A 53,876-nucleotide genomic window follows, 5' to 3' on the forward strand; every position below is an offset into this window, starting at 1 on the left:
CCGCTATTACTGCATAAAATCGCCTTGATATTGAACAAAATATCATCATTGGATTGTACGCAAGTTTGTTTACAAAATATTTTCTATTCCAAAACCCTTATCCAAACCTGAGGTTAAATAAGATTTACAGCGTTTACTATTGATTATTGGTTGAAGTTCATTACTGTATCGATTCATCCGCAGTAAAAGTAGATTGTTTTGAAACGACAGTATAAAACACAGGGCTTTACCATTGATGAGAAAGCATTAAGTGTGATATCAGAAGATGGTACTACGCGTGCGCTCCGCCCTAAAACATGCCAATTACTCATTATTTTACTTAAAAATTCAGGTCAAGTTGTCACTAAGCAGCAGCTTCTTGATGCCGTCTGGGCGAGTAGCGTCGTGGATGAACAGGTTATCTTTCAGTCGATTAAAGAAATTCGTCAATTGTTTCAAGACCATGACGTGATTAAAACATTGCCTAAGCAAGGGTATATTTGGTTACCGAATGTAAAAACCAGTCATGTAATAAGCTCCGTTATCGGCCCTTCCTACATGAAATTTGTGGTGATACTGCTTATCGCCACGGCATTTAGCTTGAGTTACTTTTGGCTCTCGTCAGCACCTAATACGTCACTTTATTCGGATATTGCAGGCTCTGTGGTGATATTACCGACCGTGAACAATATTGAAGGTAATGATCACAGTTGGGTGCGATTAGGTATGATGGACCAAGTGATCCAAAGGTTGCCTAACCATGATAAATTTGGGATCTTGCAGACAGATTATGTCTTGGAAGTATTAGCGCGAGCAAACGTGCCGTTACAAAATATAGAGCCTCATCACGTCGGCGATATATTTCAGGTCTCAGGGGCTGAGTTGTTAGTGAGTACTAAATTATCGGGCACACCTCACGATTATCAATTGAGTTATACTTTTTACTATCGAAAAGCGCAAACTCAAGGCGTGCTTTTTTCGACTGACCCGCAATTGTTAATTGACAAATTAGTGAAAGAATTAAATGTGGCGCTGGGGGTCAGTGATGATAGTAATCACGGATATTATCATAGTGACTTTAGTGATGAGATGCTGGGTGTGGCAATTGATTTACGGTTGGAAAATAATCACCTTGCGGCAAAAGAGTTGTTAGAAGTCATCGTCCTAAAAGATCCCAATAATTTGACTGCGCAGCGTCTATTCATTGAAACGCTTTTAAATTTACAGCAATTAGCTGAGGCAACTCAGCAACTGGCTATAGCACTGCCATTGGCACAACAACAGCAAGATCATTCAGAACTGACTCGATTATTATATTTTCAAGCGATAAACTTAATTCAAAGCAATAGTCCCACTGAAGCATATGGAGTCATCGCACGCGCGTTCAAACTAGCTGAAAGTTATCACGACTGGCTATTTATGGCTTACTTAACTGATTTAAAAGCTTATTTAGCTACACAAGCACAACAGTTTTCAAAAGCAGAGGCATATTACCACCGGGTAATGCACTATCATCGCGTATTAAAATGCCCTGTAGGAGAGTCTTCAACATGGGTTCGTTTAGGTTTACTTGCAAAGCAGCAAAATAACGTAAAGAAGCAGACGTTTGCATTTGAGCAAGCAAAATCCATTGCAACGCAACGAGAATTACATCAGCAGGTCGAATTAATAGAGCAAATTGGATTTAAATAAAAGTTTAAATATCATATGTTTCAGTAAATTTTAGAAAGCTTTATTAGAGAAAGACATAACTTGATGAGATAACAGAGCCCTTATTTAACAGGAGCTAGTTATGTCGTTTTTACATTCTCGAGTGCTGATTGGGGCACTCTTATTTTTTGCTTTTTTGGTGATGCTTGTCACATCTATTTTGTTATTCACTCAGCGCCATGATGCAGCAATTTCGGTTATGCACACAATGATAGGTGTGGTGATGAGCGGTACTATTGTTTGGCACACAATTAAGAATCGACGGATACTTCTTAGTTATTTAAACCCTCTCAAAAAGCATAATGGCGTTTACTCATTGTCATTTTTCTTAGCGATAAGCTTAGTGACATATTTAAGTATGGCACCTTATTTTAGTTTGAGTCCTGCAGCGATGGTGTATCGATTTGGACAATCATTAAAAGCGGCAGACAAAGCTGAGCATGGCAAAGAGGTTATATTTGAAGAGTACAACGCTGCCATCCCAAAAGCACAGGGGCAAACAGTCACTGTTGAATTCAAAAAAGGTCCGTATTTTATGTGGCCACAATACGCGCTTTGGATTGAAACATTGGAGGGTGAATTTGTTCAACCTTTATATGTCACGCGTTCAATTGCAACCAATAATTTTACAAACAAAGTAACGAAAGTGGATGCTGAGCAGGTATTTGATAGCCATTTAATGATTGGCGAAAATCCACTCGCATTAACGGCTTTAGAGGGAGGGGAAGATCCACAAACAAAGAACACACGTATGAGGCCCGAGTCTTTACCTGTTTTTTTGCATAAGTTAGGCAAACAGACAAGTAATGGTTATTTTTTACCAACAGCTAATGCATTACAAGTGGATGGATATAGTGGCGCTACGATGATGAATAACTTCATTTACCATACTCAAATGAGGGATAGATTAGCTGGCCAATATCGGGTTAGGCTAGAAATAAATCACTCCTTTGATTACAACAGTTACTATCGTAGTGATAGATTTCCAGATGACAAAGTCTACTCGGGAGACGGTTATTCTGCGCAACCGTCAGTGGTGTATGAAACGGTGATTGATTTTTCACAACCACAGCAGCTACAAAAAATGATCATTGTTGGACGAGGTCATCACTCAGGAAAAGATGGTATTTTATATCGAGACTTAGAGAACTTGACCACGGCACTGGAGCTGGTTGACCGAGTGCTTGTTAGCCATTCCTTGTAAACGTATATTAACATGTTTACTCATTGAAATTGTGTAAGGTACTGATTAGTAGAGATTGTAAGCACGTAAGTTAATGACACGGGGGAGTTGCAAAAAGCTATTTTGCGTCATCCCCATAACTTCTGATGATTTGTTTTTCAGCTTTGAGAATGAGTGCATCTAACTTCCCTGATTGCTTCATTTCTATGATCTTTTGGTCTACTGCAGGTACTAGGTGTGCAAGAGATTGATGCACATAGTGATATAGACTCTGTCGGTCAAGGCTTTGCGGTGATGGTATGACATTGGTAATATTCAGTTGTTCTAACATCACTAGGCCGTCGAGTGTATTGGTTAGTGCAACGTCCGCAAGGCCCGCTGACACCAGTCTCATAAGCTGTTTTGTAGAATCCATGTCTGTGACGTGAGGCATTCCTTTCGTGATATTTTGGGTATGTTTTACGCCTCTGACTTTAACAATACGGTATTGGTTTAGATCTTTAGGTGTTTTTATGTCTATATTGCTATCGATGCGCACAAATGCCATTGTTTCTAAATAATAATAAGGCGTAGGAACCCGGATAGTGGAAGGTGTTTCTTTACCATAGCTATAAATACGCATTATTTCCCCGTCCTTCAAACCGGTTCGTGCTTCATGTTGAGCGCGTTTCCCTGGTAAGGGGGAAATGGTAATTTTTATGCCTAACTCGTTATAAACTTCAGACAAAATAACTCTGCCAATTTCTTGCTCAATGAGATAGTTAATCGAGGCAAAATGGTACTCTTGTGCATGGGGTTTAGACATGATGAGTAATAATACAAATAAATACTTCATGTAGTTTGAGGTGCTGCCGATCGTGTTATTTTACTTTATCTGTCTAGTTTAGCAGTGTTCAAGCATTGCGTCATTGTCTTAGGGGCTGTTGATCTTTGCTGTTTTACTTTTTACATCAAAAAATATTGCTTTGTTTATAAAGGTTTTCTGATTGGTTTAATTTATGTTTCATTTGGTTTTTTTGGCACTTCTTTTGCTGCTTTTTTATTACTTCTCGTGAAGTAGTTGTTAATTCAGTTGTTGACACAATATCCGGCAAGTTATTGCCATATCGATTCATACTTGTAAGGAATAACAGACATGAAATTTTTAGTTGTTACAGCAATGGTTATTAGTAGTGTGTTTATATCGACTAATATCAGCGCATCAGATCAACCAAAACCGCAGAATTTACCGCAATTACTCGAATACACTAACGGTGCGAAGCTATTAATAGAACAAGGAGCCTTTGATGATGCTTTAGCTCGACTTCAATGGCTAGATGAAAACGCGACGCGCATCAGTTATGACTTTTATGATTTAAAGCGACCGCTGGTTTACAGTTTGTGGTGGGATTTAGTCGCATTGTCAGCTTCGGCAGATATTGCTTATACTCGAAAGAGTGGAAATATGGCGAAGCAATTTATGTTATCTCCTCAACAGTGCGAAACCTTTGATACGGTGTTGTGGCTCAATCAATCTCAAGAGCATGAACATCGTACGCTCGGCAATTTGACGACTGTCCATAACAATTATAATGGGAGTTTAGAGCGATGTTGGAATAGCGATGCAGAATACCTTGCTGTGAAATACATAAATCACGCATTATTGGAGCGATATTCTCCTGATATCTTATCGGGTTTTATCCAAAATATTATTGTTCGAGTAACCAACGCTTATGAAGCATGTAACATGGCAGACGAGCAGCAAGTATGTGAAGAACAAGTTCGAGATCATCTAGTAGAGACTTCAATTTTATATCAAGCGGTTGCAATGGATAGAGATGACCTACCACTGGCTGGACGTATTGCTGGAGAAACGCTCAAACTGTTATTGCAATGGCAAAATAGCCCACTTTAATTGAGATAGCCTCGAAGTATTATTATTGTAAGTCTTATTATGAGTGATACCACGATGTTTTATCACTCATATTAGAGATTTTTGGAGGACAGTGATTATGCTGATGTGTAAGGTTATGGATAACATCAGTAGTACCTGAAGATTTTTACATTACACTTAACATTCTTGTTTTAGGTGAGTGACATAATGTCTGACAGAATACATCAAACACTTGTTGAGCAGTATCAAATTTCGGAGTTGGAAATTCAAAACCGTAAGAATCTATTTGAATTAAGTGATGATGAACTTGAGTTTTTAAACAAGTATCGTTTGGTCATCGATGGGCATTTAGATGAAGTTGTTGCTCATTTTTATACCTTACTTTCAAAAGATGAATATGTTGGTTTGTTAATAGGAGATTGTGAAACGTTTGAGCGGCTCAAGCGTGGGCTGCATAAATACGTGTTGGATTTGTTTTCTGGATTTTACGATGCTGAATATGTTAATAATCGACTGAGAATTGGGCTTGTTCACAAACGCATAGGCTTAGAGCCAAAATACTTTTTGTCGGCAGAGCGTTATTTGCGTCAGAGTATAGATGTAACGCTGCAAACGCTTGTGGATGATCCTGTTATTACGGGAAAAATTTCATCGATTTTAGAGAAATTGATAGCGTTTGACATGTCATGGATATTTGACACTTATATTAGCTCTATGCTCAATGAAATGAACTCGTTAAAATTAAAAACTGACTTATATGTTAAATCGTTAGAAGAGCGTATCAGGGGGCTATCTCGACTCGCCAGTAAAGATCCTCTGACTGATTTATACAATGTTCGTAGCTTTCGCGACTTTTTACGTCGAGAATTGTTGTTGGCTAAACGCAGTCATGCCTCAATTTCAATTGTGTATTTCGATATTGATGATTTTAAAGAAATTAATGATAAGTGCGGACATAAAGAAGGAGATAACGTTCTGAAGAGCATTGGTAAAATATTGATGTCTATCGCAAGAGAAACTGACATCGCAAGTCGTCAAGGCGGAGATGAGTTTTGCCTTGCTTTAATAGGCTGTGAACTGTCAGAGGCACAAACCATTAGTAAGCGGCTCGTTGAAAAGTTTTCGGCTGAATTTCCTCACTACGCCTTAAGTATTGGCATTGCTGAACTGCAAGACCAAACCGATTTAGATGTAGATGGCGTTATTCATCGAGCAGACCAAAAAATGTATCAAGCTAAAAAAGTAAAGGATGTAAAATTTGTAGCTAACCTGAACGCTCAGTAATGAACATGAAACAATATATAAGCTCAGAAGGCTATTTGAATTAGCCTAATAGCCTAGTTAACTGTATGCTGGAGGAAAGTACGTAGCAAAAACGTTCGATTACTCATGATGTAAGCCCGTTAGGATTAACAAAAGTATTAAATGACATTGTGCAGGTACGCATTTAAAGGCATATCAATGTGATAGGCGATATAGGTGCGAGAAGTATATTATTTTCTTGCAATCAATAACATACCGATGATAACGAATACAGCACCGATAACTCTATTGGGTGTGATATCGATTTTAGGGTAACCTAGCCAACCATTTTGATCTAATGCCAAAGACGCGATAATTTGCCCACATACAATTGAAATTGCCAATATCATAGCGCCCAATTTGGGCGCTAAGAACACAGACATAGCAATGTTAAATGCGCCGAAAAACCCACCAAGCCATGCCCACCAAGGAATAGAAGAAAACGCATTGGGCTTAAACCATGCACCACCTTGAACAAAGGCAATGACGCCAAGCACTATTGTACCGATCAAAAAAGAAACAAAAGCAGCTTGTATTGGGCTGTGTAGGGCGATTCTTAATTGTGCATTTACGCCAGCTTGAGAGGCAAGTGAGAAGCCAATTAATATGCTGAAAGGCAAAAGTATGTATATTCCAAGGTTCGACACGGGGTTTCTCCAAAGTATTAAACATGAATGATATGGGTTGTTAGAAAAAAAGCCAGTATTTGTTTGAATATGCTACGTATTGTAGAAAAAAGTATGGCGTTATTTGGAATAAATTGAACGTATGCACACCACTTGGCAAATGATTGGTATACAGCCCGGTTAAATGAAGAGATTGAATCACCTTTAATATTTAGAGTCGTTGTGTCTTAATGGGCATATTCGCTTATCCAGAGCTGAGGTTAACTAATTGACGATTAATACAATGATCATCCTACGAAATATGTGTAATGACGATAAACAGTATCTTGTTGAGTATTTGAATGATCCGACTGTGACAAAATACTTATCGTCAAAGATCCCAAGCCCCTATACAGTTGCAGATGCAACTTGGTGGATTGATATTGGCTCAAAAGAGCACGCGATAGTTAGAGCCATTACATACAATGGGGTATTTTGCGGAGTGATTGGTGTTTATACCCAAGCATTTGAATACGCACACAGTGCAGAAGTGGGTTACTGGGTTGCTAAACCTTATTGGGGAAAGGGGCTTGCTACACAAGCACTGCGTTTATTTACTGATGAGGTGTTCAACAGCACCCAGATCACGCGAATCTTTAATCCGGTATCAGAGCCAAATACAGCGTCGATGCGAGTGCTTGAAAAAGTGGGTTATCAACACGAAGGTATATTGCGAAGGTCGGTATGTAAAGCGGGCCAATGTTATGATGAGTACGTATTTGCAAAGCTCAAAAATTAGGGTATTTGATAATAGATGGACACTAGGGAGAATATTGTGAAATGACAATGAGTGCGGCATTGTGCGCTCATTGTCATTATTTATAACGCTCAAATAGCGGGATAGACGGTTAGCGCCAAGGCATTGCATCTAGTTTAATTTCTTTGCCTACCACTTTTTCAATTAAAGGCACCAAGCGCTCCTGCTCAGGGCTGACAAATGAAAATACATGGCCATGGATGTGTTTACTCTTTAAGTCAGGCGCATCGACAATGCCAAACATTTCTGTTGATGCGACTTCGACAGAAAGCTTTTGTTTCGCAATTTTTTCTTCAATCGCTTCTTGCGTAGGATCTACAATCGGTGTGGTTCGTGCTGTGCGTCCGGCACGATGAATGTAATCATTGCTGTTGACTGGTAAGTCATAATTGATCACATAATAAAGCTGATCAATGTCTATACCACGAGAAGCAATATCGGTTGCCACAAGCAATTTACAATCGCCATTTTTAAATTCGGTGAGGCTTTGTTGGCGTTTTTTCTGAGGGATCTCATTATGAATACCATGGCAACTGAAGCCTTGCTCAGATAGCTGCGCGACTAAATTGTTTACATCGTGTTTTGTGCGGGTAAAAATCAGTGCTTTATCGCAATTGAGCATTTTCAGTAAAGTCATGAGGTTTTCTGATTTGTGATCACGTTGGCACTTATACATGGTGTGCAATATTTTGTTTACAGCTGGCTGAGTTTTGCTCGCGGTGATCTTTTTTGTATGTTGCTGATGTGTTTCGCTGTATTTAGCCAGTGCATTGGAGTCTGTTGCAGAAAAGATCACGAGTTGTCTTTTTGCTGGTAAAGCTTCCATGATGGTTCTGAGTTCTTTAACAATGCCCATGCTGACGAGGCGGTCAGCCTCGTCCATCACAAAGTGTTGTACTTCAGACAGTGAAAATACGCCTTCTTTTAACAAATCGACGAGGCGCTTTGGTGTTGCGACAAGAATGTCGGTACCACGTTTGAACCGTTTTGTTTGCGATGTGATGCGCACGCCACCAAATACACTGATGGTTCTTAATTTAAGGTCAGTATCGAATTCGGCAATAGATGCTTCTACCTGCAGTGCTAGTTCACGTGTTGGTACTAAAAATAGCGCGCGTAAAGGTCGAACTTGTTTATCGCTATTATCAACTTGACTCAGCTCTTGTAAAGTTGGCAACAAATAAGCTGCAGTTTTACCAGTACCAGTTGGTGCAATCGCATAAGTATCAGCCCCTGATAGCACGGCGCCAATAGACTTTTCTTGAATTTCAGTCGGTGTAGTGTAACCAAGGCGTTTTATATTTGCTTGAAGGGTCGGGTTAAGCCCGAGCTTTGCGAAAGTTGTCATGTTGACCTGTCTATAGGATAGTAAAGGCGTATTATAGCGAGTTTTTGCATGAGTGCACAGTTCAGAATGAGCGGTAAGATCAGGTATTGTTTGTAAAGTATGTTCAAATAGGTCTAATTCGTTTGATACAGTGCCCTATCGGGGCACTAAAATTTAGGTACGCCCATTATATTTGTTTCTGAAAAGCGATATTTAAACTTTTACATCAATAATTGACTGCCCAGCTTCAAGACCTAACTCATCAACGAGTTGGGCATAAATAGCATCCTTATTGTCTTGGCTTAGAGTCGCATATTGCTGTCCAGAGTTGCTAGCTTCAGACACTAACTCAGCAAATTGCTCAGTGACTGTACTCAAGTCAATTGATGCGTGTGTATTTTGGTTTGGTAGAGGCGGTGGTCGCTGTCCTTTATCTACATCGGCAAGTTCCGCTACCGTTTTTGCATCAAAGCCAGCATCGGCCATTAATTGCCCGAGTTGTTTATTGGCTTTAATACCCGCTTCAGAAAACGTACTCACAATGGCTTGTGCATCTTCTTTGGACAAGCTTTGTGGGTCAAATTCAGCAAGCGTGTCAGTGATAGTGGTTTTTTGGTTTTGGCTTAGTTGATCATTTTTAAAAAAAGTATCATGTGAATGCAAAGATGACATGCCATTAATCATAGTATTGCCCTGCGGGTAAATGCACGATAGGGCTTAACCATAAATGTGAATTGTGCAAAAAGTGTGTAAATTGATAATGAGCAAGGTTGATGAACGATCACTATAACACCCAGACCAGCACTCATTGGCGCGTATTGGGATGTAATAACTTAACTTACTTGCAAAACGTGATTGCATCCCTTAGCCTTACACTGTTGAAACTTTTTGGTTTGTGATGTTAATGGCACGATATTTACACAGTTTGGTTATGGTTGCGTTGCTTTTTGCCGTTATGGGCCAAAGTTTTGCGGCTGCTGATCTGCCATGTAAAATGATGATGCAACACATGACAAACGGTGCTCATCAACATGACTCTCATAAAACCAGCGTGTATCAAAGTAGCGCTCATCACAATCATGTCGAAGATATGCGCTCAGATAATATGGCGCATAACGACATGTCGCACATGATGGATATGGCGGATGAATCAGACTGTTGTAAAACACAGTGCAGTTGTCCACCCAGTGGCTGTGTGCCTTTTGCTTTAGCGCTTTTTAATAGCAAGCTTTTATTTCATGTTGCAACATATATTCAACCACGTTTTGCCTTAATGGCGTTTATTGATTCCCCAATACAGAGTTTATTTAAGCCCCCCATAGTTGCTTAACCTAGGACAAGTCCGTCCAAAATCTCTTTAATTAAATGATTTTTAAGTCGTTTACGTTACTCGTATATACACCTTAATGTATTGCGATAGTTGATTTTATATACCTTGCCATGGCTTTGCGCAGACTTGAAGTCAGCGATATTCAATGATGAGTCAAGGTACTAGTAGGCAAATTATGACCCCTGTTTTAAACGTATTAATGGACGATTTTTATGTGTTATCACCATTTATGGGAGTTAGCGCATGAAAATGTTTAAGTTATTTTATGTATTATTGATGTTCAGCTCATCATCTCAATTGTTAGCAGGCTCTACGCCTGAATTAACGCTTTCTATGGCAATTACACAAGCACAAAATAATGATTTGTGGCGAGTGCAAAATAAACATACGCAAGCAGCAATAAGCGCCCAGCAAATTGCTGCAGGTACGTGGCAAGATCCCAAGGTTGCTATGTCAATCAATAATTTGCCAAGCAATGACTTAGCATTTAACCAAGACAATATGAGTCAGTTGAAAGTCTCAATGTCACAAGCAATCCCCCGAGGCGACTCATTGCAGATTAAGCAGCATATTTTGACGCTTGAAGCGCAGCAGCAACCTATTTTACGTGCAGAACGCGAAGCAAAAGTCGCAATGGCAGTGAGCGAATTATGGCTAGATGCCTATGCCGCGAAGATGACCATTGAGTTAATTTCTAAAGACGCACACTTATTTGAGCAACTTGTTGAAATTAGTGAAGCAAATTATGCCTCAGCACTGGGTAAAACACGTCAACATGATGTGATCCGCGCGCAACTAGAATTGGCTCAATTACAAGATCGTTTGGCCGTTGAACAGCAACGTTTAGTAACTCAAAAAGCCAAGTTATTAAATTGGTTACCCGAGTTTGATGCCTCATTAAATACGTGGCAATTGCACACCCGTAGTGACGCATTTGAAATTTCTAAAGCGTTACCAACAGATGCTTTATTTTTATCAGCAATGGCATCTATTAAGACGCTTACTCGATTTAGTGACAATACAATTACACGTTTAATGCATCATCCGACTTATTTGGCGCAAAGTAAACAGATTGAATCAGCTAAGCAAACCGTATCCCTATTTCAGCAAAAATACCAACCGCAATGGGGTGTAAATGCCAGCTACGGTTACCGTGGCGATCACCCTTCAGGGTTGAAACGACATGATTTACTGTCGGTTGGGGTCAGTTTTGATTTACCGTTATTTACTGAAAATAAACAAGATAAAGAGGTGCTGAGTGCGCAATACCGTACCGAAGCATTGAAAACTGCACAACTTTTAACACTAAAAGAGTTAGGCGCTGGGCTTGCAACCGAGCAGCAAGCGTTTAGGCAGCTACAAAAACGGCTGAAATTATACAAAACCACCATACTTGAGCAAAGTCACCAACAGTCTGAGGCCGCTTTGAGTGCTTACAATAATGATGACGGTGATTTTAATACCGCTGTACAAGCAAAAATTACAGAGCTGAATGCACGCATAGCGATCCTTAATATTCACGTTGAAAAACTAAAAACCCTAACACGAATTAATTATTATTTGGCAGGAAATTCTGCCTCAACGGATGATGCGACAGGAGTATCGAATGAACAGTAAAGTAACCTTCATCGTTGGGATTTTTTTAGGTGCTGGATTCACTTATTCGATTGTGAACTGGATTGCGTCAAGCACGTATTTAGATGCGAGCGTAAACAATTCTGAACCACAACCTTTATATTGGGTGGCGCCAATGGATGATAATTATCGCCGTGATAAACCGGGGCTTTCTCCGATGGGGATGGACTTAGTACCTGTGTATGCAAATGTGGGAAATCAAGCAAGTGTAAGCCCTGGCACTGTGATGATTGATCCCTCAGTTATTAATAATTTAGGGGTGCGCACGGCACCAGTACAACGAAAAGCATGGCAGCAACAAATTGAAACGGTTGGGTACGTACAATATGACGAAGACAGCATGGTTCATATACATCCACGAGTTGAGGGCTGGATTGAAACGCTTTATGTTAAATCGGCTGGCGATAAGGTGTCTCAAGGGCAGCCGCTTTATACGCTTTATTCTCCTCAGTTAGTGAACGCGCAAGAAGAGTATCTTATTGCATTAAAACGCAATAACCAGATCTTGATGAGTGCCGCAGCCGATAGGTTAAGGGCATTACAATTATCAGATGAGTTTATAGAGAGACTTAAAAAACGTCAGAAAATACGTCAGTCAATCACTTTTTACGCATCACAATCGGGCGTTGTTGATGTATTGAAAATCCGTGAAGGGTTTTATGTACAGCCAGGTACGACGTTAATGAGTGTGGCAACGCTAGATCAAGTTTGGGTTGAAGCAGAAGTCTTTGAACGTGACACTGCGTTTATTGAACTAGGGTTACCAGTCACCATGACATTGGACTATTTGCCCAATAAGCAATGGGGAGGAAAGGTTGATTACATTTACCCAAGCCTAAATGCCACGACACGTACTTTGAGAGTGCGTTTGAGGTTTGATAATCCGCAACAACAGCTAAAGCCAAATATGTTTGCACAAGTGAGTATTGCAACCAAGCCTCAGCAAGCCCAGTTACAAGTGCCCAAAGAAGCTGTGATACGCACGGGGAAACAAGATAGGGTGGTTTTAGCCTTAGGTGACGGTAAGTTTAAATCGGTAGTGGTTACAGTAGGCAGTGTCAAACATGATTTTATTCAAATTATAGATGGATTAGTTGAGGGGGATGAAGTGGTTACCTCGGCACATTTCTTAATTGATTCTGAGTCGAGTAAAAATTCCGACTTTATGCGTATGCATCATGATGATGTTAATAACACCGTATCGGTACAGGCTAAAGTGCTATCAATAGATACCGAAAAGCAACAACTGACACTGGATCATGGTGCAATTGAAGTATGGCGCTGGCCACCAATGGTGATGGATTTCACCGTGAGTACAGCGGTAGATATAGTACAGCTTGATGAAGGTAAGCAGTATGTATTCGAAATTGAGAAAAATCATAACAGTGAATATAAAATCACGCACTTTTCACCAGTAACGGATAACGCACAAGTACAAAGTGCGACGGTTACAGGGCGAGTGAATACTATTGATGCCGTAACACGCGTGATCAACATTAGTCGTGGGCCTATCGCAAAGTGGCAACGCGATGCAGCGACAATGGATTTTGTATTAGCGGATGATGTAGACATTACCTCACTTGAACCTGAACAAAATATCACTTTTACCTTTGAAGTGCGAGATGACTTAATTGTGGTTGCGTTTACTCATTTAGATGCCACAGAGCGTGGCGATGAAAAAAATGGTATGAATACCATGGAAGGGATGCAGCATGATTGAGTCAGTGATTTATTGGTCGGTAAAAAACCGACTGTTTGTCCTAATGTTATGTATCATTATGGCCGTGGCTGGGGTGTTTGCGATTAAAAATACGCCAGTTGATGCACTCCCTGATTTATCGGATGTACAAGTTATTGTTAAAACCAGTTATCCGGGTCAATCACCTCAAGTGGTGCAAGATCAAGTTACTTTTCCACTCACCACCGCGATGTTATCTGTGCCTGGCGCTAAAACGGTGCGCGGTTTTTCTTTTTTTGGAGACTCCTATGTATACATCATCTTCGATGATGATACAGACTTATATTGGGCTAGAAGTCGCGTGTTGGAGTATTTAAGTCAAGTAGCGCCCACGCTACCTGCGAATGCTCAGTCACAGTTGGGGCCTGATGCAACAGGGGTTGGTTGGGTGTATATGTATTCACTGGTTGATAAAACTGGGCAGCACGATATTAGCCAATTGCGCAGTCTACAAGATTGGTTTTTAAAATATGAATTACAAGCGGTCTCTGGCGTATCTGAAGTGGCAGCGATTGGTGGCATGGTCAAGCAATATCAGGTGCAGGTTGACCCTGATAAGTTACGTGCATATGGTGTATCACTGGCACAAGTGCAACTGGCGATTTCACGTGGCAACCAAGAAACAGGCGCATCAGTGGTTGAAATGGCGGAAGCCGAATATATGGTAACTGCAACGGGATATATTAAGAGTGTCGCTGATATTGCGGCTATTCCACTGGGTTTAAATAGCCAAGGCACGGCTCTGCGCATTGGGGATGTTGCACATATTAACTTAGGGCCGCAAACTCGCCGCGGTATTGCAGAGCTTAACGGAGAAGGTGAAGTTGTAGGCGGAGTCGTGGTAATGCGTTTTGGTGAAAATGCCCAGCAGACCATTACGGGTGTAAAAGCGAAATTAGCGCAACTGGCTCAGGGCTTACCTGAAGGGGTCGAAATTGTGACCGTTTATGACCGTTCTATATTAATTGAGCAGGCTGTAGAAAACCTCTGGTCTAAGTTACTCGAAGAATTGGCCGTGGTGGCATTAGTATGTGTGGTTTTTTTGTTTCATATACGCTCGTCAATTGTGGCGGTGATCAGTTTACCTATGGGTATTCTTATCTCATTTATGGTGATGTATAGCCAAGGGATAAACGCTAATATTATGTCGTTAGGGGGTATTGCTATCGCCATAGGCGCGATGACCGACGGCGCGATAGTGATGATTGAAAATATGCACAAGCATATGGAAAAAACACCATTAATAGATGAAAACCGCTGGCAAGTTGTGAGCAAAGCAGCCTCAGAAGTCGGTCCGGCATTATTTTTTAGTTTATTGATCATCACAGTAAGCTTCTTACCAGTGTTTATTTTAGAGGCGCAAGAAGGGAGAATGTTTGCGCCACTGGCATTTACCAAAACCTACGCGATGGCTGCGTCTGCTGGCTTAGCGGTTACTTTGATCCCCGTGCTCATGGGGTACTTTATTCGTGGAAAAGTGATATCAGAGCGGAAAAACCCCGTAAATAGGGTATTAATTGCGGCGTATATGCCGATTTTGAAAAAAGTATTAACGTGGCCAAAAGTAACGCTCGCTGTTGCAACGGCTATCACTGTTATAGGTTTTTACCCGATAAATAAAATTGGCAGTGAATTTATACCCCCACTGGATGAGGGCGACTTGATGTATATGCCTACCACGTATCCAGGTATTTCAATTGGTAAAGCTCGGGAGTTACTCCAGCAAACGGATAAGTTGATCCGCACAGTACCAGAGGTAGAGCTGGTGTTTGGCAAGGTGGGCAGAGCAGAAACTGCCACTGATCCTGCGCCACTCACGATGATCGAGACCTTTATAAAACTTAAACCTCGCAGTGAATGGCGTGATGGCGTGAGCACAGAGTCACTTAAGCGAGAACTTGACACATTGGTTAAGTTTCCGGGTGTGACGAATGCTTGGGTAATGCCAATAAAAACCCGTATCGACATGTTGGCTACTGGCATAAAAACACCGGTTGGTCTTAAAGTTGCGGGGCCAAGTTTAGATGTGATCCAAGATATCGGACAAGACATAGAACGTATTCTTTCAACTGTGGCCGGTACTGCATCGGTATATTCAGAACGCGTGGCAGGCGGTCGTTATATTAAAGTCGATATAAATCGTCATAAAGCAGCACGATATGGTCTGAACATTGCGGATATTCAACAGGTTGTCACAACCGCGATTGGCGGGATGAACGTGGCACAAACCATCGAAGGGCAAGAGCGTTACCCGATCAATGTGCGTTACCCGCAAGATTACCGCGACTCGCCAGAACAATTGGCACGATTACCTTTGGTGACCGCAGCTGGGCAGCGAATTGCATTAGGAGATGTTGCAAACGTTTATATCGAAAGTGGGCCACCTGGAATAAAAAGTGAAAATGCGCGCATCAATGGTTGGACTTTTATTGATATTGAACACAGTGATATCGGCAGCTATGTTAAGCATGCGCAACAAGTATTAGATCAGCAATTGGCATTGCCTGTTGGGTACTCTGTGACTTGGGCTGGGCAATATGAATACATGGCACGTGCAAAAGCGAAGCTTGCCTATGTTCTGCCTCTGACTTTGGCAATTATTGTGGTGCTGCTGTATTTGAATTTTCGTCGCTTTCGAGAGGTGATCATTATTATGGGCACATTACCATTGGCTATGATTGGTGGACTGTGGTTGTTATATCTCGAAGGATTTAATTTTTCTGTCGCGGTGGGGGTTGGGTTCATTGCCTTGGCTGGGGTCGCTGTAGAAATTGGCGTGATCATGCTGGTTTATCTTAATCAAGCACGCACGGCGGCGTTGGCTACTCATGAAAAATTGACCTCGGTGTTATTAATCGAGGCGATTTTACAAGGGGCCGGCATGCGAGTTAGGCCAGTAATGATGACCGTAGCAACCATTATTATAGGTTTATTACCAATTTTATATGGCAGTGGCACGGGCTCTGAAGTGATGAGTCGCATTGCTGCGCCTATGGTCGGTGGCATGCTCAGTGCTGTGGTGCTTGCATTATTAGTGCTTCCCGCTGTGTACTTTTTACTACACAAACCGAAGACTAATTGATTCTTTTAGGGATTTTGTGGTCAGCTGTTGGGCGATTTTATCGCGCTAAAGTGAGTGTAGTGTGGTTTACGTTAATCTACGTACATGTGCGACAACGCAGTAATAATGCCAAACAGCTGCAGCTCACAGTGCAAGTCCTAACTGCAGTGCTAAATAAAGTGCGCACTTTGTTGTTACTTTTTGATTAGATTGACTGGGTAGTAAAGCAGCGCAGTGCCGCGCTTTAAAGCACGCGAGGTGAATTCAGCCTATACAGCAAAGATCACATTCCTTAGAGAAAATTGAAAATATTTTGCGCATCGAATGAACCTTTAGTGCTTATTAAACGCCTTGTAGAAAAAGGCGATAGAGGAGGTGAAATCAACAGGATGAATTCAACAGAAATAGCACTACAGGTACTTGATGCACAATCAGGTGACAAACAGGCATTCTCGAAGTTGTGTGATGCCTTATATCAACCGAGCTTTCGTTTTGCGCTGAAGCTTGCAAAGCAGCAGGACTTCGCAAAAGATGTGACGCAAGAGGCATGGGTCACTGTGGCAAAAGACATTAAAAGTTTACGAGAGCCCAGTGCCTTTAAAGCCTGGTTATTTAAAGTGGTATACCGACGTTTTATTGATGCGGTGCGTAAAAAAACCGACTTTGAACCATTAACAGATGAACTGTTGGCAAATACGGCACCAGAGCAAGAATACGATTTATTGAATTTAATCAACAAGCTGCCAGATATTGACCGCCATACGATGTATTTGTTTTATTTTGAACAAATGACCATGAGTGACATTGCAATTGTGTTAGGTGTCGCCAGTGGCACAGTAAAATCACGATTACACCGTGCACGTAGCATGTTGGCACAACTGGCGAGTGACGAAGATTAAGAGGGAGAATATTGATGAATATTGATGAAAAAATAAAAGCGAGTTTAGAGGCAGAGCAACAACAGCTTGATCAGGTTATTGATGATAAAGGCTTGTTCACCATGCTGTCAAATGTGTACCAAGGCAGTATGCGCCGATGGGTACTGGTTAGTTCACTCGTTGCATTATTGGTCTCAATTGGGTTTATATATGCGGCGTATAGGTTCACCGTAACTGATGTACTTAGTGAACAGGTGTTTTGGGGGGTCTGGTTTATAGCGGGCTTACTGGTGCAAATAGCCATAAAACTATGGATATTTATGGAAATGAATCGCATATCAACATTGAAAGAAATTAAACGCTCAGAGTTAAATATCATGCGATTAATAGAGCGAGAATAGCGTAATTCATTGGTTTAGCTTTTGGTTAAAAATCGGCTTTAAGGTGAGTAATAAAACTGCTCGTTCATTTAAAAAATGGGTGATCCCCTATATAGAATGGAAAGAAAAATCGATAGTCATTAGGCTATCGTTGTGTAGATAGAATGAGGTGCTTTATCAATATCTGATTTGATTTGATTTGATTTGATTTAAATTAAATTGGTTCGGTTTTAATCGGTTTAATTGGAGAGCGTATAATTATGTGCCTGTCCCATGTGCTCTGTTTCAAGCCTTACTGGATGAAGCGGCACTGGCGGCGTGTATGGCGTATGTTGATTTAAACCCAATCAGAGCGAAAATGGCTGACACACCAGAAACGTCAGACTACACCAGTGTTAAAACACGCTGTGAACATGCCAAAGAAGGCAAACAACCTAAGCAATTAGCACGTTTTGCAGGCAGCCCAAGAAAGCATATGCCCAAAGGTATACCGTTTGAACTAGAGTCGTACTTAGAACTTGTCGAGCTAACAGGCAGATGTATGCGAACAGACAAGCGAGGCGCTATCAACTCCATTAATTCCCCTATTTTAGACAGGCTCAACATAGCCCCTGAAAACTGGCAAAAACTCACCACCCAATTTACCAAAGTATTTCATGGCGCAGTAGGGCGACCAGAAAAGCTTGATAATTGTTGTGCGAGTCTAGAAATTAAACGGCGGGCTAACTACAAACAGTGTGAAAGGTTGCTGGCTTAACGTTTGCTCTATTAAGATAACCCCCCAACATATTCTAACCAAAGACTACATAGCATTAAGATGGTGGATTAGCCATGTGCTCTGAGTGTTGAGCAATATCATTTTTGTATGCTTTTTGAGTATGCAGCTTATATTTCAAATTTAAATTTATGAAATAGGCGATATGCTTGTGATATTCTTCGGGAACACGCGTGAATTTTGAATGGGTGTCATCCGTAGGTTTCATTTTGGTCAAAAAGTGACGACTGAAGTTTTAAGCACAAGCTACAATAAAGCTGTATACATTAGGCCTTTGAGTTTAAGAGGGGGGCTGCGTTTGCCTGACAATGCAAATATTGCGCATGCAAATTGTATATCAATGAAAATGGAAGGTTGTTAAATGAAGCTAGTAACCGGAATAATATGTGGGGTTTTTCTTGGCTATATGTTTTGGGAGGGGCGGATGGAAACAACGGTAAAAAATGAGAACGGCGTTGTTTATATACCAATTTTAGATAGTTGTTTAAATGAAGTTGAAACTATTGGAAACTGGAATATTTTATCTTATGAACTAATGAAATTTGGTATGAAAACTGGAACTGAAAATGTTAATACATTCCTTAAAATTGAGCGTAGTGGATCTGTTGCAGATTTATTGACTGTGATACATCAGAATCTAATAAAGTGTATCCCAAATATGCAAGTGAAATATAGTAATAGTAATATTTTTCAACAGGATATAAATGAGCTTTTTGAAGTTTCTAAAGAAAGCGAGGTGATGATCCGTATTCAAGGGGGAGAAGCTACTGCTTATTTTAACAACAAGAAATAATAACAATAATATGGGACAGGCACAAACTAACGGGGTTGATTTAACATGGCGCCCGTCTGAAATTGATTATTTTTCATTCATTGTCTACCTTTTAGATTCAGCTTAAAAGATAGGCGCTTTCCCTCATGGCGAAATTTAACATGAAAAAAATTTAACAAGACATATATGGACACTCCCCGTGTGTCAAACAAAATAACTCTGGCGGGGTAGAATAAACTACCTCGTTTTTTCATTTCGTCGCTGCCACTGCTTGACGTTTGACCCATTTGCAATAAAGCGTTGCTCTGACATATATCCAGGCTTAACTGTTATTTCAGTGCCCCTAATGAGCTTCGAGCCCATACACCCTAATTTGAATACACCCAAGCGGTTTATATACCGTGCCTTTGTCGGGTTTTGTATAGGCAGGCTAGGCCTTTTTTCATCTAATGCTGTATTTAAACATTACCTTGAATCTGGTTGAATGAACGTATGGGGCGGTAATATTCATTTTTAGGGGGGAGTTACAGACTTATCAACACTCAAAGAAATCATGCGTTCAGGCTTAAATAATATCATGCGATTGATAGAACTAAAGTCATTTAATGCCTTATTTGATTTTCCTTTTAACATGATAAAAAAGCACGACTCACTGGAAACATATGTGTCGTGCTCTTATTTACATCAAGTTAAAATGCCAACGCTTAGAATACAAAGTCTACACCGAGGCTGATAGCGCGTGCATCTCCATGATATGCCCAGCCTGTCGCTTTATCTCCTTGGTCAACAAATTTGTCATACTGTATTTTAAATGCGGCGTTCGGCAGGAAGTTATAGCGAACACCATAGCTAAGTACGTAGTGCTCTTCTAAGTCTTCCGTAGGCACCTTTGTTCGCTCTTGATCAGCTTTTGAGTAGGATATGTAAGGTTGGTAGTCATCCCAATTGTATACTAGTGACAGTAAGTAAGTTGGAAACTCAGTGCCGACCTCATCATCATATTCTACAAAGTTAACATCAAACAATAAGGTAAATTGATCTAACGAAACATTGCCGCCAACACCGATAAAGGTTTGTGAAAAAGGAGTGTATGGATCGATGCTGCCATCTTGCTGAATGGTTTCTCTATCACGATCGTTTTGAAAATAGACAAACCGTACATCAAAGTTGTCGCCTGAAATATTCCAATTCATGCCGGTAATGTCAGTCCAAAACTCATTGACAGTTCGAGCATTGCCCCCGTAAAGTTTGTTGTAATACAACATTTCTACATTATCGTCTGAATATTCATTACCGTAAAATACCGTTAATGTATTTGAATAGTCACCTATTTCAAAATCATACAGTGCACTAATACCATTAAACTGGGTAACTTGCCACCAATACAAATTTGACGGTGGGCGCATCCACGGATACGCATAACCCACTTCTGAAAACTCAGAAAAATAGTACATGGGTATATTACGCCGACCAGCCATCAATGTAAGGTCGTCTGTCGCTTGGTAGGTCACGTAGTACCAATCAAACTCGGGCTCAAAATCATCGATGCCTTTGGCAACGAGTTGTGCAGTGACAGAAAAATTGTCGGCTAAGTCCATGACACCTTGAACAGCAAAGATAGACTCAGGTTTAATACTAATATCGTTATCGTATTGACCAACATCGTAAAAATCGGCGGTGAGTATTTCATCTCGTGTTTGACCTGGGTTTAAAGGGTCATCAACGGTGCCGAGTGTTTTACCTGCGATAACGGATCCATAACCACTGATCCGCATTTCAGCAAAAGCACATGATGAAACGAGCATCGCGATACTAGAAGTAACAGTGAGTAATTTTTTCATAATCATACCTCTACTTAAAATGTGGCTACAACTTTAACGGTGTCTGAGATTGCGCTTGCGTCGACATAACCAATTGCATCGGGATTTGATGCAACGGCCGCAATTACATCGCTGGCTGAACCCATTTCTTGTGGGGGGGTACCTTTACCTGTAAATAAAATCTTAGACCAGTAGGCCTTCACTTGGCTGCTCGACTTACCAATCACTTTTTTATTAAATTCGTCGGTAACAGGGTCTTTAGAGCTGGTGCTGATTAAAATCGCAGATCGGCCATTGGAGAAAGACTTGGCTTTACCCAAAAAAATCTTTTTAATGTGCTTTTGATCAAATGAAGAGGCGTTGCTGGGGTGAACGACGATAGCGACTTCAGCGAAGGCACTAGAGGTATTAAATAAACTGAAAGTGGAGACAGCTAGAATAACTTTCCACGTTACTTTTTTTACAGGCCATAACATATGAAATTCCTTGTGTAATTGCAGGGAGTTATAAATTATTCTTACAAAAGTAAAAATAGCTGCAACTGTACGTTAAGCAAGTATTTATAGAGAAAATATTAGTGATTAGATAGAGAATAGCGTCTTCTAAGGCATTGAATTTCGGTTGTAAGAATTGTGCTGCTGATAGCTGAGCGGTTCAGAGGTAGGCGATACAAAAATAACATGTTTTTTAGGTGAGCAATTTGCTATTTTATTGCAAGGTTTGATATTTTCATCTTAATATCGCGTATTTGTACAACATAACAATATTGGCATAAATTCCATTCGTTACACTTTATGCTGCCAACACTTTTGACGTTGAGTTATGAGCATCTGAGTGTGTAACGAGTCGCTTAGTAGCGCAATAATGTATTTAACAAATGTGTATTAAAAGCAGTATTAAGCCACATGCATGTGGCTATTTTAATCGGTAATTACCATCAAGTAGTGGGTATAATTTCCCAGTCGGTACACTGTAGGTGGTCGCTAGTCGCGTTGCAAAGTGCAGACCAAATAGTCACAAAATGGGCTTTTTGAATATCACTACCACTGTGCATAATACTATTTGAAATAGCGGTTAACAGAGGGGGACCAGACAGGTAAGGGTGAGAATTCTTATATTTCTTATAGGTCCAGTTATCTTGACCGAATTTATCTTTAAGTTGTCGTTTGCGTGTAGAGTGTAGGTCGTTTTTTTCATCTATTTTTTGCTGCGCATACCTTGCTTCTGGCTTTTTAGCCGTGGTGGTGGTTGAGATTAAGTTTGGCAGTGGAATATTCGCTTGTGTAACCATTTCGGTGTAACCATTTCGGTGTAACCATCTTGCATTAAACGCAAACGGTCGGACCCAGTTGTTACGGAGGTGGATGCTAAAGTGACAGGCCAAACACGATCCAGTTGGATTTTCGATAGAGTAGAGTTACTGTGAATGCCAAGGTACTCATCGGGTAAGCCAAGCATATGTCCAAATTCGTGTGTCATAACTATGTATTTGTGAGGCACGGTTCGTTCGACATTGTTCGGCGTTCGAATAACAATGAGTGCCCCTCCATCTTGACCTGAAATGGTATGGTTGCGTGAGCGTGTTTTTAGAAATTTAACGGCGTCTTTTGCCCATTGTTCAGAAGTATCTGATGCAATGGCAAAGTTATCTCCTGTAATACGTGTGTTAATGTAGTTAGCAATCGCAGCGGCACGATTGGACTCTAAATTGTGCGTAAACATGCCGTCATTTTTACCTTTTAGGCCGATGACATACGCTTTAATACCCAGCACATCAGATGTTCGCCTCATTCTAACAATCGCAAGAAAGCGATCTAGGTAAGTTTTCATGCTTGATGCCAATATATGCTGATTTGCTGAAAAAGTAACATAGTCCCCATCACCAGCTGGCAATAAACTGCGTAATCCGGCGCGGATCAGCCCTTCTTTGTAATTAAAAATGTATTCTTGATTTTTGGTAATATCAACTTCGTTGGCGAAATTGTTCACGCCACACACATGTGGGGTTACACCGTGATTTATGCCGCCACTTGATTTATATCGGGCCAGTTTTTTTACTTCAATAACATATTGGCAATAGGCAGGGTTGTTTACTTGGGCAATGACAAAGTCAATATTCATGACAAACTCTTCCCAACCCGGTTTGATACAGCGAATTTTATAGTTATTGGACCATTTATCGATAATGGCACGGCGCGTTGCTCGTTTAAAATCACTTTTTTGAGTCATTGTCCAAGTCAGTTGATCTTGGGTATTATCAATAAATCGATAAAAAAACTTTAACTATCACGGTGATTTTTTTCTTGTGCGGCTCTACTCTAAGGTCAAACTTTCCGATGTTGGTAGCAGGTACAAAATTTTTGACAACTAAGTTACCCCTTATGCCATCCCTGATAAATTCGTCTTTCATCTCAACTCTTTTTTATCACACTGAAAATTACGCGTAACTATAGCTGAATGTGTGCATCGGAGCAAAATTTAAGCCTCTATATTTAAAGCATTTTTTAAATTTAATATGCTGGGGTGAAGCGCTGTAAGCCTTGCTTTAATCATTTTATAAGATGTATTTGCGAAAATATGAACCGGTGATTGGAAGTATTATAAATTCGCTCACATAGTCAGTCTTTACGATGATAAAAAATCTTAAACCCAAAGCATAAAGTTGTTCACTCATGCTTGTTTTATCAAAGATCTATTTGGCTATCAGTACGCAGCTGTGATGGTGTCATACCGAAAAACCGCTTAAATAGCTTACTGAAATAGCTAGGATCCACAAATCCGGTGTCAAAACATACGGATGATATAGGCAGCGTTGTCTCGATAAGTAGTTTGCGCGCTTGTTCTAATCTGATCTCAATCAAAAATTGCTTAGGGGTTTTAGCTAGGTGTTTTTTAAATCGTCGCTCGAGTGCACTAACTGACAGATGAGCGATGTCAGCAAGTTGTTCGACAGTGATCTGATTGTGATAATTGGTGCGAATAAATTCAACCGGTGTTTTTATGGCGTCAATATTGGCGAGCGTGGTTGAAGTTTTCTGTAAATGCCGTGTTATACCATAAGTGCCGATGATCTTATTCTTGTCATCAAAAATGGGTCTTTTTGTGGTGGTAAACCAAGCTAAATCTCCCTTTTTGGTTTGATTCATTTCGAACCGCTCAGTGACGCGCTCTCCTTTGAGTACATTGTTATCGTCTTGAATAAATTGGCGTGCAACATGAGGCGGCGAAAAATCAAAATCATTCTTGCCAATAATATTTTCTAGCCGTGAAACCCCCATGTGCTCTAAAAAAGTATGGTTCGCATATATAAAACGGTGCTTAGAATCTTTTACCCAAAATAAAATGTCTGGAATGAAATCGTACATGAGTGCTATTTGCTTTACCCCCATTTTCTCCATGAAAATTAGTTGGTTATCGTTCTTTTTCATCGCTTTACAACCTCTGTTTTTAGTCGGAGCTTAAAATGACACGACGCTGAATTAGTTATATAGTTCACTGAATTTATCTTACCCACATAAGTGACAAAATCATAGACTGGTCGTTAAAGAATAAAATGAAAAAATGAGTAACAGCCCGTGAAAAGAATAAAAATGGGGATGGTAGGGGGAGGCAATGGTGCGTTTATTGGTGCAGTACACCGTATGGCCGCCTCATTAGATGGTGATATAGAGTTAGTGTGTGGTGCTTTTAGCGCCAATGAACAAAGCTCTATGAGCTATGGACAAAGCTTAAATTTAGATCCTGCTCGATGTTATGCCTCTTACCAGCAAATGTTCATTGAAGAAGCGAAACTACCCTCTTCACAAAAAATGGATTTCGTCGTTGTGGTCACGCCGAATCATTTACATTTTCCTGTTGCTAAAATGGCACTAGAAGCTGGGTTTCATGTGCTCAGTGATAAACCCGCCACTTTTGATTTAACACAAGCATTGTTGTTGGAGGCGTTGGTGGAAAAGTCTGGACGTTTGTATGGACTGACACATACATACACGGGCTACCCATTGATCAAACAAGCAAAACACCTTGTGAAGCAAACTGATTTTGGTCGAGTTACCAAAGTGGTTGTGGAGTATAGTCAAGGCTGGTTGGCGGTGGATGACGATAACAAGCAAGCTCAGTGGCGACTCGACCCACAGCGCAGTGGTATGAGTTGCTGTATGGGAGATATCGGTGTTCATGCTGCTAACCTTGCTGAGTATGTGAGCGGTTCAGATATTACGGCAATCTGCGCAGATTTAACCGCCAGCAAAACAGGCCGAGTACTTGATGATGATGGCAGTGTGTTATTGCAATTTAATAATGGCGCTAAGGGCGTTTTGCTTGCCAGTCAAGTGGCAGTTGGAGATGAAAATAATTTAACGCTGCGCGTATACGGAGAGCATCAGTCTCTGCAGTGGAGCCAACTTGATCCCAATACTTTACTGTTAAAATCAGCAGTTCACCCAACACAAGTGATCCGCACCGGTATGGCCAGTCTTTGCACGCAGGCGAAAATGGCTACGCGTTTACCCAGCGGGCATCCTGAGGGATATATTGAAGCCTTTGCCAATATATATCGAAATTTTACGATGCAGATCCGTGCCTTCGAACAGGGGGATGCTACGGCCCGGCACAACTTTGACATACCAGACATCTCAGATGCTGTCAGAGGTATGGCATTCATTGAACATGTTGTTGCAGCGAGTCAATCAACACAGAAATGGCACCCAATATCATTGGTGCCCACACCGAGGTCAATATGAATCAAATAAAAGGCCCTGGCATATTTTTAGCACAGTTTATTCAGGATGAAGCGCCATTTAACTCTTTATCAGAAATCGGCCAATGGGTTGCTGATTTAGGTTATAAATCAGTGCAAATCCCGACGTGGGACAAACGCATTTTTGACCTAGAGCTGGCGTATGAAAGTGACAGTTATTGCGACGAAGTCAAAGGAACTCTGCAAGATTTAGGGCTGCAGATCAGTGAGCTTTCAACGCATTTACAAGGTCAGCTCGTGGCGGTTCACCCAGCGTATGATAAACAGTTAGATGCCTTTGCGCCACTTGAGTTCCAAGGGAATGCACCGGCACGCACACAATGGGCCATTGCACAATTGAAGATGGCAGCAAAAGTCAGTGAAAAATTGGCACTCACTGCACATGCCAGTTTTTCAGGGTCATTGTTGTGGCCAAGTGTTTATCCGTGGCCGCAACGGCCAAGTGGACTCATTGACGAAGGGTTTGCGGAGCTCGCCAAACGCTGGACTCCTATTCTTAACACATTTTTAGACTGCGGTGTCGATGTGTGTTTTGAACTACACCCGAGTGAAGATTTACACGATGGCGCGACGTTTGAACGATTTTTGACAGCAACAAATGCGCATCCAGCTGTAAATATTCTTTATGATCCGAGCCACTTTGTTTTGCAGCAGCTTGATTATCTCGCTTTTATTGACCATTACCATGACCGCATCAAAGCGTTTCACGTTAAAGACGCGGAATTTAGAATGAATGGCAAAAGTGGCGTATATGGCGGTTATCAAGATTGGCAACATCGGCCTGGTCGTTTTCGTTCGTTAGGTGATGGGCAAATAGATTTTAAGCAAGTGTTTAGCAAGCTGACTCAATATGGGTTTGATGGATGGGCGGTGCTTGAATGGGAGTGTTGTATAAAAGATGCGCACGAAGGCGCCAAAGAGGGCGCGCCATTTATTAATAAACACCTTATTAAACCTGCACAGCGTGCGTTTGATGATTTTGCATCGAGTCAAGCTGACAGTCAATTGAATCGTCAAATTTTGGGTCTAATGGAGTAAAACAATGAATCATATTCAGTCAAATAAACTGTTTATTGCTTGCTGTTTAGCGTTAACGGTTACGGCTATGACGTTTGCGATTAGAGCAGCAATATTAACCCAGCTTAGTCAAGACTTCGCGCTTACGGACACCGAGCTTGGGTGGGTTAACGCAATGGCTTTTTTGGGGTTTCCTGTTGCGACTGTTATTGGTGGGTTATTGTACAATACGCTGGGCGCAAAAAAATTGCTGGTGGTCGCTTTTATCGGACATGTTGTTGGCTTAGCATTAACTATCAGCGCTGTCGGGTTTTGGTCGTTAATCATTTCAAGTTTTTGTATTGGTTTTGCAAACGGTGCGGTAGAAGCTGGGTGCAACCCTTTGGTTGTGCAGCTGTATAAAAATAATAAAACAACCATGCTCAATCGCTTCCATGTCTGGTTTCCAGGCGGCATTGTTATAGGCGCATGTGTTGCGATGGGGATGTCGCATTTAGCGCTATCTTGGCAAAGCCAAATCGCGATTATGTTCATCCCTACCGGTATTTATGGTTATTTAATCGTACGTCATACTTTTCCACACACTCAAACAATACAAGCTGCTACGGCTGTAAACTTAAAGAGTTTGCTCTCACCACTCTTCATCTTTATGGCTTTTTGTATGTCTTTGACTGCGGTAACAGAGCTTGGTACACAGCAATGGATTGAGCGAATTTTAGGGGCGTCGGGCGCAAGCCCAATGGCGATTATGGCAATGGTAACCGGATTAATGGCGGTCGGTCGTTATTTTGCTGGTCCCTTAGTACATGCGCTTAATGCGACAGGTGTGTTACTTGCCTCGGCTATATTTGCAACGTTGGGCATATTTTTAATGAGTGTTGCATCTGGCGTGGAAGTGTACATTGCAGCCTTTTTCTTTGCGCTTGGCGTAACGTACTTTTGGCCCACAATGTTGGGCTTTGTTGCCGAAAAATTGCCACAAACAGGCGCGATAGGGTTGTCTCTCATGGGGGGAATTGGCATGCTATCGGTCAGCATTTGGAGCCCCGTCATAGGAAATTGGATCGACCTATCAAGAGAGTACGCTTTGCAGCGTAACTTATCAGCAGCTCAAGCTGAACTGATCGCTGGGCAAACAACACTCGGGTATTTGATGATATTTCCATGTGTACTGATATTGGCCTTTTCTATTTTATTGGCGTACCAACGTAAAAATAATAATTTTGAGCAAAATGAAGATGTTGCATAGGAGTCCAGCAATGAGTGAAACAGTGGATATTGACAATAACAGGCGGCATTTTCTACACAGCTTTACGATTTTGCTTGGGAGTGCGACGGCAGCACAGCTTATTGATGGCTCTGGGTTGTCGTCAGCCCTAGCTTATCGGGCCAAAGAAGACAGTACGGCGCAAGATGCTATGGTATTTAAGCAATTACACATGCAAATGCTTAAGTGCATATGTGACCTAATTATGCCCAAAACCGAGACTTTATCGGCCAGTGAATTGGATGTTCATGGCTTTGTTGATCATCAATTGAACACAGTGTATTCACAGCATCAGCAAGTACAAGCAATTGGTTTACTAGAAAAAATGACACGTATAAGTCAGACTCATTTTAAGCATGACTTTCATTTATTGCGCTCCGCTGCGCAGTTAGAAATTTTGGCGTCTATTGAGAATCAGAATATGGGTTTTACTGAGCAAGATACAACGATATTTAAGCTGCTAAAGAGCTTGATTGTATTTGGTTATTTTACCACTGAGTATGGGGCCACTGAGGTGTTGAAATATCAGGCGATACCTGGTGGATACCGAGGTTCAATTCCCTATAAATCAGTAGATAGCAGTTGGGGGTCTCTAGGATTTTACTAGATAAACATCATGACAGACTTATATATTAAAAATAGCAAAGAAAAATTCGATGTGCTCGTAGTTGGTTCAGGCATAACCGGTGGGTGGGCGGCAAAAGAGTTCTGTGAACGTGGATTCAAAACTTTGATGGTTGAGCGCGGGCGAGTTGTTGAGCACCAAAAAGATTATATTGGAGAGCATAAAGGACCATGGTTGTTTGACAATCGTATGAAAGTTGACAACTTACTGACGGCGCAACAACACTACGTACAAAAGCTATGCTATGCCTTTAGTGATTCGACCAAGCACTTTTTTGGTAATGATAGAGATTTACCTTACTCGACAGCAAAAGGCACGGGTTTTAGTTGGATCCGTGCAAATCAATTAGGGGGAAAGTCGTTGCTTTGGCATCGGCAATCTTATCGCTTTAATCAGTGGGATTTCCAAGCGAATAAGGCGGATGGGTATGGTATTGATTGGCCGTTACGGTATGCAGATTTAGCACCTTGGTATGACCATGTTGAACAGCATGCAGGCATTGCCGCACACAACGATAATTTAGATGTTTTACCGAATAGTGTATCGCAGCCGGCTTTTGAATGGACTGCACCTGAGAAAATGCTCAGAGATAAATTTAGCTCACTATACCCAGATAGGCCTATGGTGATGGGACGGGCTGCACATTTAACAAAACCTACTCAGCTGCACCTATCTCAAGGTAGGGTAAAATGTCAGGCGCGTAATGAATGCCAAAAAGGTTGCTCATTTGGCGCATATTTTTCGACCCAAAGCTCAACGTTACCCGCAGCAGCTAAAACGGGAAATTTACACATCGCGCCAAATAGTGTGGTGCATAGTTTAATTTATGACGCTCGTCGAAATAGAGTCACGGGTGTGCGAGTGATTGACAATGACACCCTAGAAACACGAGAGTATTTTGCCAAAGTGGTATTTTTGTGCGCGTCTACGTTAGGCTCTACACAAATTATGCTGAATTCAAAATCACACTCTTTTCCCAATGGTATTGCAAATAATTCCGGCGTATTAGGACATTATTTGATGGACCACAATTACAATGCGGGAGCCGTGGGCATCGTTGAGGGGTTTGACGCAGAGTATTATTCGGGTCGGCGTCCAACTAGTCCCTATATTCCAAATTTTCAGTATAAACCAAGCCGCTATGCAAAGGGTTACAAGCGAGGATATGCGCTTGCAGCATGGTCGAGCCGTGAAGATTGGCGAGCAATCGCAAAGCAAGATGGCTTTGGGGTGGATTTTAAGCGTAAATTAACACAAGCAGGAAGGTGGCGGTTTGGTTTGTCTGCGCAAGGAGAAATGCTACCAAGGTATGAAAATCATGTGGCACTTCATGCTACGAAAACAGATAAGTGGGGGATACCGCAACTCGTTATAGATTGCCAATGGTCAGACAATGAAAAGCGCATGATGGATGACGCCGCCGATACAGCGAAAGAGATGTTGACCAAGGCAGGTTTAAAAGACGTGTATAGCTATACACGCTATCATGAGCGTCACCCTGGGATTGCAATTCACGAAGTGGGCACCGCTAGAATGGGCGCAGACCCAAAAGCATCGGTACTGAACGGTTTCAACCAGAGCCACGATATTCCAAATCTTTTTGTCACTGATGGCGCCAGTTTTTGCTCTACTGCCACGGTTAATCCATCACTGACATTTATGGCAATCACGGTGCGAGCAGTTGATTACGCCGTTAATGAACTTAAAAATAACAGGATTTAAGGTAACACGAATGAGTAAAACATTAGCCGTAATGGTATTATCAAGTTGCGCCTTGATGGGGTGTCAAATAACAGACAATAAGCAAACACAGCCAGATGCAACAACCTCAACACAGCAAGCCGCTAAAGTCAGTGTGCAATTGTGGTCAGTGAAAGACACATTAAAACAAGATTTCAGAGGGACATTACGACAGTTGGCCAATATGGGCTTTGAAGGCGTTGAGTTTGCAGGCGAATTTGGCCCGTATAAACATGATCCTAAAGGGTTAAAAAGCTATTTAGATTCACTTGGGCTGCAAGCCAGTGGCGCACATATAGATTTTAAACAGTTCTCAGATGAGCAATTTGCCGACAGTGTGCACTTTTATCAAACGTTAGGCGTGAAATATTTAATTGATCCATGGGAAAAGCGCGCATGGGACCATACTCAAGTCGCCAGTGTTGTGGATGATTTGAATCGTTTAGCTGATAAGCTTGAGCCTTACAATATGCAAATTGGGTATCATAACCATCAACATGAATTTGCAGATTATAAAGAGTCAACATTTTGGGATTACATTGCTGAAAATACAAAATCAAATGTGGTGTTGCAACAAGATGTTGGCTGGACTTCATTTGCAGGTAAAGACCCGGTGTTTTATGTTAAAAAATACCCAAATCGTACCATCACCACGCATTATAAAGTGGTTATTCCAGAACAGAATTCAGCGGATCTATCTCCGATCATCGGCCAAAATAACGGCATAGATTGGTATAATTTAACGCAAGCTTTGTACACTGATGGAGGTGTACAGTGGATTGTGTTAGAGCAGGAGGACTACCCAGAAGGACTTACTCCATTACAATCGGTTAAATTATCGAAGTTAAATTTAGATAAAATTTTACAGTAAATATTTGATTAGTTTGTTTTTATTAAGCTGTATAATTAATGAACCGTGCTTTCTAGATATTTAACGTATCGAAATATATCGATGTGCTGTGATTTAAACTCGATAGACCGCTTAATCACAGGCTGATTATTTGTACGAGGTATTGAGGCGTTTAAGTCTTATAATGCGCACTGTAGATGCTTAGCTGTGGTTGAGGTAAAAGTATAGTTAAACGCTTAACTCCACCGTGAATAAAGGATTTTATTCACGGTGTGAGGAGTGACTCACCGTTATGTGCCTGGTAGCTCAACAATGCGCCAATAATGATCTAAGAGTTTGACCAACTCATCAAAACCATGTTGTAGATTTTCTTTTACAATATAACCTGCGATGTTTTGATCATAGGCAGCAAACTTATCTTGCTCATCCTTACTGGTAGTTAGCACAAAGACGACGCTACCTTTGAGCTGTTGGTCGTTTCGTAGCTCAGCTAAAAACTCAAGACCACCCATTCGTGGCATATTAAGGTCGAGCAAGATCAAAAAAGGTTTTGGTACTTCGTCATTTTTTAATAACTCTAGTGCGTACATCCCATCTTTTGCGCGTATGATAGGATTAGCAATACGCATTTTTTTAAAAGCTCGGACAACACTCTTCGCATCTATATCGTCATCTTCGACTAATAAAATCGATGCGTGTTTGTAATTCACTTCACTCATATTTTATTTTTACCTCTATAGTATTTTTGGCCACGTAAATGTAAAACAGGTACCATTGACCCCGTCTGAAATGACATTAATCTCACCTTTATGATAATCCAGTAGCTTTTTAATAATTGATAACCCCATACCACTGCCTTCGACATCGTCTCTGGGCCTAAGAGTTTTAAAAAGTTCAAAAATCTGCTGATGATACTTAGGGTCAATACCTACGCCATTATCGGCAACAGAGAATTGATAGTGGGTAATGTGTTCTTGACCCGACACATCAATCATTAATTTCCCCTCGCCTTTATGTTTAATCGCGTTGCCAATGAGGTTGCGGAAAATGGTTTCAAGTGGCGCGATAGGTGTATTAATTTCAGGTAAAGTAATGTCGCAGGTCATTGAGATGTTCTCAGAAGAGGGCTGTAAGTCAAATATATTGAGCACCAAATCATGGACGTTAGCTAGTTGAATTTCGCCACCTTTTCGTCCCACACGAGAATAAGCTAATAAATCTTCCAATAAGCTTTCCAAGCGTGCTGTTCTGCTTTTAAGTAAAGACAAATTCTCTTTGGTTTCCTCATTTGCAAACTCTATGATGTCTTCTTCTATCCAGCAGGAAAGTTGCATAATGCCTCTTAATGGGGCTTTTAGGTCATGGGAGGCCACATACGCAAAGTCATTTAACTCTTTATTACTGCGCTTAAGTTCTTCGGTTATTTTTACATGTTCGGCCATATCTATAATTGTGGCTAACACTTTCAAATCATTACCATCTTTAAATTGTGCAATGCCAATTTCAGCAGGAAATTCATAACCGCTTTTTGTCATCCCGAATATTTCTCGGCCTATACCCATTTGGCGGTGCGAGGGGTTCTTATGAAAGCTGTTACGATGCTGAGGATGATTGGGTTGAAATCGTGAGGGTACGAGCATTTCAACTTTTTTGCCGATGAGCTCATCATCGGTGTAGCCAAAGAGTGATCTGGTTTGCGGATTTATTTGCTCTATCACCCCTTCATCACTGGTAATAATGATCCCGCAAGGTGCCGATTCAATGATGTGTCTGTAATATTCTTCTTTAATGGCGAGAGAATGTGTAATTTGATTGGCGATTGCCATTGCACTGTTTTGTGAGCGAGTCAATGTAATAAAAATAAATAACAACAATGCATCAATCAAAATACCGCTACCTAAAATAATAAGCGGTTGGCTTGAATGTGTGGATGTTCTGAACGACAGCGCCGATTGAATATGAAACGTCCATGGTCTGCCGTACATATTGAGTGTGATTGTTTTACTAAACAGTGGCTTATCGTCATAGTGATGATTGCTTTCGGTGAGCTCGTCATACAAGTTGTCTTTACCATCAAATATACTAAAAACAAGCTGCCTATTACTTTGTTGTAGTGTGCCTTCCATTAATTTGTACATAATAAATGGGGCGTATACGTGGCCAACAAAGTGTGTTTGTCTTTGTGCAAGGCTGGTGGTTTCAGAGGTATCGTAAAAAGGAATAAACTGTAAAAACCCAGGCGTTTTCTTTGCGTCCTGCACAAGGACTATGGGAGCAGTAATTTGTGTTGACGCAGTATCTCTGGCTTTTTTAGCTGCACTAAAGCGATTATGTTCAAAAGCCATATCTAGCCCAACCGCCTTCATATTATGTTCAACGGGCTCTATGTAAGTAATTGGCCAGTACTCTTGTTCTTGATGTTGTGGATGAATGGCGAAATTAGGTCTGGTTTTACGTTGCTGTATGAGAAACGAGTCGAGTTCGCTTTTTGGGATATGGTAAATAATGCCAATGCCATTTATACCCGGGTAAGATTCAAAGATATTAAGTGTGTCAGAAAATGTCTTCCAATCACTGGCTGGAGTTTGCAAAGAATAGGTTTGAACTGCTGCGGCGCCTGCTTTTAATGCAATTTCATAATGAGACATACGTTCTGATATTTGGGTTAAGAGTAATTCTGATTGAGCTTTAAATAAAGCTGCTCTTTTGGCCTGAATTTGGTTATCAGATATTTTCCATGCTGTCACGGTGAGCAAGAGTGATGCAATTACAACAAGCCAATGATACCAATGTAAAAACCGAGCTGGAGAGACCTGCTTTTTTGTCATTGTAATTCCCTTTCCCTATCCTTATGCGTGATTTTGCGGCGAACCAGTCGACTATTCATTATGACAATCGCACTTATGGGCAAATCCTTAGTACTTGAGTGTAGACCAATAGAAAAATACTGGAGAAAATTTCCAATTAATAAGTGTTTACGTTCATTATTCAATTAAGGTGCGTTCTAGAAAAGTACGTGCGAGGTGTGTCACCAGAGACCGTGGTACAGGTTTGCCCTATGTTGTGACTGCATTGTGAAAAGCATATACGTAAAGCAAACTACGACAAGCACTCTGGCGTAATAATGGCAGCGCTCGTAGTTGTTATTTTTTTGATAACTAATCATATCGAAAATAGCCATTGAGTTAATTTGTTTACACCCATCGGTCGGACTTTAAGCAAACAGTAGGTAGCATGGCAATAAAGTCTTAAATACAATTGCAAATAAAAATAAATCGCATTAATCTTCCTGCGGTTTTGCACCTAATGTGCAGTGAATTTTTAGTTTGGAGTGTATTCATGCGTTACTCGGTTTTATGTTTAGCTGTTGGTTCAGCGATAGCGGCATCTAATGTGTCGGCTCAGTCGTCAGATGTAGAAGTTATTGAAGTAAAGGGCACTTACTTCAACGATTATCAAGTCGATACGGCCAAAGGTGCTTTGCGGACTGACACCTCCTTACTTGAGACTGCACAGTCAGTATTTGTTATCTCAGATACTGTGATAGATGAGCAGCTCGCAACAACGCTTGGGGAAGTACTGAATAATGATGCCAGTTTGACCGCCGGGTCTAAGCAGCGAAATCGTGAAACATTTAACCTGCGTGGTTTTGGATTAAGTTCATCAAATGGTTATTTGCGTGATGGTCATCAGCATTGGTCACACTATCAGCAACCAATAGAAACTTTGGAACAAGTTGAAATAATCAAAGGCCCATCTAGTATTTTATACGGCCAATCAGGTCCGGGTGGTTTAGTGAATATGGTCACTAAAAAACCCACTGCGAATACACTGGTGAATCTTGGGGTTGATTTTGATCATTTAGGTTCTACACGTGCCACATTAGATTTGGGTGGTGCGTTAACACATGCTGAAGATGTGCGTTATCGAACTGTTTTAGTGAAACAAGACGTGGATTTTAACCGCGAATATGTCGATGGTGGAGCGCGTACTCGAGACCGCTTTTTAGGTTCAATCGTTCTTGACTATGATATTAACGAGCACAGCTTTGTGCGTGTTCATTATGATAGAACAAATGATGAAGCAGGTTTAGATACTGGTGCGTGGTTAGATAATAACGGGCAGGTGATTGGGCACGACAAAACAATCAGAGACTTCTCTTGGGCATTTACTGATATAACCGTTGAAAATAAGGGCATTGATTTTAAGCAAGTTCTATCTGAAAGCTGGCAAGTAACAGTTGGCTACAATGAGCAATATTTTTCTCGTCAGCGTTTTGAGTCAGCTCCGCGTAAGCCGGATGATTATCAGCTGGGTAACAGTTATGACTCTCGTCCGTACGATCGCTTTGACGATTGGCAGTTTACTACCGCATTTGTTGATGTGACGGGGGAGTTCGAATTCGGTGGAATTGATCATCAGGTGCTTATTGGTGCTAACTCATTAGACTATTACTACGGGCAGCTTCGAGTTAAAGCAGAATCTGTTACGTTTGTTGAAGGGAGTGATCAACCACTGCGTCCAGATATCAGTTATGCGACAGACGACTCACTATATACTAGCGAATTTGATTACTATGGTATTTATGTTCAAGATTTAATGACAATTAACGAGCACTGGCAGATTTCGCTAGGTGGTCGTTATGACAAACAAAATAAAGAAGGCGCTGATAACGAGTCATTTCTACCTAAGGGTGGCGTGTTATATCACCCAAGTGACAATGGCACTGTGTATTTTAGTTATTCAGAGGGGTTTGAGCCTCAACGAAGTGATAGGCTAGATAATAAAGAAGATGAAAATCACAATATGAAGCTAGATGCTGTGACATCGCAGCAGTATGAAGTGGGCACAAAATGGCAGTTGGCTGATGATAGGTTGCTGGTGACAGCAGCTGCGTTCGATATCAGTAAAACAGGTATGCTTATTTCAGTACGCTCTGATAGTGTAGAATATCAGACAGTAACGACCCAAGCTGGTGAACAGCGTCATAAGGGTGTTGAGTTTACAGCACAAGGCGCAGTAAACGATCGGTTGTTTGTGATGGGATCACTGATGAATTTAAATGCTGAATATGTCCAAGACAAAAAGTATCAAGGAAACACCCCAATTGATGCGCCTCAGTGGTCGGCATCATTGTGGTCACGCTATGAGTTTAGCGATGTCTTTGCTATTAATGCCGGGGCATTTTATCAAGGTGAACGTTTTGCGAATTATGAGAATACCATAACAAAAGCGGCGTACACACGAATAGACGCAGGTGCAACTTATAAACTCGGCCTTAAACAAGCCGATGTTAATGTGCGTTTTAATATTGAAAACCTATTTGATAAAAATTACCTTGCAGGCGGTGGTGTAAATAACGTAACTGTTGGTGAAGAGACAACATTTAGATTGGCGTTACACGCCGCATTCTAATATTTTTGTGTTAAATGACTAAGGCGCTGGCTTTACCAGCGCCAATTCACATGAAATGCTCTAAAACTTGAACTGGCAGCCACACAAATTACATCGATTTAGCCCTTTTTAATGTTGAATAACACACTGGTTTGTTCGTACTTTGCACTGTTTTAATGTTCCCGATTATGAGCGCTGATGGCTTAAAATTTGAGCTGGCAGCCACACAGATTAGCCATACAAATTACATCGATTTACACTCTTTTTAATACCGAATAGTCCACCAATTTGTTCGTATTTTACACTGTTTTAATATTCCCGGTTATGTATCCTGATTATGAGCGCTGATGACTAACTGGCAGCCACACAAATCACATCGATTTAAGCTCTTTTTAATACCGAATAACACACTGGTTTGTTCGTATTTTACACTGTTTTAATATTCCGATTATGTATACTGGCTATGAGCAATGTAAGTTATTAATAGGGAGAATGAATGTGAACAAAGTGAATCTCAGTGAGAAATTTGCGTTATTCCATCAGCAATGGAAACCCAAAGTGATTGCGCAAATGAATGATTACCAATTTAAGGTGGTTAAATTACAAGGGGAGTTTATCTGGCATCAACATGACCATACTGATGAAACATTTATTGTTATCTCAGGGCAATTAAACATTGCGTTTGAGGACGAAACGGTTGTTTTAAATGCAGGAGAAATGTTAGTGGTACCCAAGGGTAAACAGCATAAACCGTTCGCAGAACAAGAGTGTCAAGTAATGATCATTGAGCCTAAAGGTATCTTAAATACGGGTGAAGAGCGCAGTGAGCGAACCGCTGAAAATGACGTGTGGATCTAGCTTTCGTGGATACACCCATTTATAAGCGTAAAAAGCCCTTATAGCGGGCTTTTCGACAAGTAAAGAATCTGGGGAGGTACGGTAAAATATGCTGATAATTGTTTTAAAACACCATTATTGGCAATAAACTGCATATAGTGCTGGTGGGCTTCAATCGATTGCCAGTCTTCGTCAATTAGCATGATATTTTGGGATTCATCAAAATAAATATCGACACGCAAACACCCAGTAAAGCGACGGACATTATTTAAGTTATCAGCTAAAAACTTGTGTAACATTGTATGTTGTTGGCTTTTAAGTTGGCAGACTAAGTTAACCCGAACCATAAGTGTATCCTTTTATATAAATAGTGATGCCACTTTGCCATTGATGAAACCTTCACAATATGACTTTTTTGACAAAATAGGGGTTTTATTATGAATATTTATATCTGTTTGGTGTAACGCCAAACTTGCGCTTAAACATTTTGATGAAGTGTGACGTGTCGAGGTAACCTGTTGTTGCGGCAATGTCGGTCACAGTTAGGTCAGTATGGTTCAGCAAAGATTGGGCGTGTGAAAGCCGCTTATGCGTTAACCACTGTGTGGGTGTCATATCATAGGCTGATTTAAATTGTCGTAGAAACGACGCATGAGACATGTTGCATAGCTGCGCCATATCTGTGACAGACAAAGTCAGAAAGTCACATTTTTCAATCAGCCGTTTAAAGTTATCGCGTGCCCCTAAAAGGTGGTTGTTAGCATTAAGTAAGGTGCTAAGTGAAGGGGTACTTAGCGTCTTTAGAATACATAATAGCTCGTTCGTTTTGGCTGTGAAGAGCTGATCACACAATAATGACTTTTGTTGGTAGGCCGTAAGACTTATGAAAAACGTACTGAGCAGCGATGTATCAGAAACTGAAGAGAAAGAGGCGTTTGCGTGATGGACATTGGATGTGTGTTCATGATGTGGCAAATCAAGTAGCATCGCTGGTGAAAAAAAAACCAACCAGGCTGTAAGTGTGCCGCTGGAACTGAAATAATCTGAATGTAGCGTTTCTCCTGGGGCCAAAATGATGGCGTCACCACGACAGAGTGTTATTTGCTCATTGTATTTTGAGAGCAAGGTTTCTTTGCCCGAGACAACATAAACTAAGCACACTTGATTAGAATAAAACTCAATATCAAATAAGTCATGCTTAAGTGTTTTATGGTAGATGGTACAGTGTATACCACTATAGAAACAAACAGCGCCATCAAGTTGCGTTAATGCTTGAGGCAATACCAATAAACCATGGTTATTCACGCCCCTATTTCGATTATTAGTATTATGTCCATTTTTAGACAACATGATGCGCTACCTCTATCCTTTAACGTATTTAGCAGCGGTGGACCTAAGGAATACCTGCTGGCATTTTGACAACATTATCGCGTATTGATGTTGAATTGCTACTGTGCATTCGCATTGTTTAAATGCTAAACGGAACATTGCATCTTCACACTATAAAGGCCATCAAGCTTTTGTCCAACAGGCGCTCGTATTGATAGTCAATGACAAGTCAGTTAGTCAGGTGTAATAAATTGGGGTTTACTCTTTTTAGAAACAACGTTAGTGTATTTTTATTTAGGAGCTCGCCGCCTATGTATTATCCTCAGCCGCTGAAGCCTGGAAGCCGCATTGCCATTTGTGCATTCTCATCATCTGTGCCGTCAGTATGTTTTGCAAGATTAGATAAAGCCATTGAATTATTGCACGGTTATGGATTCGAAGTTGTTGAAGGGGATACGGTTCGAAATAGTGCTCAAATAGACCTACATACTCGGGCTGATGAGTTGACACAATTTCTCTTAGATGAACAGATTTCGGCCGTAGTCCCGCCTTGGGGGGGAGAGTTAGCAATGACTATTTTACCTTTACTGGACTGGCAGGCATTGGAAAACGCATCACCAAAATGGGTATTTGGTTTTTCTGATGTGAGCACCATCATGACAGCCTTGACTACTCGACTAGGATGGGCCACGCTCCATGGCAGCAATTTAATGCAGTTAAGTGCTTTACAAACGGATAGTTTAACGCGCAACACACTTGATATTATGTCATTGCAACAAGGAGATGAAATCACACAACACCCCAGTACTTTTTTTGAAAAAACGAATTCTCAGTCGATTTCGGACCCAACGATGATTTTTAATCTCACAGAACCTACAAAGTGGCGTCTACTTGCTGAGAGTGAGACGAAGTTAGTCACGCCCGTCATTTTTTCTGGCCGATTATTGGGCGGTTGTTTAGATACGCATCAGCACCTTATGCAAACGGCATTTGCGCAGCTTGATACCTTCGTATGCAGTCACGAAAATGACGCACTGATCTTGTATTTTGAAAATGCCCAACTGAATGACAATGCCTATATAAGAGCTTTGTTAGGACTGAAATTTCGAGGTGTGTTTGAACGGGCATCTGGTATATTGATTGGTCGAAACAGCGTGAATGATGGACCTAATAGCACACATAAAGCAGTATTAGAGCGGGCGTTAGGTGAGCTAAACATCCCCATTGTTTTTGATGTGGATATAAGCCATCAGCCGCCAAATATGCCGTTAATTAACGGTGCACATACCGAAGTGAAACTGTTGGCGAAAAGAGTCAGTGTGACCCAGCACTTGATATAATTGAAATAGTGGTGTTATCAGAATGTAATTTTTGTATTTTTTCGATCTTGAAATTAACATACTTGATGTGGCAATTATCAGTTTATTTGGAATAGATAATATTTTATCTTGTTGTTTATGCAATTTTTTATTTGCTTTTGTTAGTGAGAAATGATGAGTTTATGAGTTGTTTCTCAGTAGTTTATGTGAATTTTGGCTCAGTATTGTGACTTCAATTATTTTTCAATTGATTAATTATTTGCAATGCTTTAGTCTTGGTTTTGTGCTGTGTTAACGAGCATAAGCGCTCTTTGATAATAATTATAAGTTTGTTCTAGGATTAGGGTTATGAAAGCCACGGAATTTGATACGTCACTTTCTCATTCAGCTCAATGTATGAAGCAAGCCATTCCTCTTATGGTTAAATATAAAATGCCAGTCACACCGGTAAACTATGCTATTTGGTATTGCTATGTGCTCGGTTCGAACGACAAGTTAAACAAAGAACTCGACGATATTTTGGCACACTACCAAACATGCCCGCCTGCACAAGCAAAACAGCTGTTTAACGCTTTTTTATCAGATAAAGATCTTGCTTTGTTTCACCAGATGTCTGATTCATTTCATAATACAATTGCTGATGTGCAAACCGAAATAGGTAAAACACTTGAGTCGTCACAAGACTTTTCAGCCATTTTGTCTCAATGCCATTCAGGTTTATACGGCTTGAAGAAAAACAGTTTAGACTCATTTGATGATGTATTGGGTTATGTGGATCGTTTGACTGAAGAGTCGGTTGTGATGCAACAAAATGCGTATCAATTTCAGAAGAAACTAGAGAACGCCTACGCTGAGATCAGCGATTTAAAAACAGCATTAGTTAATACGCAAACTGCAGCCAGCCAAGATCCCCTAACTGGGTTGCTTAACAGAGGCAAGTTTGATGAAGACATTGTCTTATTTTGCAAGGCTGAGCACACAGGCAATCACCGCGCTTTAATTTTTGTTGATATTGACCACTTTAAACAGTTTAACGATGATTTTGGACATCAAAAAGGAGACGATGTTTTAAAAGTTGTATCGACAAAAATAATGAAGCATACCGAGGGCATTGGAAAAGCATATCGTTATGGTGGTGAAGAGTTTTGTATTACTGCTGAATTGGATAGTTTAAGTGAAGTGGTTAATTTTGCTGAGAGTATTCGTAAAGATATTGCGAAGTTATCGGTGAAGGGCAAAAAGACAGGCAAAGCCGTTCGTTCAATTACTGCAAGCTTCGGTATTGCATTACATGGTGAGCAATGCTTTGTCACTCAGCTGATTGAGCGAGCCGACAAAGCACTTTATTTAGCCAAGGAACATGGACGAAATAGAATTGAGATTGCTGCATAACATATCCTTAAGAATGCTTACTCTATAATTTTCATCCAAAAACTCAAATAGCAAGGTCATTTAAGGTGTTGACTTAAATAGGAACACTTATAGAATTGCGCGCATAATACAATGTATAGAATATAACAAATGAAAAGAATCATCGTCTGTATGGATGGGACGTGGAACAAGCCTACGCAATATGACCGAGGAAAGCGTAAACCCACTAATGTTGTGAAAATAGCTCGAGGTATTGAGCCTGTTTGTCCAAATGGTGTCCACCAAGTTGTTTATTATAGTGAAGGTGTGGGTACACAATGGGGGTTAGATCGGATCCTTGGTGGCGGGTTTGGCATGGGTTTATCTCAAAATATAATAAAAGCCTATCGTTTCATTGTGCACAATTATCAGCAAGGCGACGAAATATATTTATTTGGTTTTAGCCGCGGAGCTTATACGGTTCGTAGCTTGGCAGGGTTGCTGAATAAAGTGGGGCTTTTACCAAAAAATCACGCATTTTATATGCCGGAAGCATATAGACTGTATCGTAATAGCTCGTCAGAAGCACAGTTAGTGTCTTTTCAAAAGCAGCATCATTGCATTGATGTGAAGATAAAATTTGTGGGCGTTTGGGATACGGTCGGCGCTTTAGGTATTCCAGTTGGTTTTGGTAAATTTAATCGTCGTTATCAATTCCATGATGTCAGCTTAACGCGCAATATTGAACATGCATATCAGGCATTAGCTATTGATGAACGCCGTGGTATTTTTAATCCTGCAATTTGGCAATTACCGAAAGATTCAACGCAAACACTTCAACAGCAATGGTTTATAGGTAGTCATAGCAATGTGGGTGGGGGCTATAGTCAAGATGGTTTAGCGAATATAAGCTTGCATTGGATCAAAGATATGGCGACTCAGTACGGGCTACATTTTAACGAACCCTTTTTAAGTTATTATAAAGCCTATCATTTGGATGAATACCGAGACTCAATGACCTGGTTATACAAATTGACCGACTCAATACGGGAAATAGACAGAAAGCCTTTGACCAATGAATCATTGCATCACAGCGTTCTTCATCGCATCAGGGATCTGTCTAGTTATCGCCCGGCTAACGTGATGCCAATGGTCGAGTCAAGTAAATCTAAGGTAGTAGGTTGATACATGACTTTTATCATAAAACAAGGCACGTTGTGCGATTTGTTGCACATTGAAAATGATATTCCTGAGTTTACTTCGCCAAAATCTGTAGATGATATCAGAACTAAGATTGACGCTCATAAGCACGTTTTATTTGTTGCATACATTGAGGGAAAGCCTGTTGCTTATAAACTTGGGTATGAAAAACAGAGTCGATTATTCTATAGCTGGCTTGGTGCAGTGCTGCCTGATTATAGAGGGTTGGGCATTGCAAAATCACTGCTACTGCACCAAGAAGCGTATGCCAAACGAGAGGGTTATCAAGTTATAGAAGTTAAGTCTATGAATCGCTTTAAGCGCATGTTACAGATGCTGATTGCATATGATTACCACATTGTTGGGTGCACGCGTTTAGATGACAATAGCGACAGCAAAATTACATTTAGAAAAAAAATCTAGCTTACTTTTTTAAATCATTGCCTCGAAGGTAATGATTTCTTCCTTTATTTCTACCGCAAAAAAAACAGTCGTAACACATTATCATTACAAGTGTAAAAATTTAGTAAACAAAGTTGTTTAATTGTTCATTGTAAACAATTATCATTACGGACCTAAAATAAATACATGAGCATTGCCTGGGGTGAGGCATGCTTGATTTTTGGTATGTGATTGAAGGAGTAGTAATGTCACGTCACTTTTTTCTAACAGGTGCAACGGGTGTGGTTGGTTTGTCGATTCTTGAACAGCTTGAAGAGGGCGACCAAGTGTCGATTTTGACCAATAGGCAAAAATTTAGTGTCTTGCCCAAGGGGGTTGCTCGACAGCTAAAAGGCAACATATCTAAACCAGATTTTGCTCTTAGCGCTGATGATTTAGCAAAGCTAAGTCAAACAGATGTATTAGTGCATAGTGCTGCATTGACTGATTTTACAGCGGATCCCGAGGTACTCGCTGAAGTGAATATCGCTGGTTTAAAGCATGCAAAAGCGTTGGCAAATAAGCTGAATGCGCGCTTGGTTTACATTAGTACCGCATTTGTAAAAGGTCGAAATGGGCATGCATTTAACAATTACGAGCACAGTAAAAAACTGGCAGAATCTTCTTTAGATGAAGATATAACAACCATTCGTCCATCGGTCATAATTGGAGACAGCATTAAAGGGATCATGCCTAAAAAACAGGGAATGCATAATATGCTTAAGTTAGCGACCAAAGAAGTGATCCCAGTCGTACCAAGGGATGCGAGCACACTGGTCGATGTTATTCCAAGAGATACCGTCGCCAGTGGCATATTGGCGGTCATTGACAATAATTTATCAGGTGAGTTTTGGCTAACCGCAGGAGACAGAGCAAGCACGTTAGGTCAAATGTTAACAATTGGCACTAATCCAGATTATTTTGAGCGTTATCAAGTCAAGTTTAAGCCACCTAAACTGATCAACCCCACCACTTTTGAACGCTTGATCAAGCCTGTATTCCTTCCGGCATTACCACGTCGTTACAAACGTATGTTTGAAGAAACATCGATTTATTTAAAATATTTGGATATGAGCGAAGGTTTTTCATCTGATTTAAATGTATTGGGTACTTATAAAAATGGCCCTCAGCCATTTGATATCCCAGAAGTTATGGTTAAAAACATTGCTGCATTTGACGAGGTACACCCACTGACGGAGACGCTTATTAATGAGTCTTTATTATGAGAGAAGAAACGTTAAGTATGTTGAGATCTCATAGTAACCGCTCAAGAGCGAAGCTATCAAGTATGATGAATTTACCTATTGAACACGCTGCACAAGGCTGTGAGATTATCGATACACAAGGACAAACATACCTAGATTGTGGCGGATTCGGGGTGTTTATTCTCGGTCATCGTCACCCTGAAATTGTTGAAAGCGTGGTACAGCAGCTCAACATATTGCCGATGAGTAGCCGGACGTTGATGAATAATACGCTGGCAATCGCCAGTAAAAAGCTGGCTGATTTTTGTCCTGAAACATTGGATTATACCTTTTTTACGAATTCTGGCACTGAGTCGACCGAGCTTGCGTTGAAGCTCGCACGAGCCAATGGCTGTAATAAAGTTGTGGCCATAACGGGGAGTTATCATGGCAAGATATTAGGTGCACTAAGTGTGACCCATCGGAGTGCGTTTAGAGCCCCATTTGAACCTCTTTTTGACGAGGTCACTTTCGTTGCATGCGATGATATGACAGCGCTGTCTGCGTGTTTTGAAAATCACTCAGATAGGGTTGCTGTGATCATTGAACCGGTACAAGGGGAAGGAGGCGTATATGCACTAAGCAGTGAATTTGTGCAGCTCGCCAAAGCATTATGTGTGGCTCATGATGGCTTGTTGATTGCAGATGAAATTCAATCAGGGCTAGCTCGAACCGGCTTTGACTGGGCAATTGAGGCACATCAAGTTACGCCAGATATGATGTTAGTGGGCAAAGGGTTAAGTGGTGGGGTTGTGCCATGTGCAGCGCTTGTTGCCACTGCAGCTACGTTCGAGCCACTTAACAAAGATTTTATGCTACATAGCAGCACGTTTGGTGGTTCCCCGATAGCTCTTGCCGCTGCAATTACCACGTTAGATATCTTAAAGCGGGACAACATTGCAAACAAAGCCCGCACCATTGGACTAAAGCTGGTGGCAGCACTATCACCCCATGCAACCAAAGCGGGCGTACGTGTGAGAGGAAGCGGAGTACTCATTGGTCTTGACGCTCAAAACCCAGCGAGGGCAGGTCAGCTTACTTTGGCTTTATTACAACATAAAGTGATCACCAGCCCTCTTTGAGTAATGCCAATACGGTACGTTTAACACCCAGTGCTTTATTAACTGAAGCACAAATAAATCAAATAATTACGGCATGTATCGCCGCATTTTCATCATTATCAGCTAAGGATTTACCCTAATGAGACGTGTCACAATTGAAAAACGAGTGCCAGTATCAGCAGCATTGGCATATCAAACGATTTCTGATTTTAAACAGTTTGAAAAACACTGCGCGGCGGTGATAAGTATTGATGTAACCAAAGTATCAGATACGCAAAGTGATTCAACATGGCAAGTTCACTTTCACGATGGCCAGATGTGCTGGCGAGAGCAAGATGTGTTTGATGAGCAGGCTCTGACCATAGATTTTAATCAATTAGAAGGGGATGCGGAAGAGTTCTATGGGCGTTGGCAGGTTGAAGTGCTGTCAAGCGACAGCGCTAAAATTTGTTTTGAAGCGTCATTTTGTATGGGGATCCCAACACTTGCTGATATTTTAGAGCCTATCGCAGAAATGGCGATCACAGCGAATATTAACGACATGTTGACCGAGTTATTTTCACTTGAAAAGGAAGGGGATCGGGTATGACGATAGCCAGTGATGCTCTCGCCAGTGTTGATCGCTTCTTACCTGGCTTAGCTGATAAATTGAGTACAAATAGTTTCATAGACAATGAATCTGAGCAGAGTCAGGTTATAAATTGGTTTAAGCTAAGTGGCGGTTGCAAATTGATGGTAAAACGCAGCTATGGCGGTCGAGAATTGACCCCGTGGCAAGGGGTATTAGTACAATTAGGGTTAGGTATTTATTCTCCGTCACTGGCGATTGGTGCAGGTATGCACCAATTCTCAATTGCTACTTTGCAGGAAATGGCGAAAACAAGTCATGGTTTAGAGTCATTGCTACTTGAGGCGATAGCGAAGAATGATTTACTCGTCTCGTCAGCATTCAGTGAAGGCAATACCGCTAGAAGCATTTTGCAAAGTCAGATTGTTGCTAAACCCAGTGGCAAAGGATTTTTAATAACGGGCACAAAAAAACCCTGTAGCTTAGCCCATGATATGGATTTATTAACGGCTAGTGTGCGGGTTGAGCCCAGCGATGGTGAACCTTACTTCGCTGTGGCGCTTATCCATAAAGAAAATGACGGTGTTAATGTTGAGCCATTTTGGAATGCTAGCTTCTTAAAAGCAAGTCAAAGTGAAGCTGTCCACTTAGATGAGGTTTATGTGCCGCATAGTATGATGGTTAATGTTGACGAGCAGTCGGCTTATCATGCGCACATTAGCGGCTTTGTGTGGTTTGAGTTACTCACGAGTGCATCATATTTGGGGATGGTATACGGCTTAGTCGAACAAGCAGATAACCATAAGCGTTTATCGCTTGAAGATAAAGCAGCGGCTTACATTAAACTTGATTCAAGTGCATTGGCCTTGAAGGCGATTGCCTATGATATGAATAACCAAACGCAGGATACCTTGGCACAGGTACTGGCATGCCGCTATCAATTACAAGAAGTGTTGGCCCAAGTGATGACGCAAATCATCGAGAAAGTTGGCGGAATAAACTATATCGGTAATGTTTACTTTTCAAGTATTGCGCAAACAATACATGCGTTTAATTTTCACCCGCCAGCTAAGCATAGTATGTTAACGCCGTTAGCATCGTATTATGATAACAAACCGTTAATCATGGTGTAATTATGAGAGTAGCACTTTCTAATATAGAGAATGTCGCCACTCAAGAAGCGATGGTGACGGTCATACGCCGCCATCATCGTGATATTAAGTTGGTAATATTAAGCGATCCTTATTCAAAGAAAAATGGCGGATTTTTTACACAGTTGACCCGCAATTTAAACCTCAGAGGCTTAGGGTTTGTCAATTATTTGTGCGTAAAAATGACAGCGATGCCGATAATGCGATGGATATCTAATCTGTTGGGTAATCAGTCACTGCCCAGTATTCGTCAAATATGTGATACGCATCAAATACCTTGTATTAAAGTAAAAGACATCAATGCCCCAGATGTGGTCGCGCAGATAAAAAAATATAATATTGATTTATTAACTATTTTTTACTTCGACCAAATTTTGCAACAGCCAATGATTGATGCGCCTAGATTAGGCGTTGTGAATTTCCATCCTGCGTATTTACCCAGTTGCCGAGGGCTTTTTCCTATTTTATTTAGTTATTTGTATAACCAGCAGCAATATGGTTTGTCTGCTCATTGGGTAACAAATACCGAGATAGATGCGGGCCCACTCATTGCCCAGTGTGGTATAAGGTGTGACCAACCACGCAGTCTATTACAGCTAGATCGTATGGTATGCAATCAATTCACTGTATTTTATCCGCAAGTAATGGCATTGTTAAGCAAAGACTTGGGTGTACTCGCGCCGATACCAACGGTGCCTGAAAGTTACTATTCGTATCCTAACCGAGCACATTTAAAGGAGTTAAAAATGCGTAATCTTCCACTGGTTTGTAGCAAAGATATAACAGATTTAATCCTTGATAAAGCCCAGTCAAGATAAGCAGGTTAGTACTGAACAATAATACTATTTACGTCACGTTGCGGTGACATTTAATTTAGCATGAATCACCTAACTTAATACCACAGAGAGATTATTTTGATAAAACAAGGATTTACCATGAAACTACTCACATTCTTTTTCAGCTTTTTGTGGTGTTGGAGTGTGCTTGCAGCTGAAAGTGGTGATCATCTGCCTATTGCTGCGTATCAAGTCAAACTTGAATCTGGATACACACAGCTACGCGCAGTGACAGGACAAGTGGTTAAGCAGCATGAGGCGAATTTGAGTTTTGAGTTTTCCGGTAAAGTCCACACGATTTTGTTTGACCAAGGCGATTGGGTTAACAAAGGGGAGATTATTGCAAAACAAGATACGCAATTACTTGAAATAGAAAGACTTGAACTTGACGCGCAGAAGGCGAAACTTAAGGCGCAGCTAAAGCTAGCAAAAGTAGAGCAACAACGATTTGAGAAATTGAGCAAGAAAAATCACTCTGCGGCACAACAACTTGATGAAGTCACTACCCAAATTGAGGTAATTGCAGCGGAACAGTCTTTACTTGACGTTAAGCTAAAATCGGTTGCAATTCGGTTAGGGAAAGCGTCTCTTACAGCCCCTTTTTCAGGCCTGATAGCGCAAAGAAATGTGCATTTAGGTGAAGTTGCGAGTGTGGGTCAAGTGATGTTTAGATTGTTAGAGCATAACAAATCCCAGGTTGTGCTCGGCGTGCCGGTGTCATTGCAAGCATATGTGAACGACACTATGGTGATTACAGTATCGGGAAAGCAATATCCAGCACAATTACTGAGTAAAGGGGCGCTTATTGACAATATGTCCCGAACATTAATGATGCGTTTTCAATTACCCAAAGGGGTCGAAGTCTACGCTGGCACGTTAGCACGAATGGGGATCAGCACCTTTACGGAACAACCGGGCTTTTGGGTGCCGTTGAGTGCTTTAACGGATGGAGTGCGTGGTACTTGGTTAGTATATGGTGTAGAGGCAGGAACAATAGTCCCTATATCGGTTAATGTGCATTATACCGATGGGGAATATGCTTTTGTTAGTGGTGCTCTAACACAGTACCCATTAATTGTAGCGAACGGGCTACATAAAATGGCGGCGAACATTGCCGTTGAGGTTGTCCAGACCCTTAGTAGTCGGAGTTTGTAGCCATGCAGTTTTTATTTTCAAATGGCAGGCTGCAAGCGTTACTCGTTGCTTTGTTGATAGTGACAGGCTTCTCCGCACTTAATAATTTACCACTGAGTGAAGACCCTCGGATCATCAATCGTTTTGCAATTATTACTACATATTTACCAGGCGCAACTGCGAGCCGAGTTGAAGCTCAGATCACAGAAAAACTCGAGCTAAAATTAAAGTCTCAGGCTGAAATAAAAAACATTATTGGTATGTCGCGTGCGGGTATATCAGTGATCAGTATCGAACTCAAAGATGAAGTCACTGGGGTTATTCCCGTATGGTCTCGAATACGAGATTTATTAGCGGATGCCCAATCTCAATTACCACAACAAGCCAGCTTAACAGTCCTTGAAGATGATAGAGGGTATGCATATACCAAGATCATCGCGATTACGGGGGAGCAAAATACTGCTTCTTTAATGAGGTTAAATCGCTTTGCAAAAGAATTAAAAAACCAGTTAACAAATACTCCAGGTGTTGAGATTGTTCACTTATTTGGCGGTATTGAAGAAGAGATCCGAGTGACGTATGACTCGGACAAAGCAACGCTAGCGGGTGTATCATTGCAGCAGATTGCAGATGCCGTAAAAGGTGCAGACCCCAAAGTTGCTGCTGGATCGGTGATAAATGATGAGTCCCATTTACAAATAGAGCTCAATGGATCGTTTGATTCTTTAGCACGTATTGCTGCTATTCCATTGGCCAGTAACGATGATATTGCGCAGTTTGTGTTAGCAGACGTTGCAACGGTAACACGGCAGCTGCGCTCACCTCGCACAGAAGTGGCGTTGATTGATGGTCAGCAAGGTGTATTTTTAGGGGTAAGGATGCAGCCTGAATTCAGAGTCGATCGCTGGTCTGCAGTCATAGATGAGAAACTAAGCAATTTTGAGCTCTCGCTCCCTGGTACTGTACAGGCACACACAGTATTTGACCAAAAAGTCTATACACAGGCCCGGCTAGGAGAACTGATTGATAATATTGCGGTAGGCTTTGCGCTGATACTCGGCGTATTGTTGCTCACGTTAGGGTTACGCGCGGCGCTAATTGTGGGGGCGGCTTTACCTTTGACCGTGTTGTTTACGTTGGCGTGTATGAATATTTATGGATTACCTATTCACCAAATGTCGGTCACGGGGTTAGTCGTAGCACTTGGGATCATGGTAGACAACGCGATTGTGATCACCGATTCAATCGCAAGGTATCGTCAACAGGGCATGACTGCTTTGCATGCAGTGAAGAAAGCGGTAAACCACTTTTGGCTACCGTTATTAAGTTCAACGTTGACCACCATTTTAGCATTTGCGCCTATTGTGCTGATGCCAGGGCCATCAGGTGAGTTTGTCGGTGGCATTGCGCTCAGTGTTATATTCGCATTGATTGGTTCTTACGTTGTTTCACATACCTTGATTGCCGTTTTTGCTGGTCGTTTTTTACCACAAAAAAGCCAGCAGGGTATATTACACAATGGAGTCAATTTACCTAGTTTATCGGGACGTTTTAAATCACTGCTATATTTTGCAATTGCGCGCCCTAAACTTACTATTTTATTATCAATGATATTGCCTATTTTTGGCTTTATTAGCGCAAGTCAATTGACTGAGCAGTTCTTCCCCCCTGCAGATAAAGATATGTTTCATATCGAAGTTCGATTATCTCCTAATAGTAGTATCTCAGCGACGCAAAAGCGTATTGATGAAATGTCTGAATTTATTCATCAATATGAAGGGATAGAGCAGCTTAACTGGATGATTGGGAATAATATTCCGTTGTTTTATTATAATTTATTGCAACGAGATAAGGGGGCCAAAAACTATGCGCAAGCTATGGTGAAAGTGTCTGATTTTAAACGGGCAGATGAACTCATTCACGAGCTTCAATATGAATTAGATAGGGCATTTCCTGAAGCTCAGACTTTGGTTCGTAAATTAGAGCAAGGCCCACCTTTTAATGCGCCAATTGAGTTAAGAGTATTTGGGCCGAATTTATCGACCTTAAGCTCTATAGGACAAAAATTGCGTACAGAGCTCATTGCACACCAGCAAATTACTCATACAAGGGCGACGCTAGAATCGGGGAGCGCGAAAGTGACGCTTAACGCCGATGAAACGTTATTAAGCCATGCTGGTGTTAAATTAACCGACATAGCCACTCAGTTAGAAGCGCAGTTTGAGGGAGTAGTAATTGCGTCTGTCTTAGAAGAAACCGAAACAATACCTGTGCGTTTGCGTACGTCACAAGAGCAACGTGAATCAATAGATGCACTGTATGGAACACAGTTTATTACTGAGCAGCCATTATTGCTGGCTGCGTTTGCTGATGCGTCATTGGAACCAGTACAAAGCGCAGTGCATCGGCGCAATGGAGAGCGCGTTAATGTTATCGAAGGTTTTTTACAAGCAGGAATATTACCACAGAAAGTTCTCAATGAAATTCAACCTAAATTGCAGGCAGCACAAGCGCAACTACCAGCCGGTTACCGGATTGAAGTGGGGGGGGAGTCGCAACAGCGAGATGAAGCGGTTGGTCGACTACTTGGCAAAATAGGCATTATTGTGGTGTTGTTGGTAAGTGTACTGGTACTCACATTTAATTCATTTACCACCACAGCGGTTATTTTAGTGACCGCCGTACAATCAGCCTTGTTAGGGTTATTAAGTGTTTATATTGCAGGCTACCCATTTGGTTTTACTGTAATAATCGCGTTACTTGGTTTAATGGGATTAGCTATCAATGCAGCCATTGTCATACTGTCTGAATTAAAAGTGAATAATGCAGGCCAAAATGACGACAAAGTAGTGATGAGCGTAATGACATGTGGCAGACACATTAGCTCTACGACAATTACCACAGTGGGTGGTTTTATGCCGTTGATACTTGCGGGAGGCGGATTCTGGCCACCATTTGCCGTAGCGATTGCTGGTGGTACGGTGTTAACAACCTTGTTGTCGTTCTTTTTCGTGCCAGCGGTGTATAAATTGTTTATAAAAACAACAAAGGCTCAAAATCCAGAGGCTCATACTCCAGCAGTAAGTGATATGTAAATGAATTTGGGTATTTCGATAACATGTGGTGATAAGTTAATGCATTGAATGAAATAACAACAATTCGATTTTTTCGATGATATAGACCGTTATAATATGATTTTATTTTATTATTAGATTGGTAAACTGGCTTTGTTTTCACACTTATCCCTCATCATTACCCATGATGTGTTTGGCCGCTTTATGCGGCCTTTTTTCTTTATTGTTCTCCTATATTTAGATTAGATTCATCTAGCAGCAAGGTTGACCCTGTTACTATGCTGAGCATATGTTGAATTGAATGAAGTGAATCTTGATGAAAGTGTTTCTCTTATATCTTATATTTCTTGCTAGTCTACTGACTGGCTGTACGTCCACCCAGAGTCATTCCGTTGATGAAAAGCGTGCCATGGTTAATGTTATGGAACAAACAACATTAACGAAACTATTTAAGCAAAAGCCTGATGTTCGACAACAGGTAAAGCATGCTGCGGGATATGCGGTATTTGATAGTGCGAACGTGAATGTGATCCTTGCGAGTTTTGGCGGGGGCTATGGGGTTGTTGTTAATAATCAAACAAATAATAAAACTTACATGAATATGGCTGAAGCCGGTTTAGGGCTTGGGATCGGGGCAAAAGATTTTAATATTGTGATGGTTTTTCATACTCAAGCAGCCTTGGCCAAGTTTATTGGTCAGGGCTGGACGTTTGGCGGTAATGTAGATGCAGCAGCAAAGCATAAACAACAAGGCAGCGCTGTATCGGCAGAAGCGATTATCGATGACGTAACGGTTTATTCATTAACTGATACAGGTCTTGCACTGCAAGCGGTATTAAAAGGCACTAAATTTTGGATTGATGATGAGATGAATTAGGTGCGATCTTTTCTTATATATCCTGTCGACGTTGCGAAGCGTATTTAATGCTGTTTTGCTGCATTGAAAAAGTGGAGTATAGTGATACTGGCGTGGTTAAGCATAGAGCGTTTGTGATGAGTGGTGAAACGTAGTTTCGCAGCACTTCGATGTGAGGTCATGGATGACCGATGTAACCCAGCTCCATGGCAGGATTGTTTACGCTTAAGTGGCAATTTCATGGACCCTGAATCAAGTTCAGGGCGACGAAGATGATGAGCTTGTGGTGTATCTTATTTCTGTAGTCATGCACCGAGTGGTGTTTGTGGTCATGTTCTGTCGTGTTTGTTAGCATTTCTACCGAATACCGAGGATATGCCACAACTATCGTCTTTCTGACGCAGGTCAGAATCTACTGTTTTTAAGTGGCAGCATAGGGTAAGTCAGCACATGGACCCTGAACCGAGTTCAGGGCGACGAAGATGATAAAGCTTGTGGTGTATCTTATCTCTGTAGTCACGCACCGAGTGGTTTTTGTTACTATTTCTACCGAATAACCGAGGATATGCCACAACTATCGTCTTTCTGACGCAGGTCAGAATCTATTCTTTTTAAGTGACAGTATAGAATAAGTAAGCA

General features: G+C 41.1%; 45 protein-coding genes and 1 pseudogene. 33 read left to right on the forward strand and 13 right to left on the reverse strand.

Annotation, left to right across the window (positions count from 1 at the left end; all coding sequences use genetic code 11):
* The first annotated feature begins 198 nt into the window (after window positions 1-198).
* Both J8L97_RS11755 and J8L97_RS11760 read left to right on the forward strand, forming a co-directional pair.
* Window positions 199-1,671: a winged helix-turn-helix domain-containing protein gene (locus tag J8L97_RS11755; RefSeq protein WP_211049907.1), complete on the forward strand. Its 1,473-nt coding sequence runs from the start codon at window positions 199-201 to the stop codon at window positions 1,669-1,671.
* Between the two features lie 100 nt (window positions 1,672-1,771).
* Complete coding sequence (locus J8L97_RS11760; protein ID WP_211049909.1) at window positions 1,772-2,893, forward strand: hypothetical protein; 1,122 nt, start codon at window positions 1,772-1,774, stop codon at window positions 2,891-2,893.
* Between the two features lie 97 nt (window positions 2,894-2,990).
* On the opposite strand, the gene J8L97_RS11765 is transcribed toward J8L97_RS11760, so the two are convergent.
* A complete protein-coding gene (locus J8L97_RS11765; RefSeq protein ID WP_211049911.1) occupies window positions 2,991-3,707 on the reverse strand; it encodes an ABC transporter substrate-binding protein in 717 nt (238 codons plus the stop codon).
* Between the two features lie 300 nt (window positions 3,708-4,007).
* On the opposite strand from J8L97_RS11765, the gene J8L97_RS11770 reads away from it, so the two are divergent.
* Entirely contained in the window at window positions 4,008-4,766 is a 759-nt protein-coding gene (locus tag J8L97_RS11770; protein WP_211049913.1) for a hypothetical protein, read from the forward strand.
* Window positions 4,767-4,952: 186 nt separating this feature from the next.
* Window positions 4,953-6,029, forward strand: a complete 1,077-nt coding sequence (locus tag J8L97_RS11775) for a GGDEF domain-containing protein (RefSeq protein WP_211049915.1) — start codon at window positions 4,953-4,955, stop codon at window positions 6,027-6,029.
* A gap of 209 nt (window positions 6,030-6,238) precedes the next feature.
* Here J8L97_RS11775 and J8L97_RS11780 read toward each other — a convergent pair whose 3' ends face one another.
* Window positions 6,239-6,694, reverse strand: a complete 456-nt coding sequence (locus J8L97_RS11780; protein ID WP_210995281.1) for a DMT family transporter — start codon at window positions 6,692-6,694, stop codon at window positions 6,239-6,241.
* 247 nt (window positions 6,695-6,941) lie between these two features.
* On the opposite strand from J8L97_RS11780, the gene J8L97_RS11785 reads away from it, so the two are divergent.
* Complete coding sequence (locus J8L97_RS11785) at window positions 6,942-7,451, forward strand: GNAT family N-acetyltransferase (RefSeq protein ID WP_247688653.1); 510 nt, start codon at window positions 6,942-6,944, stop codon at window positions 7,449-7,451.
* Window positions 7,452-7,560: 109 nt separating this feature from the next.
* Here J8L97_RS11785 and J8L97_RS11790 read toward each other — a convergent pair whose 3' ends face one another.
* The gene (locus J8L97_RS11790) at window positions 7,561-8,817 is read right to left on the reverse strand and encodes a DEAD/DEAH box helicase (RefSeq protein ID WP_210995282.1); all 1,257 of its coding nucleotides are present in this window, start codon (window positions 8,815-8,817) and stop codon (window positions 7,561-7,563) included.
* A gap of 192 nt (window positions 8,818-9,009) precedes the next feature.
* On the reverse strand, window positions 9,010-9,480 hold the full coding sequence (locus tag J8L97_RS11795) for a hypothetical protein (protein ID WP_211049917.1): 471 nt from the start codon (window positions 9,478-9,480) through the stop codon (window positions 9,010-9,012).
* Between the two features lie 220 nt (window positions 9,481-9,700).
* On the opposite strand from J8L97_RS11795, the gene J8L97_RS11800 reads away from it, so the two are divergent.
* From J8L97_RS11800 to J8L97_RS11835, 8 genes and pseudogenes are all read left to right on the forward strand, one after another.
* Window positions 9,701-10,126 (forward strand): hypothetical protein, encoded by a 426-nt coding sequence (locus J8L97_RS11800; protein ID WP_211049919.1) that lies wholly within the window; start codon window positions 9,701-9,703, stop codon window positions 10,124-10,126.
* A gap of 243 nt (window positions 10,127-10,369) precedes the next feature.
* Window positions 10,370-11,743: a TolC family protein gene (locus J8L97_RS11805; RefSeq protein ID WP_211049921.1), complete on the forward strand. Its 1,374-nt coding sequence runs from the start codon at window positions 10,370-10,372 to the stop codon at window positions 11,741-11,743.
* A complete protein-coding gene (locus J8L97_RS11810; RefSeq protein ID WP_211049923.1) occupies window positions 11,733-13,481 on the forward strand; it encodes an efflux RND transporter periplasmic adaptor subunit in 1,749 nt (582 codons plus the stop codon). Before J8L97_RS11805 ends, J8L97_RS11810 begins: the two co-directional genes overlap by 11 nt.
* Window positions 13,474-16,581 carry an efflux RND transporter permease subunit gene (locus tag J8L97_RS11815; protein ID WP_211049925.1) on the forward strand — a complete coding sequence of 1,036 codons (3,108 nt, stop codon included), beginning with the start codon at window positions 13,474-13,476 and terminating at the stop codon, window positions 16,579-16,581. Before J8L97_RS11810 ends, J8L97_RS11815 begins: the two co-directional genes overlap by 8 nt.
* A 314-nt stretch (window positions 16,582-16,895) precedes the next feature.
* Window positions 16,896-17,459 (forward strand): sigma-70 family RNA polymerase sigma factor, encoded by a 564-nt coding sequence (locus tag J8L97_RS11820; protein ID WP_312037159.1) that lies wholly within the window; start codon window positions 16,896-16,898, stop codon window positions 17,457-17,459.
* Window positions 17,460-17,473: 14 nt separating this feature from the next.
* A complete protein-coding gene (locus tag J8L97_RS11825) occupies window positions 17,474-17,839 on the forward strand; it encodes a DUF6768 family protein (RefSeq protein ID WP_210995289.1) in 366 nt (121 codons plus the stop codon).
* Between the two features lie 265 nt (window positions 17,840-18,104).
* Window positions 18,105-18,575 (forward strand): annotated as a pseudogene (locus J8L97_RS11830) (transposase); the annotation flags it as partial.
* A 379-nt stretch (window positions 18,576-18,954) separates the two neighbouring features.
* A complete protein-coding gene (locus tag J8L97_RS11835) occupies window positions 18,955-19,386 on the forward strand; it encodes a hypothetical protein (RefSeq protein ID WP_211049930.1) in 432 nt (143 codons plus the stop codon).
* Between the two features lie 683 nt (window positions 19,387-20,069).
* Here J8L97_RS11835 and J8L97_RS11840 read toward each other — a convergent pair.
* From J8L97_RS11840 to J8L97_RS11860, 5 genes are all read right to left on the reverse strand, one after another.
* A complete protein-coding gene (locus tag J8L97_RS11840; RefSeq protein WP_210995295.1) occupies window positions 20,070-21,206 on the reverse strand; it encodes a hypothetical protein in 1,137 nt (378 codons plus the stop codon).
* A gap of 14 nt (window positions 21,207-21,220) precedes the next feature.
* Window positions 21,221-21,661, reverse strand: a complete 441-nt coding sequence (locus J8L97_RS11845) for a substrate-binding domain-containing protein (protein WP_225738547.1) — start codon at window positions 21,659-21,661, stop codon at window positions 21,221-21,223.
* Between the two features lie 461 nt (window positions 21,662-22,122).
* Entirely contained in the window at window positions 22,123-22,476 is a 354-nt protein-coding gene (locus J8L97_RS11850; RefSeq protein ID WP_211049932.1) for a hypothetical protein, read from the reverse strand.
* Entirely contained in the window at window positions 22,440-23,414 is a 975-nt protein-coding gene (locus J8L97_RS11855; RefSeq protein WP_211049934.1) for a hypothetical protein, read from the reverse strand. Before J8L97_RS11855 ends, J8L97_RS11850 begins: the two co-directional genes overlap by 37 nt.
* A 455-nt stretch (window positions 23,415-23,869) precedes the next feature.
* Window positions 23,870-24,613, reverse strand: a complete 744-nt coding sequence (locus tag J8L97_RS11860) for an AraC family transcriptional regulator (protein ID WP_247688654.1) — start codon at window positions 24,611-24,613, stop codon at window positions 23,870-23,872.
* A 162-nt stretch (window positions 24,614-24,775) separates the two neighbouring features.
* Here J8L97_RS11860 and J8L97_RS11865 point away from each other — a divergent pair, with 162 nt between their 5' ends.
* From J8L97_RS11865 to J8L97_RS11890, 6 genes are read left to right on the forward strand one after another with little or no spacing between them, the layout of a single operon-like run.
* Window positions 24,776-25,927, forward strand: coding sequence for a Gfo/Idh/MocA family protein (locus tag J8L97_RS11865; protein WP_211049975.1), 1,152 nt, complete (start codon window positions 24,776-24,778; stop codon window positions 25,925-25,927).
* Complete coding sequence (locus J8L97_RS11870) at window positions 25,924-26,982, forward strand: sugar phosphate isomerase/epimerase (RefSeq protein WP_211049936.1); 1,059 nt, start codon at window positions 25,924-25,926, stop codon at window positions 26,980-26,982. Before J8L97_RS11865 ends, J8L97_RS11870 begins: the two co-directional genes overlap by 4 nt.
* 4 nt (window positions 26,983-26,986) lie before the next feature.
* Complete coding sequence (locus J8L97_RS11875) at window positions 26,987-28,210, forward strand: sugar MFS transporter (protein WP_211049937.1); 1,224 nt, start codon at window positions 26,987-26,989, stop codon at window positions 28,208-28,210.
* A gap of 10 nt (window positions 28,211-28,220) precedes the next feature.
* A complete protein-coding gene (locus J8L97_RS11880) occupies window positions 28,221-28,835 on the forward strand; it encodes a gluconate 2-dehydrogenase subunit 3 family protein (protein WP_211049939.1) in 615 nt (204 codons plus the stop codon).
* A gap of 9 nt (window positions 28,836-28,844) precedes the next feature.
* Window positions 28,845-30,575, forward strand: a complete 1,731-nt coding sequence (locus tag J8L97_RS11885) for a GMC oxidoreductase (protein ID WP_211049941.1) — start codon at window positions 28,845-28,847, stop codon at window positions 30,573-30,575.
* 10 nt (window positions 30,576-30,585) lie between these two features.
* Window positions 30,586-31,464 carry a sugar phosphate isomerase/epimerase family protein gene (locus J8L97_RS11890; RefSeq protein WP_247688655.1) on the forward strand — a complete coding sequence of 293 codons (879 nt, stop codon included), beginning with the start codon at window positions 30,586-30,588 and terminating at the stop codon, window positions 31,462-31,464.
* 269 nt (window positions 31,465-31,733) lie between these two features.
* On the opposite strand, the gene J8L97_RS11895 is transcribed toward J8L97_RS11890, so the two are convergent.
* Window positions 31,734-32,162: a response regulator gene (locus J8L97_RS11895; RefSeq protein ID WP_192509863.1), complete on the reverse strand. Its 429-nt coding sequence runs from the start codon at window positions 32,160-32,162 to the stop codon at window positions 31,734-31,736.
* Between the two features lie 15 nt (window positions 32,163-32,177).
* The gene (locus tag J8L97_RS11900) at window positions 32,178-34,271 is read right to left on the reverse strand and encodes a CHASE domain-containing protein (RefSeq protein WP_211049943.1); all 2,094 of its coding nucleotides are present in this window, start codon (window positions 34,269-34,271) and stop codon (window positions 32,178-32,180) included.
* Window positions 34,272-34,782: 511 nt separating this feature from the next.
* Between J8L97_RS11900 and J8L97_RS11905 the strand changes: the two genes are divergently transcribed.
* Window positions 34,783-36,858: a TonB-dependent siderophore receptor gene (locus tag J8L97_RS11905; protein WP_211049945.1), complete on the forward strand. Its 2,076-nt coding sequence runs from the start codon at window positions 34,783-34,785 to the stop codon at window positions 36,856-36,858.
* Between the two features lie 471 nt (window positions 36,859-37,329).
* Window positions 37,330-37,695, forward strand: coding sequence for a cupin domain-containing protein (locus J8L97_RS11910; protein ID WP_211049947.1), 366 nt, complete (start codon window positions 37,330-37,332; stop codon window positions 37,693-37,695).
* Between the two features lie 38 nt (window positions 37,696-37,733).
* Here J8L97_RS11910 and J8L97_RS11915 read toward each other — a convergent pair whose 3' ends face one another.
* Window positions 37,734-38,021 (reverse strand): putative quinol monooxygenase, encoded by a 288-nt coding sequence (locus J8L97_RS11915; protein WP_211049949.1) that lies wholly within the window; start codon window positions 38,019-38,021, stop codon window positions 37,734-37,736.
* A gap of 88 nt (window positions 38,022-38,109) precedes the next feature.
* A complete protein-coding gene (locus tag J8L97_RS11920; RefSeq protein WP_211049951.1) occupies window positions 38,110-39,024 on the reverse strand; it encodes an AraC family transcriptional regulator in 915 nt (304 codons plus the stop codon).
* A 290-nt stretch (window positions 39,025-39,314) separates the two neighbouring features.
* On the opposite strand from J8L97_RS11920, the gene J8L97_RS11925 reads away from it, so the two are divergent.
* The 12 genes from J8L97_RS11925 (at window position 39,315) to J8L97_RS11980 (ending at window position 53,258) form a co-directional block, all read left to right on the forward strand.
* Entirely contained in the window at window positions 39,315-40,343 is a 1,029-nt protein-coding gene (locus tag J8L97_RS11925) for a S66 peptidase family protein (protein WP_211049953.1), read from the forward strand.
* A gap of 327 nt (window positions 40,344-40,670) precedes the next feature.
* Window positions 40,671-41,714, forward strand: coding sequence for a GGDEF domain-containing protein (locus J8L97_RS11930; RefSeq protein ID WP_210995308.1), 1,044 nt, complete (start codon window positions 40,671-40,673; stop codon window positions 41,712-41,714).
* 129 nt (window positions 41,715-41,843) lie between these two features.
* Entirely contained in the window at window positions 41,844-42,857 is a 1,014-nt protein-coding gene (locus J8L97_RS11935; RefSeq protein WP_211049955.1) for a DUF2235 domain-containing protein, read from the forward strand.
* 3 nt (window positions 42,858-42,860) lie between these two features.
* Window positions 42,861-43,295, forward strand: coding sequence for a GNAT family N-acetyltransferase (locus J8L97_RS11940; protein ID WP_211049956.1), 435 nt, complete (start codon window positions 42,861-42,863; stop codon window positions 43,293-43,295).
* A 224-nt stretch (window positions 43,296-43,519) separates the two neighbouring features.
* Window positions 43,520-44,539 carry an SDR family oxidoreductase gene (locus tag J8L97_RS11945; protein WP_211049957.1) on the forward strand — a complete coding sequence of 340 codons (1,020 nt, stop codon included), beginning with the start codon at window positions 43,520-43,522 and terminating at the stop codon, window positions 44,537-44,539.
* Window positions 44,536-45,639: an aspartate aminotransferase family protein gene (locus tag J8L97_RS11950; RefSeq protein ID WP_211049958.1), complete on the forward strand. Its 1,104-nt coding sequence runs from the start codon at window positions 44,536-44,538 to the stop codon at window positions 45,637-45,639. The genes J8L97_RS11945 and J8L97_RS11950 overlap by 4 nt, the downstream gene beginning before the upstream one ends.
* Window positions 45,640-45,757: 118 nt before the next feature.
* Window positions 45,758-46,207, forward strand: coding sequence for a type II toxin-antitoxin system RatA family toxin (locus J8L97_RS11955; protein ID WP_211049959.1), 450 nt, complete (start codon window positions 45,758-45,760; stop codon window positions 46,205-46,207).
* Window positions 46,204-47,319: an acyl-CoA/acyl-ACP dehydrogenase gene (locus tag J8L97_RS11960; protein WP_211049960.1), complete on the forward strand. Its 1,116-nt coding sequence runs from the start codon at window positions 46,204-46,206 to the stop codon at window positions 47,317-47,319. Before J8L97_RS11955 ends, J8L97_RS11960 begins: the two co-directional genes overlap by 4 nt.
* Window positions 47,320-47,321: 2 nt before the next feature.
* Window positions 47,322-48,155, forward strand: a complete 834-nt coding sequence (locus J8L97_RS11965; RefSeq protein ID WP_211049961.1) for a formyltransferase family protein — start codon at window positions 47,322-47,324, stop codon at window positions 48,153-48,155.
* Window positions 48,156-48,272: 117 nt separating this feature from the next.
* Window positions 48,273-49,328 carry an efflux RND transporter periplasmic adaptor subunit gene (locus tag J8L97_RS11970; RefSeq protein WP_211049963.1) on the forward strand — a complete coding sequence of 352 codons (1,056 nt, stop codon included), beginning with the start codon at window positions 48,273-48,275 and terminating at the stop codon, window positions 49,326-49,328.
* Between the two features lie 2 nt (window positions 49,329-49,330).
* Window positions 49,331-52,402, forward strand: coding sequence for an efflux RND transporter permease subunit (locus tag J8L97_RS11975; RefSeq protein ID WP_211049965.1), 3,072 nt, complete (start codon window positions 49,331-49,333; stop codon window positions 52,400-52,402).
* A 295-nt stretch (window positions 52,403-52,697) separates the two neighbouring features.
* Window positions 52,698-53,258 carry a YSC84-related protein gene (locus J8L97_RS11980; RefSeq protein WP_409455160.1) on the forward strand — a complete coding sequence of 187 codons (561 nt, stop codon included), beginning with the start codon at window positions 52,698-52,700 and terminating at the stop codon, window positions 53,256-53,258.
* Window positions 53,259-53,876 lie beyond the last annotated feature (618 nt).

The sequence above is a fragment of the Pseudoalteromonas sp. MMG012 genome, assembly GCF_018100875.1.
GTDB lineage: Bacteria > Pseudomonadota > Gammaproteobacteria > Enterobacterales > Alteromonadaceae > Pseudoalteromonas > Pseudoalteromonas aurantia.

Bases quoted from the DNA above. Each gene is read 5' to 3' on its own strand.
- J8L97_RS11760 (WP_211049909.1), top strand. From the start codon at position 1,772: ATGTCGTTTTTACATTCTCGAGTGCTGATTGGGGCACTCTTATTTTTT.
- J8L97_RS11765 (WP_211049911.1), bottom strand. From the start codon at position 3,707: ATGAAGTATTTATTTGTATTATTACTCATCATGTCTAAACCCCATGCA.
- J8L97_RS11770 (WP_211049913.1), top strand. From the start codon at position 4,008: ATGAAATTTTTAGTTGTTACAGCAATGGTTATTAGTAGTGTGTTTATA.
- J8L97_RS11775 (WP_211049915.1), top strand. From the start codon at position 4,953: ATGTCTGACAGAATACATCAAACACTTGTTGAGCAGTATCAAATTTCG.
- J8L97_RS11790 (WP_210995282.1), bottom strand. From the start codon at position 8,817: ATGACAACTTTCGCAAAGCTCGGGCTTAACCCGACCCTTCAAGCAAAT.
- J8L97_RS11795 (WP_211049917.1), bottom strand. From the start codon at position 9,480: ATGATTAATGGCATGTCATCTTTGCATTCACATGATACTTTTTTTAAA.
- J8L97_RS11800 (WP_211049919.1), top strand. From the start codon at position 9,701: ATGGCACGATATTTACACAGTTTGGTTATGGTTGCGTTGCTTTTTGCC.
- J8L97_RS11805 (WP_211049921.1), top strand. From the start codon at position 10,370: ATGAAAATGTTTAAGTTATTTTATGTATTATTGATGTTCAGCTCATCA.
- J8L97_RS11810 (WP_211049923.1), top strand. From the start codon at position 11,733: ATGAACAGTAAAGTAACCTTCATCGTTGGGATTTTTTTAGGTGCTGGA.
- J8L97_RS11815 (WP_211049925.1), top strand. From the start codon at position 13,474: ATGATTGAGTCAGTGATTTATTGGTCGGTAAAAAACCGACTGTTTGTC.
- J8L97_RS11825 (WP_210995289.1), top strand. From the start codon at position 17,474: ATGAATATTGATGAAAAAATAAAAGCGAGTTTAGAGGCAGAGCAACAA.
- J8L97_RS11835 (WP_211049930.1), top strand. From the start codon at position 18,955: ATGAAGCTAGTAACCGGAATAATATGTGGGGTTTTTCTTGGCTATATG.
- J8L97_RS11840 (WP_210995295.1), bottom strand. From the start codon at position 21,206: ATGAAAAAATTACTCACTGTTACTTCTAGTATCGCGATGCTCGTTTCA.
- J8L97_RS11845 (WP_225738547.1), bottom strand. From the start codon at position 21,661: ATGTTATGGCCTGTAAAAAAAGTAACGTGGAAAGTTATTCTAGCTGTC.
- J8L97_RS11850 (WP_211049932.1), bottom strand. From the start codon at position 22,476: ATGGTTACACAAGCGAATATTCCACTGCCAAACTTAATCTCAACCACC.
- J8L97_RS11855 (WP_211049934.1), bottom strand. From the start codon at position 23,414: ATGACTCAAAAAAGTGATTTTAAACGAGCAACGCGCCGTGCCATTATC.
- J8L97_RS11860 (WP_247688654.1), bottom strand. From the start codon at position 24,613: ATGAAAAAGAACGATAACCAACTAATTTTCATGGAGAAAATGGGGGTA.
- J8L97_RS11865 (WP_211049975.1), top strand. From the start codon at position 24,776: ATGGGGATGGTAGGGGGAGGCAATGGTGCGTTTATTGGTGCAGTACAC.
- J8L97_RS11870 (WP_211049936.1), top strand. From the start codon at position 25,924: ATGAATCAAATAAAAGGCCCTGGCATATTTTTAGCACAGTTTATTCAG.
- J8L97_RS11875 (WP_211049937.1), top strand. From the start codon at position 26,987: ATGAATCATATTCAGTCAAATAAACTGTTTATTGCTTGCTGTTTAGCG.
- J8L97_RS11880 (WP_211049939.1), top strand. From the start codon at position 28,221: ATGAGTGAAACAGTGGATATTGACAATAACAGGCGGCATTTTCTACAC.
- J8L97_RS11885 (WP_211049941.1), top strand. From the start codon at position 28,845: ATGACAGACTTATATATTAAAAATAGCAAAGAAAAATTCGATGTGCTC.
- J8L97_RS11890 (WP_247688655.1), top strand. From the start codon at position 30,586: ATGAGTAAAACATTAGCCGTAATGGTATTATCAAGTTGCGCCTTGATG.
- J8L97_RS11895 (WP_192509863.1), bottom strand. From the start codon at position 32,162: ATGAGTGAAGTGAATTACAAACACGCATCGATTTTATTAGTCGAAGAT.
- J8L97_RS11900 (WP_211049943.1), bottom strand. From the start codon at position 34,271: ATGACAAAAAAGCAGGTCTCTCCAGCTCGGTTTTTACATTGGTATCAT.
- J8L97_RS11905 (WP_211049945.1), top strand. From the start codon at position 34,783: ATGCGTTACTCGGTTTTATGTTTAGCTGTTGGTTCAGCGATAGCGGCA.
- J8L97_RS11910 (WP_211049947.1), top strand. From the start codon at position 37,330: ATGAATGTGAACAAAGTGAATCTCAGTGAGAAATTTGCGTTATTCCAT.
- J8L97_RS11915 (WP_211049949.1), bottom strand. From the start codon at position 38,021: ATGGTTCGGGTTAACTTAGTCTGCCAACTTAAAAGCCAACAACATACA.
- J8L97_RS11920 (WP_211049951.1), bottom strand. From the start codon at position 39,024: ATGTTGTCTAAAAATGGACATAATACTAATAATCGAAATAGGGGCGTG.
- J8L97_RS11925 (WP_211049953.1), top strand. From the start codon at position 39,315: ATGTATTATCCTCAGCCGCTGAAGCCTGGAAGCCGCATTGCCATTTGT.
- J8L97_RS11930 (WP_210995308.1), top strand. From the start codon at position 40,671: ATGAAAGCCACGGAATTTGATACGTCACTTTCTCATTCAGCTCAATGT.
- J8L97_RS11935 (WP_211049955.1), top strand. From the start codon at position 41,844: ATGAAAAGAATCATCGTCTGTATGGATGGGACGTGGAACAAGCCTACG.
- J8L97_RS11940 (WP_211049956.1), top strand. From the start codon at position 42,861: ATGACTTTTATCATAAAACAAGGCACGTTGTGCGATTTGTTGCACATT.
- J8L97_RS11945 (WP_211049957.1), top strand. From the start codon at position 43,520: ATGTCACGTCACTTTTTTCTAACAGGTGCAACGGGTGTGGTTGGTTTG.
- J8L97_RS11950 (WP_211049958.1), top strand. From the start codon at position 44,536: ATGAGAGAAGAAACGTTAAGTATGTTGAGATCTCATAGTAACCGCTCA.
- J8L97_RS11955 (WP_211049959.1), top strand. From the start codon at position 45,758: ATGAGACGTGTCACAATTGAAAAACGAGTGCCAGTATCAGCAGCATTG.
- J8L97_RS11960 (WP_211049960.1), top strand. From the start codon at position 46,204: ATGACGATAGCCAGTGATGCTCTCGCCAGTGTTGATCGCTTCTTACCT.
- J8L97_RS11965 (WP_211049961.1), top strand. From the start codon at position 47,322: ATGAGAGTAGCACTTTCTAATATAGAGAATGTCGCCACTCAAGAAGCG.
- J8L97_RS11970 (WP_211049963.1), top strand. From the start codon at position 48,273: ATGAAACTACTCACATTCTTTTTCAGCTTTTTGTGGTGTTGGAGTGTG.
- J8L97_RS11975 (WP_211049965.1), top strand. From the start codon at position 49,331: ATGCAGTTTTTATTTTCAAATGGCAGGCTGCAAGCGTTACTCGTTGCT.
- J8L97_RS11980 (WP_409455160.1), top strand. From the start codon at position 52,698: ATGAAAGTGTTTCTCTTATATCTTATATTTCTTGCTAGTCTACTGACT.